The sequence below is a fragment of the Paenibacillus ferrarius genome (genome assembly GCF_002027705.1).
Taxonomy (GTDB): domain Bacteria; phylum Bacillota; class Bacilli; order Paenibacillales; family NBRC-103111; genus Paenibacillus_E; species Paenibacillus_E ferrarius.
In genome coordinates, this window is sequence record NZ_MBTG01000033.1 from 1 (window position 1) to 57671 (window position 57671).

Below are 57671 nucleotides of genomic sequence, written 5' to 3' on the forward strand. Positions count from 1 at the left end.
TGGCCGCCGTCTAGTGACCTGAAGCGTGAACCTAAGAATCACCGGAAGTCCGGCGGAAAAAAGGGAGGACCTGTCGGCCATAAAGGGCATACCCTTTCTTGCATAGACGATCCCACTACAACCATTATTCATCCGGTTTTAGTCTGTGAGAACTGTGCGGTCTCACTTGAGGACGTCGCATGTCTAGGGTATGAGCGTCGACAGGTTTTTGACATCCCTGTTCCTGTCATGGAGGTGACGGAGCACCGAGCCGAGAAGAAAAAGTGCCCATGTTGCCACACCTTGCAGAAAGGCATCTTCCCTAAAGGCGTCCATGCACGTGCCCAATACGGTGAGCGGTTCACTGCTGTAGCCGCTTATTTGCATACGCACCAAATGCTCCCGCTTGCTCGCACAACCGATCTTCTTCATGTGTTGACGGGGTGTCGGCCAAGTCAGGCAACACTTCTTTCAAGTATCCGTAAAATGGCTGAAAGCTTACTTCCCTACGAAGAGGTCATTCGTCATAATCTCCTTGCCAGTCCCGTAATCCATGCCGATGAAACGGGCGTGCATGTAGACAAAGAGGGACACTGGGTTCATGTGAACAGTACGAAGAACTGGACCTTGCTTGGTGTCCATTCTAGCCGCGGAACCGCGGGGATGAAGTCGCTAAACGTACTGCCTTCCTATACGGGTACAGTGATCCACGACTTTTATGGGCCGTATTTTAAACAGGATAAAGACTTTACCTTCAAACATGCCTTATGCAATGCCCATTTATCTCGGGAGTGCAAAGGGATTGAGGAATATGACGGGCATCGATGGGCCAGCGCTATGCTCACACTGCTGCATACAAGCTGGTCCATCACCCGCAAGACCAGAAAATTAGGTAGGCCACTTACCGAAACAGCCATCGGCAACTACGAACGACGGTATGAGATGATTCTAGAGATGGGAAAGGTCGAGCTCGAAAAGGAGCCCCTGCTCCAATCAGGGCGCAGGGGAAAACCGCGTAAGAGTAAGGCCGCAAATCTTTGGGCACGATTCCGTGACCACAAGGAAAGTATCTTGGGGTATCTTCGAGATGCCAATATTCCCTTTGATAATAACCAAGCCGAACGTGATCTTCGCATGATTGCCGTTAAGCGGAAAATATCCGGCTGTTTTCGTTCGGAAACGACCCCGGGCTTCTTTGCGACCATCCGAAGCTTTATCTCCACGTTGATTAAACAAAATCATCCTATTCTTACATCACTGAAATTGGCTTACGCTGGTGATTTCAGCTTTTTTACTCGGAGTCCTGAGTAGTAACCGATTATGCATCCTTTTGCGCTCTATATAGCTCTAAAACTAGATATTCCTGCGAAAGTGCATCTTTTTGAGCCAATTGTTTGATTTCGGGAGGTAAAAGCGGAATAAGCCTGCATAATCGCAGGCTTTTCCGCTTTTCACACGATAATATCGAAAATGCCTGCACTTTTGCAGGAATTCAGGCCCGCTGCATCTCACTCATGCTCACTGAAAGCTCACATACGCTCACCGCACCACCTCGCCACCTCTCACCAAAAGCTCATTACATCTCCTAACACCTTTTTGAAACAGCTCTTTAGCAGCATGAGCCGCCAAGCGGAATCCCTCATATACGGAGGGAGTAATTTCACGGAGAGTCGACTCTGGAGGGGGGACCCGCCACCTGTAGACGGGTGACCTGCGGACGGGGTGGCTTGTGGAAACAGTTCCTCAGATGGAAATTGGAGGATCAAATAATTCAGCGCTGCGCTCCAGCAGCCGACAGAAGGACCGATTATGGCCTATATAAAAGGAAGATAAATCATATCGGCTGCGATTCGGTTCAAACGTGACCATTAAGCGATGTCTCATCAGCTTCATCGTACTCTGGATAAAATTCTCCGCTTCCTTAGAGGCAATCAAGGTTAGATAGGCGTAAAGGGAATGATCTTCGGGCTCATCCAGCAGACTTACACCTGCACAGGAGAATTCCGTCTGAATATGTTTCTCTCGAAGCAGCGTGAGCGTCCTATGCAGCTCCGCGTCTACATACACTTCGTCCAGCAGCAGCGTTCTTTTCGGCTGCCTCCGAAGCTTAAGGCTGTCCGTCCAGTCCCGCAGCTCCTGCCGTCTACGTCCCCAGCTGGCCTCCGAATGAGTGCTAAGTATAATTTCATTGGGTTCGTCTATGTTTCTATTGGACATGGCCGACATTTCCCCCTTCATTGAAAGATTGCTTCCTGCGGCTATACCCAAGAAAAAAGGCGGTGCCGATTCGCCCGCCTTCCTGCTTATTCATAGTACGTTAACGCGTCTCACGATGCAACGTATGGCGCTTCAAACGCGGACAATACTTGCGCAGCTCCAAACGTTCCGGGTTATTTCGCTTATTTTTCGTCGTAGTGTAATTCCGATCACCCGTTTCGGTACATGCCAAAGTAATGACGACTCTCATGAGATTCACCTCCTATGGTTGATTGATTGGTTGGTTCCTCAGTTGGTTCCTCGGTTGGTTGGTTCGTCGGTTGGTTGCGATTCGTTAACCTGCTTCTATTTCCATCATGGCATTGGGGAGATTGTCCTCATAATGCGTCCAATCTTCCAGCATTTCTGCATCTGTCAGCAAACACGCATCCAGGTCGCGTGTAATTTCAGTTTTGTCCATATCCATGCCAATAAAGACGACCTTATTCACACGATCTCCATAGACCTCATCCCAATGCCGAATCTGATCTGCATCCTCCTCGAGTACGGCTGCCTTCTCTTCCTCCGGCAGTGCCGCGACCCAATAGCCCGCTGGCCCGAAACGAATGGAAGGCCCTGCTTGGCTCATATTCTGGGCAAAATCATTCCGAGTGGACAGCCACATGATCCCCTTGGCTCTGACGATTTCAGCCGGCCACTCCTTCATCCACTCCATCAAGCGTTCAGGATGGAAGGGCTTTACACGCTCATAGGCAAAAGAAGCAATACCGTATTCATCGGTTTCCGGCGTGTGCACCTCTTTTTCCATTTCTTTCATCCAGCCAGCTGATGTGCTGGCTTCATCGAAATTAAACAGCTGCGTATTCAAGATCTCAGCAGGATTCACAGCCCCCTGCACCGCGCGAAGCAGCTTGGCTCTTGGCTGAAGGGTGCGAAGCACTCCTTCCAGCTCCTCCAGATCAGCTGCGCTCACCTGATCGCATTTGTTCAAGATGAGCACATCGCAGAACTCAATTTGATCGATAAGCAAATCGACCACGTCACGCGTATCCTGCTCATCTACCGCTTGGCTGCGATCCAGCAGCGTCTCGCCGGAGGCATAATCATGCCAGAAACGGTAGGCGTCTACGACCGTCACCATGCAGTCAAGACGACAAAATTGCGATAAATCAATGCCCTGCTCCTCATCTATGTAAGTAAAGGTTTGCGCTACTGGCAATGGCTCGCCTACACCTGTCGACTCGATCAAAATATAGTCATACTTGCCCTCTTTGGCCAGCTTCTCTACCTCCTTGAGCAGATCATCCCGCAGGGTGCAGCAGATGCAGCCATTCGACATTTCAACAAGCTTCTCATTCGTCCGCGAAATTCCGCTGCCCTCTCGAATCAGGTCTGCATCTATATTGACTTCACTCAGATCATTGACGATAACAGCAACCCTAAGACCATCACGATTATTCAAAACATGGTTAAGCAAGGTCGTCTTTCCCGCTCCCAAGTACCCGCTTAATACGGTTACAGGAATCTTTTTATCCGCTTCGCGCATGCATGTTGCCTCCTATCATTACAGTAATTTTTACGATTTAATGAGCTGCTGAAATTACTTCTTATTCATTTAAAGCTTTCTTCAAAGCTTTCAGGTTGTTTTCCATAATACCGATATAGTCCAGATTATTTTTCTTATCTTCATCGGTGAGTCCTTCGAGAGGGTTCAGCACATCTGTTTTGGCCCCGATTTCTTTGGCGATGGTGGCGGCGATTTTGGGATCGACCAATGTTTCAAAAAAGATCGTTTTCACTTGATTTTCTTTCGCAAATTTGACGACGTTTGCCATCTTTTCCGGTGACGGTTCTTCCTCGGGCGACAAGCCGGCAATCGGAATCTGCTTCAAGCCGTAGTCTTTCGCCAAATAGCCAAATGCTGCGTGCTGAGTGACGAATTCCTTGCGCTTCACATCCTTCAGCTCGGACTTATAGGACTCGTCCAGCTTCTTCAGCTTGGCGATGAAAGCATCCGCATTCTTCTGGTAATCTGCCTTGTGCGCCGGATCTGCTTGCGCCAAACCAGCTTGAATGGCGATCACTTCCTGCTGCGCAAGAACCGGATCAAGCCATACATGCGGATCGAGGATTTTACCGCCGTCAGCTTCCCCATGATCATGAGCTTCGCCTTCTTCCTCTTCGGGCAAACCTTCCATCAGTTGGATGCCTTTGCTTGCTTCTACCACTACACGTTTATCGTTAGCTGCGCTCTCCAACGCTTTCTTGGCCCAGCCTTCGACTATGCCGTTATAGACAAATACATTCGCCGTTTTGAGCTGCGCCATGTCCTTGGCGCTTGGTTCCCAATCGTGAGGCTCGGCACCAGCCGGAATAAGCCCGATCACATCGGCATAATCGCCTGCGACCTGTTTCGTGAATTCATACATCGGATAAAAGGTCGTGACTACTTTCAGCTTGCTCGTGCCGGTTACTTCCGGGTTTAGCGTGCTGACCGCCGTCGTTGAAGTCGAGTTCGATGTGCACCCTGAGAGCAGAACAGCGGATAGCACTGTGAGTACTGCTGATTGTTTAATCCATGTTTTGTACATTGTGTAGTTCCTCCTAAAATAATAGATACTCTTTATAAAGATGATTCTTTGGATAAACGCGGTATGCTGCTAATCGGAGCAGTGTCCGCATCGGCAGTGACAGCATTTCTGGATTTGCCCCATTTGAGGATGGCCTTTTTCAAGCTTAGACCCACAAGAAGGAAGCCCAAAAGAAGCAAAGCAATCGTTCCGCCCGGAGGCGTGCTGAGCTGAAACGAAACCGTTAGCCCCGAAAATACCCCAAGCAGCCCAATCCCCATTGCAATAAAGAGCGCTGCATAAAAGCTGGGGGCAATTCGAATAGCCAGCGCCGCAGGCAAGACGACAAGCGCAGAGACGAGCAGAACGCCCACAATCGGCATCGCTGCTGAAACAATCATCCCTGTTACCACGCTGAAGCCCAAGGATATCCAGGACACCGGCAAGCCGCTTGTTTTGGCCGTATCCTCGTCGAAGGTGATTTGATATAAGGGCCGCCGAAGCACGTAGAAGAAGGTGCCGCCGATTAGCGCTACGGCAAACATCAGGATCAATTCCGTTTGATTGACGGCAACAACCGATCCGAAAAGGTAAGCAGAGAAGCCTTTATTGATGCTTTGATTAAGGCTCATCAGTACTACTGCCGTAGAAAGGCCTCCCACCATGATGATGGCTACCGAAATTTCGCTATAGGTTTTGAAGGACCTTCTTACATATTCCACTGCAATAGCTCCAATGGTCGCTACAACAAAACCTGTTAAGGTCGGATTGATATGTAGATAGGCTCCTGCCGCAACGCCGGCAAGCGAGACATGCGACAGCATATCAGCCATCAAAGCTTGCCTGCGCAGCATGAGATATACGCCCAGCACAGAAGCGAGCAGCGCAATTAACCCACCGGCACAAAATGCCCGCTGCATGAAGTCGTAGTGCAGCATCTCCATCCCCCCTCCTCCTTCCGCTCCAGTTCAATGATACGATCGAGGTAAGGCGCTACTTCGGATAGACCGTGTGTAACCATGATAACCGTTCTTCCCTGTTCCTTGACTTGCTGATTCATCAGCTCATAGAAGCCAAGCCGACTCTCTTGATCCATTCCCGTCGTAGGCTCGTCGAGCACCAGTAAGTCCGGTTCTTGAGCTAGCGCCCTCGCGATGCAAATGCGCTGCTTCTGCCCGCCTGAGCATTCACCGATTTTCCGATCTCTTAATCCCCACATCCCCATTTGGCGCAGTGCTTTCTCGGTCTGGTCCAGATCTTCTTGCTTCATCTTGCGGAACCAGGAGCCTCTTGTTGCTCTGCCGGACATCACGAATTCGAGAATCGTGCTTGGGAATCCGCTGTTAAACGCGGCAATTTGCTGTGAAACATATCCGACCCTCAGCGGTTGGCCTTCTTTATTCGTAGGCGATAGAAATACTCGCCCCTTCCACGGCTTAAACAAGCCCAGCATCAGCTTTAATAAGGTTGATTTCGATGCGCCATTAGGCCCGGTTACGGCCACAAATTCGCCGGATTGAATGTTAACATTCGCATCTTGAATACAAGGCGTATCACTATAGCCATATTCAACTTCTTTCATTGAGGCAATTAACATACGCATAACTCCCTTCCTAAGCTTTTTATTTATAAAATATATATTGATTAAATGTAAATTTTACGATTTTAAATTAAACTTGTGCAAACACGCAGGCGTCCATTGCGGTTCACTATTTTACTTTTGCTCTGAAAGTACGCGTCGTTGTTTAATCGTAATTATTACTTATTACAAAAAGGACTATATCGTTTTTCGCCAAGGATGTCAACATAAAAAGAAAGGAATCCCTTCATCCACGTTACCCAAACGTGCCGAAAAGACCCTTTTTCATCGAAAATTTATGGACCCTAACTTCCTAATTTTCAAATAAAATCTGGCCGGTCTGTGATAAATCATAACCTTGAATGGGACGCAATTCATTTTGAAATACATTCGATTGCAGAATAGCTATCACGCTCTCAAGCCATTCGGCGTTTTCTGGTTTTTTTAGCATGACTAGATCATACCGCTCCTGAATCAGTGGAATGAATGTGACACCACCCACCATGCTTGCCGCCTTCTCAATCCCGACTCCAAAATCTGCCTCCCCAGAAGCTACTTTCCCGGCAACGCCCATATGATTGGATTCTTCCTGCCCATAGCCGCTTAATATCCGTGGTGAAATGCCGCGAAGCCGAAGCTGCTCATCCAGCAGCACACGTGCACCTGATCCCTTCTCCCGATTGGAAACCCGCAAGCCTGGTTGTTTGAGGTCGTCCCAGCCTTGCAGCTGCTTCGGATTGCCTTGCGGCACATACAGCCCCGCCATACGGGAAACGAGATTGATAACGACATAGGAATTCCCGGTTAGCAGTCTCCGAATATAAGGCAGGTTATATTGCCCTGTATCGCCATCGAGTAGATGCGTACTGACGATATCCGACTCGCCTTTGTACATGGATATAAGACTATCCAAACTTCCGACGTAGGAGCGAAGCGGCCTATAACTCGTGAGTTTCCGTTCGATATGTTTACTTAAAATGTCCAAACTGACATCTTGACCCGTAATGACAATGTCTTTCTTCGATGTTAGAGTCGGCTGAGCAAGCTGCTGCACGGGAATATCCGGCATGGAGGCATACACTTTACCGCCTTTGGCACGTATTTTATAAGCTTCGAGGTCGGAGGCGTCCACACGCATTTGCTTCCCGACACGATAAGCGGAGAGTTCACCTTTTTTGATGAGATCGTAGACCGTAAGCTTGGATATCTTTAATAATTTGGAAATTTCTTCAGTTGTATAAGATATGTCCGTTGTCATTGTCATCCTCCGTTAAAGCTCTTCAGATTCCTTATATTGTAACACAACCCGGGGAATGATGGATTTCGGTACGAATGGTTTACTTAGAAAATGCAACTCTATATAATAGGTTATATCTAAATATAACTATTTAGATGTAAATAGATAGATAAATCATATCGGAGGGGAAATCATGTCTAAATTATTGAAAGCCAGCACAATGTTATCTGCTCTTACCCTTGCTGCCGTCATCTTCACAGGATGCTCCAGTCAAAAAGCACCTGCAACTGTCAGCTCACCTTCTGCACAAGCAACTCCAACCGCTTCAGCATCTGTGGAAAAGGTAGAGCTCACCATCTCGGCAGCAGCCAGCTTGACCGATGCTTTGAAAGAAATTCAGACCAATTTCGAAAGTAAAAATAAACAATTGAAATTAAACTTTAACTTCGGAGCCTCCGGAGCCCTGCAGCAGCAAATCGAGCAAGGCGCTCCCTCGGACATGTTCTTATCCGCAGCGACCAAAAATATGAAAGCACTCGTAGATAAACAACTTATTGATCCCGCGCAGCAAAAAAATCTGCTCATTAATGAACTAGTCGTTGTAACACCCGCCGATGGCAAAGTCGCTGTGCAAAAGATCGACGAGCTCTCCGGCGCAGAAATCAAGCATGTCGCCGTTGGCGAGCCTCAGACGGTTCCTGCCGGCAGCTATGCCAAAGAAGCTTTGACCTCTGCCAAGCTGTGGGATCCGCTGCAAAGCAAGCTTGTTCAAGGGAAAGACGTTCGTCAAGTTCTCACCTATGTGGAGTCTGGCAATGCTGAAGCCGGCTTCGTGTACAAAACCGATGCGCTGACTTCCAAGCAGGTGAAAGTTGCGTTCTCAGTTGACCCGAAAACCTACACCCCCATTGAGTATCCGATTGGCATCGTCAAAGCAACCAAGCATAGCAAGGAAATTAACGAATTCTACACGTATTTGCAAAGCAAAGAAGCCCAAGATGTGTTTGTGAAATTCGGTTTTTCCATTCCTAAATAAGGATGAATCAGGTGCTTTGGAGCGATTTCATTGACCCCATTCTCCTTTCGCTGAAGGTTGCTGTCGTTTCTAGCATTTTTGTACTGCTATTGGGAGGCTGTTGTGCTTGGTGGATGTCTCGCAAGGCATTCAGGGGCAAAATCTTCCTGGAAACCAGCATCCTCCTGCCGTTGGTCTTGCCTCCGACAGTGATCGGATTCATCTTGCTCATCATTCTTGGCAAGCGAAGCTGGTTTGGGCAAGCCATGACCTACCTGTTTGATCAATCGATCATTTTCACCTGGGGCGCTGCTGTCATTGCCTCGATCGTGGTCGCTTTTCCGCTCGTCTACCAGACGATGAAGGTTGGTTTTGCCTCTATGGACACCAAGCTGGAGGACGCAGCCAGATCGATGGGCGCGAGTGAGTGGCAAGTGCTGCGCTACATCACCATCCCCTTGGCATGGCGTTCCGTAGCGGCCGCTTACATCCTTGGCTTCGCCCGCGGGCTTGGCGAATTCGGCGCTACGCTTATGATTGCCGGCAACATCCCGCACAAAACACAGACGCTGCCAACCGCCATCTATCTGGCCGTCGAATCCGGCAATCAGACACTCGCATGGTGCTGGGTGGCAACCATAACAGCCATCTCATTCGCCTTGCTGCTAATCGTTAACCGCAGAGGGAAGGATTAACAAGAGGCTGTCCCCTATGCCATCGAGCTCACCAATTAGAAAACGCCTCCCCCACTTGATTAGTGGTTTTGGAGGCGTTTTTGTATGTTATTGGGGACTTGTTCAGTATCATGATGCGACTGCTACTTAGCAGCATGAGCCGCCAAGTGGGATCCGACATATACTAGCGAGTGAACTCCAGCGGAGAGTCGACTCTGGGAGGGGGAACGCGCCTCTCTGTGGACGGATAGCCTGATGCAATGAAGTCTACTTGTCGAACGGTAACTGGGCGCCAAGAAATCAACTTGTGGAGGGGGACCCGCCACTCTGCAGACGGATGACCTGAAGCAATGAAGTCATCTTGTAGACCGATAACCGCTGAAAACCTGCAATTGTGCATCCTTTTACGCTCTATAAAGCTCGAAAACTAGATATTCCTGCGATTGTGCATCCTTTTGAGCCACTTGTTTGATTTCGGGAGGAAAAAGCGGAAAATTCCTGCATAATCGCAGGCTTTTTCGCTTTTCACACGATAATCTCTGAAAATGCCTGCACTTTTGCAGGCATTCTGTTCCGCGTGCAGTCCGCTGTCTCTCATTAACGCTCACTACACCTCTACTCCCCGCCACCACCACGCAACGCCTAACTGGGCGCCGACTAGCTGGCCGATTCAAACTGGATCGATCCATATTTTCTTGCACCATGAAAACTAAGGTGTGAAAATCTGCGTCTCTCCCTTTTCCAACCAATGAATCCATACACTTTGAGCAGGAACGTTTGCATTTTCATATGAAAAGCTCTGGGATGAGTAGTTCGCTACGATTTCCAGCTTGTTTCCGTAGGTTGTTTTTTGTACGAGACGATCGGGTGAAAGCCAGTCAAATCGTGTCATTTCCAATACAGCAGCCTGTTTATGCAGCGGCGAGAAGACGTCGTAATATTTCTTGATCGTTCCTTTATCCTGCTCCCAGGCTTTGAGATTCAAATGGTATAAAGGAGGAACTGTATACAGCAGTTCGGTCAACGACCGCGTTTTCACTTTATCGCTAATTTTCAAACTTCCCATTCCCCAGTGATGGGTTGTAATCACCGAATCGTGATACACAAGCTCATACAAGGGAAATTGGAACTGAGGGTCCACATATATTTTATCGAGGATTGGCTTCAAGGGCACTGGTTTGATAAAGAAATCGGGGCCCTCCGGTGGCCAATACGAACCCAGATAGTATTTCGAAGATTTATCTCCCATGTCTTTATCCATCCAAGCACCAAGCGCCGGCGTTGTCATGCCATGAGCAAATGCGACCGAGGCCGCCGTGTACCATTCTCCTTTTTCTGTGCCAACGACCATCTGCTGATTCGCAAACCAATTCAATCGTTTGATTTTGGCATTCATATCGTCTTGCTCGGTTGCAGGATGCTCGGTTGAATAATCTTCGTGCAATTGACCGTCGCCATCGGCGTCAACGAACCATGAATTTAATGGGGTATTCGCCATAATGGCCGAGAAGCGCTTTTCCATGTAAGGCAGCGTAACGAGAGGGCTTATCGTATAACCTTTCTTTTGAAAGCCGGGCTCTTTCTTGCCGTCGGCACGGACCACAGCCCCATTGTCATAAAGCCATTGGTCAAAAATGGCTGTCGTAAACGAAGGATCAGCCGGATGCACCGGGTCCAGAACCGTATTGTAGGAATCATAGGTACCTGCTAAATAGCCCATGGATTCCGCTTGCTGCACGAACTCTGGATGTTTGTAGGCCAGCTGCCAGTCCGACACGCCCAACCATAAGCGGTCCAAGCCAGCCGTTTGGAATTGTTTCAGCATTTTTGTTGATATCCCGTCTCCCCAAGACTCCACAGGGGCAAATATTCCCGGGAACGCATCCGTTAACAACAGGTTATTTCGTTGATAAAGCTCCGTTTCATTTAAAGCTGTATTCGGTTTGCTCAGCAATGTCTGCACCTTCGAATCGAGCTTTACCCCGCTCCAAGCATCTGCCTGATAAAACTCCTGCTTGCTCAGCACATCCCCTAGGCTTCGGGCTGCTGTATTTTTCTGAAACGAATCGGCATAATTCTGCGCGGCAATGGCGGAAAGTGCCTCCTGCCCCTCTTTATCCAGCAGCTGCCACACTTGTTTGGCTGGCGAAGCTGTTGTGGATTTGCCTTGGCTGGTTATTAGTTTGGCAAGTTTGCCCCAATCCGTAATATCTTCCGGAGCTATATTTCCGCTTCCCCACATGTATACATGAGCCGCTCCCAACAGCTTTTGCACACCGGGGTTTTTCTGGATTTTATCCTGCAGCGTTACGAATTGCTTGCGGTCCTGCAAGGTTTGGCGAAAGATTTTGGCTGGTTCGTTCAGGTTCTCCGTACCTAAATAAATCGCTACCCCGTACGGCTGATGCACGGATTTGGCCGTGAAATCATGCTTCACACCCAGCCCTAATTGCTCCTGATCATTCGTAAAATGAACGGCATCATTGAACGGGTTGTCCACCCGATAAGTCAAAGAAAACCCGTCCCCTTGCACTCCCCAAAACGGCATGGAAAATGCTTCGTTCAGGCTCGATTCACCGCTCTTTGTTAGATATTGCAGCCAGTCTTTGTCCTGTGTTGGCACGTAACGCCCCTCTGCAAGCGGAAGAATCATAGCTTTGCTGTCCAATTGCTTCCCTAGAATCGGCCATGTGATCGAAGTTTCTTTGCTCGACTCTACCTTGACTTTCAGCGATTTATTAACAACTTGGATAAACACTTTCAAGCCATTAGAAGGGACTTCCCAACTGGCGCTTGAGCTTCCCAGCTTTACGTTCTGTACTTTGACCGTAGGCTGCGCTTGAGAAATTGTGATCCAAGACTTGTCGACCGCTCCTAACTTGAACTCCCAAGTGCTGGGAACAATTCGAACAGTCAGGTCCTTCGTTACTAAATCGACTTGCGAGCCGTCTATCTGCTTTTCATCCGGTAAAGGCTCTATGAGGGTAGCATCGGCCGTATCCATGATTTTATCAGCTGCTTGGGGAGAAGCAGAGGGCCTGACGGAGATCGTTTCGGATCTCTGCCAATCTATCGTGTACAGGCAGATTCCTGCTGCCAACACCGTAATAACACTTATGAAACTAAACATACGAAGTTTATTTCGCATCACTTATTCATCTCCTGATATTCAATGGATTCTGTTTGCAATGTCATCACCGTTAATTCCGGGCGACAATTAAACCTTAAAGGAAAACGAGTCATCCCTATGCCGCGTGTCGTGTTCGGAACTTGATACAAACCGGCTGTATATTTACTCGCGTGAGGAGGTGTGTATAAGGCTCGCCCCCTGAACACTCTTCTTCAGAAAATCCCGCCGACTAATCCGTGTTGAAGTTGACCACATAATACCTCCATTCTCCTTAGTTGGTGTGATTGCCTCAGCAAAGCTGCACGAATCATAGGGACAATCATAAGTTCCGAATGTTACATCAATATGACAAAATAAAAAAAGACATCGCAACATGAATTGTCGCAATGCCCTACTGCTCCTTCGTATGTATCGGTAATGTAAAATAAAACTCAATTTCTCCGTTCTGAATATTGAGACCAAACTGTGAGCCGTGTTTTTGCAAAATGGTTCTTACGATCGACAATCCTAAGCCAGTTCCGCTTAGCTGCTTGCTCCGCGAACTTTCCATAACGTAGAAAGGTTCCCATACTTGATCCCATTTCATGGGTTCTACAAGCTCAACACCATTGGCAATCGAGAAATACAACTGGCCTTCCCTATTCCCCATAACCATTCGGATGTTCCCATTGGTTGTATATTTTATAGCATTAGAAATCAAATTGTTCAGCACCATTTCGATCTTCTGCTCATCTGCGAATACCCATGAATCTGCGAGCAAGCCGTCATTCAGTAAAATTTCAATGTGCTGCTGCTGCACAGAGATGCGATGTTTTTCCCTTATTTTATGCAGCAAGGCTTGAAAATCAAAGGAGTTCATCTGATAGTGGTCTGTTTGCAGCTTGGAAAGTTCCAGCAATTTGCTGACTAAGCCCGAAATATCATCGGTTTGCTGTCCAATCACATCCAGGTATGTGCCATCATCGAGGCCGTCCTTTATTCCGGAAGTGTAGGCTTTAATTAACGCAAGCGGTGTCTTCAGCTCATGTGAAATATTGGCGATAAAGTCACGTAAATTTTGATTTTTATGTTCCAAGGCTTGATGGGCCTGCTCTAATTTCTCGCTCATTTGGTTAATACTGAGCGCTAAGGACTCAATTTCATCCCCAGTCTGAATATGCACCTTCGTAAACGATAACTTGGATATCCCCTCCGCTGCCTCTTGAATTTGGGTCAAGGGCCTCACGATTTGTTTCGTAAACAGTCCTGACAATAGAATCAGCAGCAGCAGCCCTCCGATATAAAGATAGACATTAAACTGATTAACGATCGCAAGCGTATCTGTGGAATGCGATATGGATTCGCCAACGACGAGCAGATAGGCATCTTTTTTCATAAAAGTAACAAGAAAGCTCGATTTCAATTTTTCTTGATTGTATATTTTTCTAACCATATTATTCTCATTGAGCTTGACCATACTTTCTTCCGTTATCCAGAACTTGCTCAGAGTAATCCCTTTTTTGCTCAATTTATCACTGATAATCTGATTTAAATGATCGATGTTCTCCGCACTTGAGGCGTATACGATAGTCACACCGTACTTTTCTTCAATACCTTGTGCATCTTGCAGCACCTGACTTGTATCCATCTTAAGAATTTGCTCGGTTATTGCCGCTAGCTCATGCTTTTTTTGGTATAAAAGATATTGCGGCAAAAAAAACGTATTCACCCCATAAGAAAACAAGGAGACAAGAATAAATACCAGTGAAATTCGGGCAATTAACTTTTTATTTAGCTTAGTCATTTGTTTCTTCCCAGCTGTAGCCCATGCCGCGGTGCGTCTTTATCCGATGATCGCCAATCTTCTCTCTTAGCCTTCGAATATGCGTATCCACCGTTCGTTCTTCCCCGAAATAATCGAAGCCCCACACCCCGTCCAATAAAGCTTTTCTGGAGATAATCATCCCTCTGTTCTCGATAAAATATTTGATCAAATGAAACTCTTTATTCGTCGCCTGCAAGTCCTTCCCATTTCTGAAAATCCGTTGTCCTTCCATGTCGATGGTCAAATCTCCCATCCTAACCTGTGCATCCAGCTGCAGCATTTTCTTGGCTCTCAGCATTAATATCCGCGGATCAAAAGGTTTGCTTATATAGTCATCAGCACCCGATTGCAGGGCAGTCAGCTCGTCCTCATCCTCGTCTTTGGCGGTTAATAACAATACTTTGGTTTTACTCAGTCTTTTTATTTCCTTGCATACCTGTATACCGCTTAGCTTAGGCATCATCCAGTCGAGAACCGCTAGATTTATTTTATGATCATAGAACATTTGCAGAGCTTCTTCTCCATCTTTGGCCAGAAAGGTTGTAAAGGTCTCTTTTTCGAAATAAGCTTTTAGAATCTTAAGCATGAAGGGTTCGTCATCGGCGATTAATATGTTCATAAAAGGGCTCCTCCTCGAATGTCATAAGCTATTTGAGCTATTATACTATGAGAACTGGGAAAAACAGAAAAGGCCCCTCACGGAGCCCTTCATAGGTAGCATTATTACATCAGTTGTGTCTTTTTCAAATAGGCCCGCCATGTGATGCACCATTGCTTCGGATCATCCAGCGACGATTCATCGTTCCGGTGAACGGTACTATTATGTGGAGCTGACCGTACGATATCAGGCTGTGTGTAGGCTTCATTCGAAATATGCGCCAGCGCCTGAATGTATTCGTCCAAATCCTCTTTGGAATACGACTCTGTCGGCTCCAAGGTAAAGGGCTGCTTCACGATATATGGATGGTGGGACGTCCAGTAATGCAGGCCGAAATCACACATGCGGCGGGTAATATCCTCTGTCGTGACACCCGTCTCATCGGTCAGCTGCTTCCAGCTGTAGCGCACTTGCTCGAGGCGGCGTCCTTTGATATACGGTGCGCTCGCTCCGCGGATTTGCAGGATTTTGTGATAGAGATAATTGTTGTTCAGAACGGCAATTTGGGCGACATCCTTCAGCCCATCGGGGCCAAGGCTCATAATCCAAGCATAGGAGCGCAGCACCGTCTGAGCTACCCCATGGAAGCTGCGGACTTTGCCAATGCTGTCTGACGTCTGATTCTTCAACACATAACGGCTTCCATCGTAGTCCACGAGCGGTCCCGGCAAGAAGCGTTTAAGCTCCTCACTTACACCCAGTGCGCCTGTAGCCGGACCACCACACATATGTGGAGCCGCAAAAGTCTTATGCAAATTGAAGAAGCACATGTCGAAGCCGGCTTCCTTCGCTCTCGTGATGCCAAGCAAGCCATTGGCATTAGCTTGATCATAGAAGCAGACTCCGCCTGCTTCGTGAACAATGTCCGTAAACTCGCGGATTCGGTGGTTATAGATGCCTGTGTCTTCCGGGTTCGCAACGACAAAACCGGCTGTTCGCTCGGAGATGACAGCTTTCAGCTTCTCCAGATCCGGGAAGCCGTCCTCGTCAGGATGCAGCGTAATGATTTTGTACCCCTTGACCGCAGCAGTCGCCGCTTGTGAGGGGTGGGAGAATATCGTCGTGATGATCTCATCCCGCTGATCTCCCTCGCCCCGCGAATCATGATAAGCGCGAACAATGGAGGCCATCGCAAGCAAGGCTTGCGTGCCGCTGCTTGGCTGGAACGAGAAGGCGTCCATCCCGCTGATTTCACGCATAGCAAGGTCCAGCTTATAGAAGATCTCCAGCATGCCCTGCACAGAATCTGCCTCCTGCAAGGGATGAAGCTCCATCATATGCGGCGTACGGATCAGCATTTCGTTGATGCGCGGAATATACTTCATCGTGCAAGTCCCTTGCCCGATCTCGACATTCAAATCGGAGCCAAGAGTCTCTTGGGATAAGCGCAAATAATGCCGAAGTACCTTGGCTTGACCAATCTCAGGCAAAGCAGGGGCTTTGCTTCGCTTCATGGATAGCGGAATGCGCCCAATACCGTCTCCTACCTGAGCTGCAATGCCTGCTTCCGTCCCTGGCGGAATAACCCCTCGCTCCCCTTGACGGTGAAGCTCGAATATGACGGGCTCATCCCATTTAGCTTGATGAAAATTACGAACTTTATGGTCTCTGCGAATTCGTTTCATGGCGTTCCGTCCTTTCTCTATATAAGTCGATCACGGTTTGCGAACGATAGTTTGAATGGTGTCTGCCAGACGCTCTAGATCGGCCTGCGAATGAATTTCCGTCACACAATAGAGAGCGCATTGTCCCCACGCCGGGAAAGAAGAGGACAAATCTTTGCCTCCGAATATACCCGCTTCAGACAGGCGTGCATTCACTTCTGCGACGGTTAGGCCTGTATCGTTGAAATCAACAACGAACTCCTTGAAGAAAGCTGTCTCTCCGAAGCGCAGGGAAATGCCCGGAATGGCCGAAAGTTTCATGGCTGCATATTGCGCCTTCTGCATGATCGTCTCGCCGACCTCCTGCATCCCCGTTGGCCCAAGCAAGGACAGATAGACACCTGCGGTTATCCCCCATAATGCGGTCTGGGTACCTACAGACTCCTTCCCTTTCTCACGAAGCGCGAATGATGTCCGCTCATAGGCGACATCGCCGAAGCCATATTCGCCTTCAACCTCCGTTGGCACGATGCCGAACAAGCGTGATGGATATTCCATAACGTAAGCCTCTTCGTCACGTGTCGCGATAAATCCGGCTTGCCCGCCGCCGTAGTTCATATGCATTCCCAGCGGCTGCAAATCTCCACAGACGATGTCTGCGCCGTACTGGCTGGGAGGCTGCAGAACGCCAAGTGAGATCGGGTCCACGCCAACGATGCAGATGGCATCCACGGAATGCGCCAACTCGGAAATTTCATTGCCTTGGTCCTCGATGATGCCCAAGTAACCCGGATTCTCGAAATAAACGGCAGCTATGTCGCTCGACAGCTTGCTGCGCAAATCAGCCAAATCCATCTTGCCGGTTGTCTCGTCAATTTCAACAAAACGCAGTTCCATCACAGGCGTGCAGTAGTTGTTAATAATCATCACTTTGTCGGGATCGACAGACTTCGGAATCAGCGCAACACGGCGGCCTGTCAGACGGCCCGCCATCCGAATCGCGGTTGAAGCCGCTTGCGCCCAGTCGAAGGTCGGGACATTGACGACATCCATATCAACGAGTTCCGCCATCAGACTTTGATACTCGAACAGTGTTTGAAAGCGCCCGTGATCCTCATAGGGTTCACCGGCATAAGCCGTCACGAACTCGGAACGCTGGTTAATTTCGTCACACACAGCCGGAATAAAGTGCTGCCAGCAGCCCGCTCCGAGGAAATTCAGATAAGCGGCACCATGCTTGTTCTTGGCGAGCAGGCCATCAATATGACGGCGCAGCTCATATTCCGTCATGGCTGGCGGGAGGTTCATCTCCCGATCGAGCTTCAAGCTGTCTGGAATAGCATCATGCAGTTGATCCATCGAGGTCAATCCGATCTCCTTCAGCATCGCATCACGAACCTCAGGCACGGTATTCGGTATATAAGGATGAGCATAAGTTCTGTTATTAGGCAAAGGTAACGCCTCCATTCATCGTTGTGTACGCTTAGATTCTTGGCTTGCTTGGCTAGCTGCCGCTGAGCAGCGGCTGGACTTGAATCGCCCTTAGGCAATGCCCCCGCCATCTACGACAAGCACGCTTCCCGTTACCCATGAAGACATGTCGCTAGCCAGAAAAAGCACCGCATTCGCGATATCGCGTGGTGTTCCCAGCCTTTCCAGCGGGCGGCCGCCTGCCGAGGCAACAAGGAATTCAGCCTCGTTGCGCTGAAGCTGCTTGGCTTCATCCCGCAGCAGCGGCGTATCGGTATCGCCTGGCGATACACAGTTCACGCGGATGTTGGCGGCGCCATGATCAATAGCCATCGCCCGCGTTAAATTGACGACGCCCGCTTTGGCCGCGCAGTAGGCGGCAGCGCGATCTCCGCCTTTGAGTCCCCAGCCGGAGCCGGAGTTGATGATGCTTCCACCGCCCTGCCGCTCCATGATCGGAACGATATATTTGGACAGCAGGTACACACCCTTCAAAGAGACATCAATAACTAAGTCCCAGTCGCGTTCTTCCAGCTCAACGACCGTTTTACGACGAATAATCCCGGCATTGTTGAACAATATATCGATTCGTCCGTGAGCTGCATCTATGTCTGCGGCAACACGCTGGCAATCCGCAGAGGATGACACATCACAGCGATAGAAGCTCGCCTGCCCCCCCTGCTGTTTGATGCCAGCAACTGCCGATTCTCCTTGCGCTTCGTTAATATCAAGCAAGATGGCATAAGCTCCGAAGCTGGCCAGCAGCTCAGCGGTCGCAAGGCCAATGCCTGATGCTCCGCCGGTCACAACAGCAATTTTTCCCGCTACATTTAATAAGTCATGTGTATTAAGCATGGTTTGTTCCCTCCTGTTGTAACTGCTTCATTTCTCGTCTCATTTGATGATTCAATCGTTCTGGCGATGCATCTTCGGATAAATAAGGCCTTAGCAGCAGCTGGAAGCGAAATGCTTCCGAGGTGACCGTGTTCTCTGGAGATTGAGCAGGTCCACAGCTGTTGCTTCCTAGACCATTCTGCCTGTAATCCAGATTGAGTGTAATGAAGTCACGCGGCACAAGCTCACTTGCATGCTTGGCTGCTTCTAAGTCAGCATCCGTATATCGTCTTGCGCTGAATTCAAGGGTTGGCGCTCCTGCCGCAAGCAGGCCGATTCCGGCGCCATTGGCGATGGATATCCATCTTACATCAGTGCGGTTGCCGTTTTCCTGCGGATAAATATAAGGAGTGAACAGCTCATCGACAGATTTCCGATACACCCCAAACCGTCCAGCTTCCTTGCTATCAGAGTAGTTCTCTCCAGGGCCACGTCCATACCATTTCACTGTATCCATGTCACCGGGCATCTCCATCTGGAGTCCAATCTTCGGCAGCATGGCAGGCGGCTTGCCTTCAGGAACACCCTGCACGTCGATCACGATGAGACCAGAACCCGTTATGGTGTAGGTCGTTTCACATCGGAAACCCCAGTCGAATACCGGAGGGGCAACGCGAGACGACCAAATTATCCGAATCGTGCCTTCGTTCAGCCGCTCCCAGCGGCAATGATCTATTCTTTCACTGAGCTTATCAAGATACGCCTTGCGCCAATCCGGCAGGACGTACATATCGTTATCGATCGGCGCACGCCAGAAATTAAGACGCGGGCCCTTGTTCACAAGCTCCTGGCCGTTCATTCGCAGCGAGCTGATTCTTGCCAGCCTCGTATCGAATACCATTCGGAATGAATCGCCCGCGAGAATAAGCTGATATTCTTTCTCTACACAGGATAAAGCCGGAATTGGCGTAGCGTTATTAGCAGCTCTGCTGGAGCTGATCTCCGCATTCCCGGTTTGTTCGCTGCTCACAGCTGCGGCTAGAGCAAGCTGGCCCCAAGCTACCTCATGGCCTTGCGCACCCCAGAGGCAATCGGAGGCAAGCGTGAAGCTGATATTCAACCAGCGCTCCGCTCCCTGCTCCAATAAGATTGGATCTGCTGTTACAGGCACATGCAGCTCTGCCTGTTCACCAGGCCCAATGCGTGGAAGAACGAGCACGCCGCTCTGAACGGTCCGCCCTTCTACCGTCACGCTCCAAGCCGCATGAAGATGATCCAGCGTCAGAAAATCATAACGATTCACGATGCGTATGCGATCCTCTTGGATATACTCAACCCTTACAGGCTCAATAATTTTCTTATATTCAATAAGACCCGGCGATGGTGTCCGGTCCGGCTGGACAAGACCATCAATAACAAAATTACTATTGTTCGGCACATCGCCGTAATCTCCGCCGTAGGCATAATCATCTTGGCCATCCGCCGTCTTTCGGCGGATTCCGTGGTCAATCCATTCCCAGACGAAACCGCCTTGCAGCCTTCTATACGCATCGAAGGTGTCAAAATACGGTTTGAGTCCGCCTGGGCCATTCCCCATCGCATGGGCGAATTCGCAGAGAATATGCGGTTTAGGATGATCAACCAGCTGACCGAAACCGGTCATCTTCTCAACGGAGGAGTACATGGTGCTTACCACATCACACACTTCCGCTTCCCGATCTTCTTCGTAATGGATAAGCCGGGTTGGATCTGCTTGTTTGCACCATGCCGACATCGCTCGGAAGTTGATGCCGAAGCCGGACTCGTTGCCAAGGGACCAGAACAGGACCGATGGATGATTCTTATCACGCTCCACCATGCGGCGTACGCGGTCGACATAAGCTTCCTGCCAAGCAGGATCATCGCTTAACCGTGAAATATTGCCCAGAGGCTCGAAGCCGTGGGTCTCCAGATCGGTTTCTTCCATAACATACAAGCCATACTCGTCGCAGATGTCGTAGAATCGCGGATCATTCGGATAATGAGCGGTTCTGACTGCATTGATGTTGTACTGCTTCATCATCTTTACATCTTGTATCATGGTTGACAGTGTTACAGTACGCCCTGTATCGGGATGGTGATCATGACGGTTGACGCCTTTCAGCAAGATCGACTTGCCGTTCACCAGAAACTGGCCATCCTTCACTTCAATCTTGCGGAAGCCAACCCGCTGGGCCACGGCCTCTATCACCTTATCATTCTGATCCCGCAGGCATATGGTCAAATGATAGAGTGCCGGAGCCTCTGCGCTCCAGAGCGCAGGCTTCGCGACCGGCATTGCGAGCTCCAGAACCGTCCGCTCAGCTGTCGTGGCGGCAGCAATCAGCTCTTCGGCCGAAACAACGAGATGACCTGCGTTATCGAAGAGCTGCAGCTGGATTCCTCCTTGCAGAGCATCGCCTTGCAGCTCAATTTGAACCGATAACATCGCATCGCTGTACTCCGCATCCAATTCGGTCACGATTCGATAGTCCGTGATACGGACAGAAGACGGCTCCGAAATCAGATAAACATCCCGGAAAATGCCGCTCATATACCACATGTCCTGATCTTCCAAATAGCTGCCGTCTGACCATTGATAGACACGCACTGCCAAGCGATTGATTCCCTGCTTCACATACGGCGTCAGATCGAATTCGGAGGTCAATCGGCTTCCTTGGCTGTAACCAACGAATGTCCCGTTCATCCATACATGGAACGCACTGTCCACGCCATCGAATTTCACAGCCAGTTTCCTGCCGTCCCAGTGCTGCGGAAGCTCAAACTCCCGTACATAGCTTCCTGTAGGATTATCGTTTGGCACATGTGGAGGGTCAACCGGGAACGGATAATATAAATCTGTATAATGCGGGTTTCCATAACCCTTAAGCTGCCAGTGGCCCGGAACTTGAAGCTCATCCCAGCTGGACAGATCATAATTTTCTTCGTAGAAATCCTCCGGTGCCCATTCTGGCCCCTTCGCATAGTGAAACTTCCAATTGCCATTCAATGATCTAAACCACGGGGAGCTCCCACGGTCATAGCTCAAAGCTTCGGCTGAATCAGAATACGGGATAAAATACGCCCGACCCTTCGCGCGGTTGCGCTCCAATACTGCAAGATTATCCCAATCGCGTGTTACCTTCTCGTTACGCATGGCTGCTTCTCCTCCCGAATCTCTTTCTCTCTGTCTATTAAACTATTTTCAAACTACCCTTTAATTCCCGTACTTGCGATCCCACCGACAATATAACGCTGCGCGAAAAAGAACACGGCCAGCGGCGGGATGGAAATCAGGCAGGTAATCGCCATAATGGACTGCATATCGACGCCAAACATCCCCTTGAACTGCGACAATCCCAGCGTCAATGTGTATTTCGATTGATCATTGAGGAAAATGAGCGGTCCCAGATAGTCGTTCCAGCAGCTCATCATTTGAAACACGCCGACTAGGATGAGCGAAGGTCCCATAAGAGGAACGATGATTCGCACCAGAATGGCCAATTTATTAGCCCCATCAATCGTTGCCGCCTCATCTAACTCACGGGGAAGCGTCAAAATGAACTGTCTGAGCAAGAAAATGAAATAAGCCGAACCGAACCACGACGGAACAATAAGCGGTTTGAGCGTATTAATCCAGCCCAAGTAATTAAACTCCATATACTGCGGAATCATCGTGACTTCCCAAGGGATCATCATGGTAGCAAGCACCACCAGAAACAATAGATCGCGCCCTTTGAATTGAAATCTCGCAAACCCGTAGGCAACGAGTGTACAGGAGATCAGTTGGCCAAGCGTTGACATCAACGTTACGATGACGGTATTTTTCAGGAATAAATTAAAAGGCTGAATCGTCCATGCATCGGCAAAATTACTGAATTTCCAAACGGATGGAATCCATTTGGGAGGGAAAAGGTAGAGCTCGGTCTGCGATTTCAGCGCTGTTGTCACCGCCCAGAACAGCGGAGCTATGAACAGCAGCGAACAGACAATCAGAAGCGAATAGACGATGATCCGTTTCATGCCGACTTCCTCCTCCCGCCAGACTTCACTTTCTTTTGCGGCTTATTTTTCATTTCACCTTCATAGAACACCCAAGCCTCCGACGACTTGAAAACAAGGAACGTCAAACTGAGCACAATAAGGAACATGAACCATGCGTTTGCTGCGGAATATCCCATTTTAAAAAACTTAAAGGCATTCTCGTACATATACATCGCATAGAAATACGTTGATTTCAGCGGCCCGCCTCCTGTGAGCAGAAGGGCAAGAGTCAACTGCTGGAACGCTGCGATGATGGACGTAATGAGATTGAAGATAATGGTCGGGCTGAGCATAGGAATCGTAACGCTGAAGAATTGTCTGAGCTTCCCAGCACCATCCATGGACGCGGATTCGTAAAGATCCTTCGGTATCCCCTTCAGCCCGGCCAGAAAGACGAGCATCATCGAGCCTTGTCCCCATAGGCTGGCAACGACCATTGCTACCAGCGACCAGTGCGTATTATTTAACCAGTCCGGACCTTGCACACCGATAATCGACAGAAAATAATTCAGAATGCCGTAATCGCCGCTGTATACCCAAGACCAGATCATAGCCAGCGCAACGCCTGAGATGACAGAGGGCAGGTAGAATGCCGTTCGGAAGATCGCGCTGCCGCGCATCTTCTGATTCAGAAGAATCGCAAGTCCAAGCGCCACCGCGATATTGAGCGGGACAAACAACGCTGCGAACTTGATCGTCACGCCGAACGATTTCCAGAACAACGGATCATCGGTAAACATAGCCACATAATTGCCTAAACCAATAAAGTGCACTTCTCCTACAATCGGCCAATCAAAAAATGAAATAATGAGCGAGAACAACAACGGCCCTAACGTGAACACTAGGAATCCGAAGATCCATGGGAAAATGAAGAGGTAGGGAATGACCCCACCCCAACTTCTTTTCCTTCTAGTCATGAGGCTGGCCATTGTTTGTTCTGTGTTTGCTTGCTGCGGGTAGGTCTGAGCCATCTCCTAACCTTCTTTCTGTAGAGGCTATCCTATTATTTCAAATACCGCTCGCTGTCTTTGACAGCTTGATCCAGCGCATCTTGGGCATTGCTGCCATGCACGACAGCCTCCACGGCGGCAGATAGCTGACGATTCATCTCATTCCACTTGGCATTCAGCAAGAAGGCCGGGGAATTGTCGGAACGCTGCAGCATCGTGTAAAAAGGCTTGAACAACGGATCCTGATCCTTCTTCAGCTCATTCACCACGCTTACTCTGACCGGCAGATCCGCTACGCGCATCTTGATCGCTTCGCTCCCAACGTAATATTTGATAAATTCCCAAGCCAGATCCTTCTGTTTGGAATCCTTCGCAATGGATAGAGCCGATTCAGCGACAACACCTTTAACTGGTTTGCCTGCAAACGCTGGCATCTCCACAGTGCCTACATCAATTCCTGCTTCCTTGAATGATTCCAATGGCCAGATGCCGCTTTCCCACATGGCGATTTTGCCGCCTTTGAAAATATCCTCACCGCTTTGCTGCCCCTTGCCGCCGGCTAACACAGCTGAACCGTTCTTGATCATATCTCCGAACATTTGGATAGCTCCAGCTGTGGCTTTGCTGTTCATGAAGCCGTTAATGGTTTTGCCGTCATCCGAAATATAAGAGCCTCCGTTGCTCCATACAAAACCTTGCAAATCGTACGTATCATTTTCGGCTCGAACACCGAAACCGTACTGCTTCTTGGCTTTATCCGTCAGTTTCTTGGAGATTTCCTGGAATTCATCCCATGTCCAGCCATCCTTCGGATAAGGAATCTTGGCATCATCAAACATTTTCTTGTTGTAATACACCACACGAGTTGTGAAGCCGGCTGGAATCCCATAGAGCTTGCTGTCGATCGTTGCGTAATTGAACAATCCTTTATAGAAGTCATCCTTGTTGAGGTCCTTATCTCCGTCAGCATAGCTGTTCAGCGGTTCAAGGGACTGATGATACGTTGGAAAATCCCACATGTACATCACATCCGGAGGATTCGTTGCCCCAAAGCCTGCTGCCAGCTTCTGATCGAAACCGTCGGCGTAGGCTTCCACCTGAACATTCGTTCCAGGATGGTTCGCTTCGAACTTCTTCGCGATGTCCTGCTCGATCTTAAGGGCATCTCCGGTATCCCAGGTAGCGAATCGAAGCGTTTTCACGTTAGCCGAACTGTTGCCGGCTGTCGGTTGTGCCGCTTTGCCACTCGTACCTTCTTTATTAGCGACACATGCCGTAAGCGTAGTCATCGCCATTGCAGTCGTAAGAACAATGAGTGAAAGTTTCTTGTTCATTCCGTCAGCTCCCCTATCTGTGAGTGAGTATATAATAATTGAACCGCTTTCATCATAACTAAAATGAAAGCGGTTCAAAACCGATATCTATTCGAATGTTTGTGCTTTTTTGTTCGATTTATCAGGGTGGGTGCCCTTATGTTCGAAGGTGACCGTCTTTTTGTTCGGCGCGGTAGTGGCTTGGCGTTTGACCTGTGCAGCGCTTGAACCATTTGCTGAAATATTTGCTGTCTCCAAGCCCTGTACGCTCAGCGATATCCTGCATCGTCAGCGTTGTATCTTTCAATAATCCATAGGCCAGCTTAAGCTTTCGTTTGTATTGGAAAGCGACGAAGCTGTCTCCCAGCGCTTTCTTGAACAAGATGGAGAAGTGGCTCCGACTCAGACCAACCTGTCCGGCCACATCGCTCACAGACCACTCCGCTGCTGGATGATCATGCAGCAGCTTCACGGCTTTCCAGATTGGCTCCGGCCAGTCCGCAGCCGTTACGCCATAGGTTTTCTCCAATTCTGCTGCTTTATGCAGGGCTGACAACGCTTCAAGACGTTCCTCCGTGCTTGTGAGCGGCCCTCTTTTGGCCCACTGCAGCTTCGCATTCTCGCTTTTCTGCTCAACAAGCACGCTCTCCGCAGCATTCAGCCGCGACTGCGGCACAATTAAATAACAGCGCTCATTCCCGTAAGGAATCACAGCCCCTTCATAGAGCTGCCGATCTTCCTTGGCCGTTTCCTTCAATAGCTCAAGCCAAGATACCTCACACCCCGAAGTCTTAATCAAATAGACATATACAGGCTCGCCATGAAATGACCATGCCTCCTGAGTACGTTTCTTCATCTCATCAACGAGTTTGTCATTATGGCCGTTCAACCACGCATAGAGCAGATTGCCCAGCCGCTCATCTTCCTCTTCGCTGGCAGCTGCCTGAGTGACTGACGGCGCCATAGATGCTGCTTTTGCCAGCTCTTGTTGAAACTTCGCAAGCAGACCTTCCAGCTCGTCATCCTCAAAAGCAGTTTTGAGCAAATAGCCGGCTGCTCCCAACTTGATTCCTTGCTGGGCGTATTCGAAGTCGCGATGACAGCTAAGCAGGATGATTTTGGTGTCGGGAGCTGTTTCCTTAACGCGGCGCAGCAATTCAATCCCATCCATTTCGGGCATGACAATGTCCGTAATGACCACTTGAGGCTGATGTTCAAGATAAGCTTCCCATGCTTTGCGTCCGTTCGAGGCGTCCGCTACGACTTCCATGCCGTATTTATCCCAAGGCACCGTAGAACGAAGTCCTTTGCGGACGATGCTTTCGTCATCAGCGATAATCACCTTAATCGTCTTGCTTGCTTCCATGTGGACTCTCCTCCTTCTCAGGCCATTTCATGATGATCGTTGTCCCTTCACCTTGGCTGGAATGCACAGTCAGCCCATACTGCTGACCAAAATGCAGCTTGAATTTCTGATCGGCATTTTGCACACCAAGCCCTCCCCTGCCCTTGCGGTTCGCAGCGGTTGGCAGAAGCAGACGCTCCAGCTTATCCGCAGGAATGCCTGCTCCATTATCAGAAAGGGTTAGAATCAGATGACTGCCTTCTTCCTTGACACTTAAGCGGATATTTCCCTTGCCGTCCTCGAAACCGTGGAAGAAAATATTCTCGAACAGCGGCTGCAAGGTCATGCGTGGAATGAGATAGCGCTTGAGCGGCTCGTCACACTCGAGCTCATAGTCGAATACAGGGCCATAGCGAACCTCTTGGATTTTCAGAAAATGTTCGATCATCCAGAGCTCTCGGCTAAGCGGAATCAGCTCCTGCGAGATGTCCAAATTGCCTTCTAGTACCATCGTAAGATGATACAGCATTTGGCGGATATCCTCCGCTCCCTGCAGTCTGGCTTTCCACTGAATCGAGTTGAGTGTATTGAAAAGCAAATGCGGGTTGATCTGATAATGAAAAGCCTTCAGCTCGGCTTCCTTCTTGAGCCGCTCGCTTCGTTCAACCTCGCCAATCAACGACTGAATACCGCCTACCATATTGTTAAAGCTCGTATCCAAGCTCCCCAGCTCATCCTTGGCTTCCACCTGAGTTCTTGTATGCAGCTTGCCAAAGCCAACCTTCTGCATCGCATCCTTCAGTCGACGAATCCGCGAGGTGAATCGAGACGAAAATACATAAGCGATCCCAAATGCCAGCAAGCATGAAGCAACGGCAACCATCATCGTATTCGATCTTATAATGCCCGAAGAACGATAGAACGACTTAGCTGGCAACCTCGCCTCTATCGTCCATTCATTAGCGGCAAGCGTTTTGTTCCAGACTATATCACTGGATTGTGAAGTGAAGACCGCTGCTGTCTCATAAATAATTAGTCCTTGAGGATCAGCTATTCGCAGATGGGCCTTCGTATCATTCTCGAACAGCTTGAACATATGCAGCAGATCTTCCGCATTCTCCTCGATAAGAATCTTGCTGCCTCGCAGCGCACCGTAGGGATTGTTGATCGGTACAGCCAAGCCCAGCACCGTGATCCCGGATTCTTCGGTTTCCTTCATCCCATGATTCTGAGGGTAAAATCCCAGCCAATACTTCCCCACATAAGCATCCGACATCGCTTGCCAAGCCGGAATGCGATTGAGCTTCGCTACATCGAGATTATTTTCACCGTAATAGTAGCCGGAATTTGTAATGATATAAATGCCAGCTGTCCGATCAGTTTTAAGCGCTTTCAGCAGAACTTCAAAATCATCCTTATCCATAATCTCTTTATACGTTGTCGGAACTTGATTACCCAGATCAACTCTTGCAGGATCAAGCAGATAGGAATAAACGGTTTCCGTCGTTTGATTCATTCGATTCAAATAAGAACTCATCTGCTGCTCCAGCTGCGCCACCGCATTCTCGCCATATTTGCCAAATTGAGAGTTAATCACCTTCGCAGACTGATAATAGGACAAGCCACCAAGGGACAGCAGCGGAATAAGCGTCACAATGAGAAAACAAAAGAGCAGCTTCGTGCGAATACTCCGATAAGAGCTGGACAATAGGCGGATGTTGAGCTTCTTGAGCAAATAATCTTTGATGACCGCACCCTCTCTCCAGATTTCTCTGTACTTCCTACTCTTGAAGTGTAGCATGGAACACTTTCCGCGAACAATGGAACCTGCCTTCCAGCAAGGGCGATAGACAGCTGTCCAGCCATGGTTCCCTCTGCCGAGTGAAACGGGAAAAGCACCTCCCATCTGCGAATTTCATGCAGAGAGAAGTGCGGTTATATTTAGGTGGTCGTGTACTCGTGACCTAAAATCAAAAACACACTCGATGTCCATGTAAAGGCGCGATCACGCAAGCCTTGTCCCGTCATCGCATCGAAATTCTCGGCCATGCCGCTGCGATCGAGCATGCTGCAGAACCGGCGCGCAACCTCTTGGGCCAGCTCGCGATCCCCCGCTGCGGCTGCTCCTTCGACGAGCAGCATCGTGGATGGCGCCCAGATCGGACCTCGCCAATAGCCATCCGGATTATAGAAGGGACTACTCACGCTTTCCGTCGCCCAGCCATTGCCCGTTAAGAAGCGGCCTTCCTCCCTTAGCCCCTCCAGCAACGCTGTGCGGATCTTCTCAGGCAGGCGCTTGCCCAGCAGAATAGGAACGAATAGAAGGAGGCTATCCCCTTCGGACAGCTCGTGCGTGCCGGAGCGGCAAGCCACGAAGCGGCCATCCTTCCAGAAATGCCGGATCATTTTATCCAGTGTACCCTCCGCAAGCTTCCGCCATTCGGCCGCCTCTCCCGTATGGCCGAGCAGTCCCGCAATCTCAGCAAGCAGTTCAGCCTGAAGAATGAGAAAGGCTGCTAAGTCCGGACTTTCGACCGGGATGCCATTATTGAAGGCAGTGCTGTTATCCCAGCCAGAGTCGTTACCGTGATTGTATTGCGGAATGCCATCTCCATCTCCGTCGCGATATCGGAACCACCATTTCGTCCATTTGGCGAGCGGTTCATACACTTCCCGAAGCTGCGCTTCCTTGATATAGTCGGTTCTAGCCATCATCCAAGCTAGCGTCCATCCGTGGATCGGCGGCTTGTTGCAGTTCCAAAGCTCATACTTATCATTGATGAAATCCGGAATCAAACCGCTCTCATCCTGCCGATCGAAGAAAATCATGAATTGATCCCAAGCCAGCTTCGGATCATGCCGAACCAGCGCCATCGCATTGAAGCAGTGATCCCAGCTCCAAATATTCGTCATCCAGTTCTTCGACATATACATGGCTGGACGAGTCAAGCACCCCTCTGCCGGTACAAGGCAGGACCAAGTGATATAAGCCGCCAGTTCCCTGCTTTCCTGCCAGCATTCCGGCAGAGACAAGCTGCTGCCCAGCCACAGACTAAACTCTTCCTTCACCTGCTTGACAGCCTCATCGAAAGAGTCCCACTCAGCGCGCGGCTCCCATACAGTGCGGAATTCCTCAACAGCAAATTCGGATATGCCTGACTTGCGGTCTGGCATGAAGTCAGCGATGACGTAGGAACTTTTGATTTTGTCCCATGGAACCTCCATCTTCAAGTCGCCAGCCAGCGTTGTCAGCATGAACCTGCATCCATGGGTGAAGCTGTTCACTTCCCAGCTGTTGGAGGCTGCTTGATAGGCATAGTCGTAGGCAGCCGTGCGAAAAGTTAGGCGGATTCCGCAGCCTTGGGTGCGAATCCGAAAGGTTCGATGATCGGAGATGCAGATCTCAGCCGTTAAACCTTTCGTCGATCGCAGCTTGATCAGCTCAGGGCTAGCTTCAGTCTGGAATGGCACGATTTGGCCGCTTTCATCCAGCATATCCATATGAAAAGCCTCGCCGAATTTATCATCGCCACCGCGCACTGTGCGCAGATATAGGCCTTGTTGTCGATCTTGGGCTTCAGGCAGAAGCGAAATCGCTAGAAACGATTCTCTTCGGCTGAAAGGTACAACGTTCAAGTCAAAGTTCATAATTAGTCTCCTTTGCGAAAACAGTATGCGCTTTCATTGTATCGAAAGGAGTGGCGCGGAAGAACCGACAGTTGTTTGTGATGGGCAGGCAATTTGTTGTGCGCTGAGGGCTCTCCGAGGTTTCGGGGTCATTTTGTTCGATGATTTTCGTTATATTGTTCGATTTCGTCACATTAGTACAAAAGCCCCCGTCTTTGATCCCTGACATTCTTCATCACAGGTGTCTATACGCTATACGTAGAAATGACATGCTACGTTTCTGACTTCTGGTACATGAGCTAAATCCACAAACAAAAAAAGCCAAACACTGTGAATCTCACAGGTTCAGCTTCTAATTTACAATCCAAAAATCGCATCAATGACGGGCTTCGTCGTTCCACCTGGATACATGAGATACAATAATACGTAAACCAATACACCCGTTGGAGCTGTAAGCAGCCATACAATAGCGGCAACTCGTCCAATTTTCTTATGTTTAAGGAATTTGTTCTTATAAGCAAACCAAAGGGTGACAAGGCCCAGTACGCCTCCAATAGTTGCCAGTGTAATATGGAAAAATAAAAACAGGTGATATGGCAGCTTCAAACTCTCAGGTCCGCCAAAAGCTGTATTTCCTTCGAACAAGGTTCTAGACATATAAATGATGAAGAACGCAAGTGCGAATATCGCACCAAAAACCATCAGCTTCTGATGTGTTTCACGGTTCCCTTTGACAATATGATACCAGCCGAAGCCGACAAATATGGCACTAATGACGATAAACATCGTAGAAATCGTGGGTAAAATGTGCATCTCTTAAATCCTTTCTCTAAGCGCGATTCCAATTCCCGCCTTGATTATTCAAGCTTTCATGGTTCTCCAGTGCTTCCAATTCATCATCTTCCTTACGCTCTCTACGGTACCACCGAAAGAAAATGTAAGCAAGCGTTGCGCCGTAAACGATTTCTTGGATGATCTTCATAATAACACCGCCCAATTGCTGGTCATCAAGCGGCGACAGGTGAGCAAAAGGGACCGTTACATTCGAATACATATCGTAGATAACGGAATCTGCAAAAATAATAAGTGCACATGCCGGTGTCAGCAGAATGCCATTCCCGAAAATATAAGCTATTTTCTTCAGATCGTTCAAACGGTTTAATTCCGGAATTGGACAAAAAACTGGAAACCACATCATGAATGCTGTGAACAGAAGCAGCGTATGATAACCCAATAATGCTAATTCATTCTTCATTAAGTTATCCATAATAAGCGGCATATGATAGATCGAAAATAGCATATTGAACAAGAACAACGCTATCAACGGACGGGAGAAGAATGAAAATAAACCGCGGAATACCACATTCCTCATGAATGGTCTTAGCAACCACTCTGGAGTCCCCAACCAGATACAGATCGGAACAATGAGATACAGAATCGTTTGCTGCAGCATATGCATGCTGAATAAGTAATGATGTCCTATGTAATTAATCGGACTACCCTGGCCCACATAGAAGAGAAAAAGCCCCGTATAAAAAGATAGCTGCTGTACGACCGTAACGGATCCGACCTCTATAGAATTCCCATTCCCCTTGACGACAAAGCGACGATAAACATATCCGACAACAACGAGCACCAACAGTAAAACAGGATTCCATAACTCGAAAAATCCGCCAATTTGGTTCATACTTGTATGCGATCTCCTTTCAACGGTAGGTGATATATGGATAATACAATTTCTCTATTACGGTAAAAAAAGAGGAGGCACTTTGTCTAGACAAAGTTGCCTCTTCCTAATAAGCTTACCACCAAACCCAATATACGGCCATAATTACACAGGTCAGCGCTACGAAAGCCCCTCCCACGATGAAAATAAGCGGGAATAAGTGTCCTCTTTCTTTGGCATGCATCCAGAATAACAACTGGATCACAGCTTGCACAATAGCCAGAGTAACGATGAAGATCAGGATAAACGAACGATCCAAATCTCCGTATAGCACGACAGCAAATGCAAGCATCGTGAGCAAGATCGAAATAATGTAAGACAAGTAGTGGTTCAAAGTTGATTCATGCTTAACGCGTTTAGGTGCGGATATATCATGAGAATTGCTGCTCATCTTAGTGACCCACCTTCCCCATCAGATAAACGACTGTGAAGATAAATACCCAAACTAAGTCAATAAAGTGCCAATACAATCCGGCAACATAAAACTTCGGTGCTGTAACGACGGTCAGACCCTTTTTGAAACCTTGAATAATTAACAAGGTAATCCAGCAAACACCGAATGCAACGTGCGCTCCATGGAAGCCAACTAATGTATAGAAGGACGTGGCGAACGCGCTTGTTGTGAATTTGTGACCTTCGTGCACATATTCAACGAACTCATAAATCTCAAGACCCAAGAACGTAAGACCAAACAATACAGTAACAATTAACCATCCTAATAATTGACCAAGCTTGTGTCTGTGCATCGCAATGATAGCGAAAACACTCGTTAAACTACTTGTTAAGAGAATGAATGTGGACCAACCCACAGTTTTGAGCTTGAAAATTTCCTCTGCTGTAGGACCATCTGGAACAGAGTTCCGAAGCGCAATGTACGTTGCGAATAAACAACCGAACAAAACAACCTCGGCACCCAGGAATAACCAAAAACCGAGAACCTTATTTTTCCCTTCGAGGGTAGCCGTTTCCGGATTAGCAGGCAGTGCGCCCGTATGATGAGTACTCATGCCTTTACCCCCTTGTCATCTTCAAGCTCTTCCGGTTCAATATGCCAACCATGGTCGTCATAAACGGAACGCAAGAACATCGCAATAAATGTAACTACGATACCCGCGGCTGCTACATAGTAGTTTCTGTACATGAAACCAAAACCAGCAATGAATAAGCCAACGGACATTACAAGCGGTAAAATGGATGATGATGGCATGTGAATCGAACCTACTGGTTCTGCCGGCGTCATCTCTTTGTTGCCCGCCATTTTTTCTTTCCAAAGTGCATCTAATCCGCGAACAAGCGGTGTTTGTTTGAAGTTGTATTCTGGTGCAGGTGACGGAATCGCCCACTCCAATGTACGGCCATCCCATGGATCTGCAAGAGCCGTTTTTGGTTTTCTTTGTGTTGCAATAATGTTGATCAGGAATACCAATGTACCGATACCCATCAAGAACGCACCTACAGTGGAAACTAAGTTACCTACTTCAAGATCGTGTCCAGGCTGATACGTAAAGACACGACGCGGCATTCCCATAAGTCCCAAGAAATGCTGAGGGAAGAATGTCAAATGGAAACCAATGAAGAACAACCAGAAATGTAATTTACCCATGCCTTCATTCAGCATACGACCGAACATTTTTGGCCACCAGTAGTAAAGACCTGCAAACAAACCAAGTACTAGACCACCAACGATAACATAGTGAAAGTGAGCAACTACGAAATACGTGTCATGGTATTGGAAGTCAGCTGCAGGAATCGCAAGCATAACCCCTGTTGTTCCCCCCATTACGAAGGTAGGAATAAACGCTGTTGCGAAAATATTCGCAGTCGTGAAACGGATTTGTCCGCCCCACAGCGTGAACAGCCAGTTAAAGATTTTCACACCTGTTGGTACAGCAATCGCCATCGTTGCAATCGCGAAGATCGAGTTAGCTACTGGACCTAGACCTGATGTAAACATGTGATGGACCCAAACCATGAAGCCTAGGAAACCAATCAATACAGTCGCGAATACCATGGAGCTGTATCCGAAAAGACGTTTTTTGGAGAACGTTGATACGATCTCAGAAATGATACCGAAAGCTGGAAGAATCAAAATGTAAACTTCGGGGTGCCCGAAAATCCAAAATAAATGTTCCCAAAGTACGTTGTTTCCGCCTCTGGCTGCATCGAAGAAAGCACCGCCAAAGATACGGTCAAACATAAGTTCAACAAGGGCAACCGTAATCGCAGGGAAAGCAAGTACGATCAAACCAGAAGTGATGAAAGCTGTCCATGTGAACATCGGCATACGCATGTACGTAAGACCTGGTGCACGCATGTTGATAATGGTAACTAGGAAGTTAATCCCCCCGATTAGTGTACCAATACCGGCAATCTGCAAACCAAGAACGTAGAAATCAGTTCCTTGCAAGTTATTCTCAATCGTCTGACCCCAGCTGGCGTCAGTAATCGAGGATAATGGTGCATATCCCGTCCACCCGCCATCTGGCGCGCCGCCCAAGAACCAGCTTGTGTTCATAAGCACGCCGCCCGCGAAGAACAGCCAGAACCCAAGTGAGTTAACGAACGGGAACGCAACGTCCCTTGCACCAATTTGCAGTGGTACGATGGCATTCATGAAAGCGAAGATGATCGGCATAGCCGCAAAGAAAATCATCGTTGTTCCGTGCATCGTTGTTAATTGGTTGAATGAATCTCCGATGAAGATTTTTTGATCCGGGAAAGCAAGCTGAATCCGGATCAGGATGGCTTCAAGTCCCCCTACGAGGAAGAATAAACCGCCCGCGAGTAAGTACAGGATCCCGATTTTCTTATGATCGACTGTTGTGAGCCAATCCATCAGACCGGTGTGTTTTTTTACTGGATGTGCGTGAGCCAACGTATTAACCTCCTTTACCTGAGAAGTTTATTTCAATGTCTGTAAGTATGTAACAATATCTTTAATCTGAGCGTCGTCAAGCTTTCCGCCAGCTTCTTTACCAAAAGCAGGCATTTTGTTGCCTGGTTTTTGGTCTTGCGGATTTTTGATCCACAACGCCATCTTCTCAGGAGTGTGTTCCAGAATACCAGCAAGCGTATCGCGATCAGCGAAACCTTTGAGGTTCGGAGCAACACCAGGACCGTTCGCGTTAACAGCGTGACAAGACATACAGTTTTCTTTGAAAAGCTCTTCACCCTTTTGTGCAGTTGCCGGCACAGTGACAGGCGCTTTCATTTTAGCTACCCATGCATCGAAATCAGCTTCGGATTTGGAGGTAACGGTGAAATTCATCAAGGCATGCGAAGCTCCGCAAAGCTCGGCACATCTACCTTGGAAGGTTGCGATTTCGTCAGCTTGCAAATACAAAGTATTCGTGATGCCTGGATTTGTATCGATTTTACCGCCTAGCGATGGTACCCAGAATGCATGGGATACGTCAGCGGAAACCAGCTCAAAGGCAATGATTTTATCCTTCGGCACAACAAGCTGTTGAGCTGTAGCAATACCAAGATCCGGATATTCAAACTGCCACCAGAATTGATGTGCAGTAACTTTAACATGCACAGCAGCTTTATCCTTCGTGTAATTGGTTGAATGCTTGAATGTGTAAGATACCGTTGGTACCGCAAGCACTAACAGTAGGAGAATCGGGACAACAGTCCAGATAATCTCAAGCACATGGCTGCCTTCAACTTGCTTAGGTATGCTTTCATCGCCTTTGCGTTTGCGGAAGCGAATCAAAACATACACATAAATTGCAAATACGACAATTACGACAAATACCATGATAAAGAGACTTAATTTCATTAGGTACAGCTGCTCGGAAGCAACGGGCCCTTTTGGCTGTAAAGCAGACAAGGTTGGGTCTCCACACCCGGTTAGCAAGAACGTCATTACCGCTATTAGGGGTAGCAGACGCCACAACTTTTTCAATCGACTCATTGTATCAACCCCACTTTTAAAACATTATTTTTACCACGAAGGCCATGCCCATGTCAATTCACTTTATTAACTATAAATTCGTGAAAAGTTTTTGTCAATCGCTGGAGGGAAGTTCACAAATTGTTCTTAAACCGCTTTGTAACGATATATTTTCCCTTCATGGTTATTTCCATACCCCCACCTCTTTATGCATGAAAGCCTATATTTGAGATGACGAATAAAAGAACAGAAACATCCCATCCTATAGACATTACACTCAATATGGGAGGTCATCTCAGATGCTTAGGAAGTTAGGTTTTCCGATTTGTGGAATGATATTCCTCATGCTCGCATTAAACGGCTGTTCAGAGAAAGGAAGAGAGTTTGGGAGAAGTCCCGATCATACCAATTTCGGTGCTCCTGTCGAAAAAACAGAGGAAACCGAAAGAGCTTATCAAACACAGCAATTGTATGGCCCTGTCACGCACAATAACACCAAGCTGGAGTACAGTCAGTTTCTTTCTAATCAGCTGAACGCGATGAATGGTGTCAATACAGCTATTGTCATGACAACGGATAAGAATGCTTATGTGGCTTTAATGATTGACAGCAGCGCTACAGGCACCAAGGGAACGACCAAAGAAACGAATAATCAAGGAACGCAAAAAGGCTTTTATAATGACAAACAGCCTTTTAACGATTATTTGCCTTCCACTGACCTAAACAACGGCTATAACAATTATGAAACAGCGGTCCATCATGATATGCTCTCTCACCGATTTAAACAAGCTATGGCGGAGAAGATTCGACTTTTGCAGCCGAATATCATGGATGTCTATATTTCAGCTAACCGTGATTTCCTTAATCAAATGAATAGCTATGCTCAAGAAAGCTGGAAAGGGAATTCGCTCATGCCCTTATTGACCCCTTTCAATCAAACGGTAGCTCGCGTATTTGGCACTGCTCAAGTTCTGCCGGATTGATAGAATAATGGTTCCTTTAAGCGAATTGCTTCTATATAAAGTAGATATTTGCTGCTTGTGGGTCGGCTCCTGTTTTCATTTGTCTAGCATTCCTGTACAATGAGGGAATCGTCTACAACAAGGAGAGACTTTGGTCCAAGACCGAAGATCCCTATAAATAGTAGGAAAAAAGGGAGCTGGCCAATTACCCATGTCAAATGGATTTGCCTCATTAGGAATCAGAGATCGTCTAGTTCAAGTTTTACAAGCCCAAGGAGTCGTTGAACCGACCCCCATTCAAAAGGAAGCTATTCCTGTTCTATTAAAAGGTACAGATGTTATCGCGCAGGCACAAACAGGTACAGGGAAAACCCTTGCTTTTGTCCTTCCTATATTAGAAACAATTGATGTAGAGAGCTCTGATGTACAAGCTTTAATTCTTACGCCTACGCGTGAGCTGGCTATCCAAATCAGCAATGAGTTGAAAAACCTTGTCCCAGTTACAGGAGCAAAGGTTTTGGCGGCTTATGGCGGTCAGGATGTAGAAAAACAGCTTAGAAAGCTTCAAGGAAACATACATATAGTAGTAGGAACTCCGGGAAGACTGCTCGATCACCTTCGCCGCGGTTCCATCAACTTCTATAAATTGAAAGTGCTCGTTTTGGATGAAGCTGATCAAATGCTGCACATGGGCTTCCTTCATGAAGTGAAGGATATTATCGCCCAATGCTCGCCTTATCGCCAAACGATGCTGTTCTCGGCGACGATGCCGGAGCAGGTCATGAACTTATCCAAGGCCTACATGAAGGAAGCTAAGGAAATTAAGATTCAAAGCAAACAAGTCACCTTAACGGAAATTGAACAAATGGTTGTTCCGACAACCGATCGTCAGAAGCAAGATGCCTTGATTGCCGCCATTAAACAACATAAGCCTTATTTAGCTATGATATTTTGCCGTACCAAAGCAAGAGCTATCGCTTTGAATGAGGTACTGCAAGAAATCGGCCTGATGTCCGACGAACTGCATGGTGATTTATCTCAAGCGAAACGCGAGCAGGTCATGAAGCGATTCCGTGATGGCCGCATTGAGCTATTGGTCGCCACCGATATTGCAGCTCGTGGATTAGACGTGGAAGGTGTTACGCATATCTTCAATTATGATGTGCCGCAAGATGCCGAAAGCTATATCCACCGTATCGGCCGTACAGGTCGTGCTGGAGAAAAAGGCGTTGCGATTACTTTCGCAACTCCGCGTGATATGGATACGATTGAATTGATCGAAAAAGGCATTAAAATGTCCTTGCGCGGCGGTGAGCTGGGGCAAAGACGCGTTCGCTCCAGCTCAGAGGACAACTTTGAAAGCGAAGGCAGAGGTTCCGCACGCAGAGGCGGCGGCAATGCGCCTTCGCGCGGTGGACGCAATGAACGAGGCGGCGCTCCAGCAGAACAACGCAGTGGACGCGGACGATCTGGCGGACGCAGCGAAGCAAGCCGCGGCGACAGAGCCAACGTTCAATACGGAGCCAGAAGCACCTCGTCCAGAGGCGACAAATTCGGTTCACGCAGTGAAACTGGCGGAACTGCACGTTTCGGTGCACGTCCGGCCAAAGTGAATTCGGAGCGCAATCCGAATACGTGGGGACGTGCTGTCAGCAAAGAGCCGGCAGCAGCGCAGGCTGGACCTGGACGCGGTGATAACATGAATGCTGCCAAAGCACGTGTCACCAAGTCCTGGGGCAGCGATGCCGAACGCGCACCGCGTGCGGCAGGTCGCGGCGAAGCAGAGCGCGGTGCGCGCCGCTCCGCCCCACATGGCGATAAGTCTTACTCGCCATACAACAAGTACGCCGGCACGGGCCGTGACGACGCGGCAAGCGCGTCGCGCACGATTCGCGGCGGCAAAGGCCGCGGCGACAGCGCCCCCCGCGGGGATGGCGCGGAGCGCGGAGCACGCGGTGCAGCGCCGCGTGGCGATAGCTTTGGCGCTCGCGGCGGAGCTCCGCGTGGCGGGCAAGGCGGCGAGCGCGCCGGCCAAGCACGCGGACGCGGCGACAGCCCGGGTGCACGCAGCGGAGCGCCGCGTGGCGACAGATCCGGCTCCCCGCGCGGCGGCACTCGCGGCAGCGCGCCGCGCGGCGGCGGACGTGGCGGAAAACGCTAATCCGCAAATACTGCGGTTAAAAGGTATTTAGAGGAACTAAGGTACGCTAATTATGCTTATTTAGCAGATTACCTGCGACGAAGGGAACTGTGATACGTTATTTTCAAGATTTCCGCCTTGCGGGAACCTATTTTCACGAAATAAGTCCCTCCAGTTCCGCTTCATCCCTGGAATACGCTTTTTTCAGCATAATAGAGGATCATAGTTCCCTTACGATTTAAATTAGCGCTTTCACAGCAAGTCTTTACCGAATAAGCGGAAACATGTAAAATATAAGTAGGGTTCACACGATCTTTTTATCGCCAATAAGAAAGCAGTTCACGTGAAACCCACTTTCTCCTTTCTTATGTGGTCAAAAATCGTTTCAAACCGTTGCACGCACGTAGGATTTACCCCCCACTCTTCATAAATAAAGGAGGTATGTTCCATGTACGCATTGAAGGACAAGGAAATGATTTTTGTATTCACAGGTCCTCACGGTGCTGGTCGTAAGACGGTTGCAGAAATGTCAGGATCTACGCTCGGCATGAAGCAAGTCATCTCTTACACAACCAGACCACCGAAAGCTACCGAAGAAGATGGTCAGGACTACCACTTCATCTCGCCTGCTCAATTCGTTCAGGCGCAAGCAAATGATGAATTTATCGAGGTTAGCACGGTAAATGATCATTTGTACGGCATCAAAAGTGCAGATATCGAAAGCATGTTCGAGCTCAGCGGCAGCATCTATCTGATTTTGAACCGATTCGGCGCTGAAACCCTCAGAAAGCTATATGGAGATCGCGTTGTTCTCATTTTCATCTATGCGGATCGCGATAAGCTTGAGCAGCGGATGCGAGAAAGCGGAGACCCCGATGACATTATTGCGAAGTATCTCTCTTATTACGAAGATGAGCTTAGCTTCCGTGATGAGTGCGACCATGTCTTCGAGAATGTCGATTTAGCGCACACTGTTTTTGATTTGACCAAAACGTTAGACTTGTATTTGAATCGCAACTTGGTTGATTTAGATTAACCGGCATAACTGCCTATATCAGGCCTGGACGGAGCAACTTCGTTCGGGTCTTTTCACGTAATCAGAAGCGTTTCTCGAAGGAGTTGTTCCCGTTGAAAATTATTTCTATCGAACCTACCCCAAGCCCGAATTCGATGAAGCTGAATATGGATGAATCGCTTCCGGCCGGTATACGGAAAACCTATACGAAAACGAATCATGCCGATGCCCCCGATAACATTCGGCAGCTGCTCGAGGTCCAAGGTGTTATCAGCGTGTTCCACGCAGCGGACTTCATCGCAGCTGACCGCACGTCCAAAGGGGACTGGCAGTTCATTCTAGCCAGAGCCCGTGAGATCTTCGGTGAGGCCCAGCCTTCTGCTGACGGCGGGCCAACGCCGGAGCAGCCGCAGGCCGAGGCTGCTTTCGGGGAAGCACAAGTCCTCGTGCAAATGTTCCGTGGCATTCCGCTCCAGGTGAGGGTGCGCGCTGGCGCTGAAGAAGTGCGCGCGGCCATGCCGGAGCGCTTCACGCAAGCCGCAGTCCGCGCAGGTACGGCATCGCCGAACCTGATCAAGGAGCGGAAGCTCGAGGAGCTCGGCGTACGCTACGGCGAGCTGAAGGACATCGCGGGCGAAGTCGTCCAGGAGCTGGACGCTTCTTACGACGACGCCCGCGTCGAAAGCCTGGTCTCCTCGGCGATGCAGGAGACCCCGGATGCCTCTGCGGAGGAAACCGCAGAGGCGATAGACGCAGGCGCAGCCGCCGCGCAGCTGCGCCACAGCGATTGGAAGCTGCGCTACGCCGCGCTTCAGAAGATTCAGCCGTCGCTGGAGACGCTTCCTCTTCTCGTCCATGCGCTGCAGGACGAGAACACGTCGATCCGCCGACTGGCGACTGTCTACCTCGGAGACATCAAGGAACCCGAGGTGCTGCCCTTCCTGTATCGTGCCTTAGAGGACGATACTCCTTCTGTACGCCGGACTGCCGGGGATACCCTGTCCGATATCGGCGACCCTGCCGCCATGCCGGCGATGGCCAAAGCGCTGAAGGACCGCAACAAATTAGTTCGCTGGCGTGCGGCACGCTTTTTGTACGAAGTCGGTGACAACAGCGTGCTGAATGATCTTCATGCCGCCATCGATGATCCTGAGTTTGAAGTCCGCATGCAGGTGAAAATCGCGCTGGAGCGCATCGAAGGCGGCCATGCGGCTGAAGGCTCCGTCTGGCAGCAAATGACGCGCAGAAATGATTAGCATAGAGATTTAAAAAAGCACGAATGGGCTCCTGATTGTTCAGGGCTGCATTCGTGCTTTTTCATGATTAATGTGTTTAGTGATCATAATGCTCAAAATACAAAATACGCTCCATGATCGTAGGATGCGAGCCTCGAAACCATTGAACGAGCTTCGGCTGGGTAACTGGGCTTAAATTGACCTTAGCAATTTGCTGAAAAGCGCGAATCGCCGCGCGGCCATCTCCCGTCATTTTCATAGAATACACATCCGCTCTATGCTCGATCACCCTTGAGAATGCATTCTGGGCAGGCGCCGAAGCGAAGCTCATGACGGTTGCGATTAGCAGTAGAACAGGAAGCGCCGCTAAATCGTGTTCTCCTCGAATCCCCCAGCGAGCCCCCCACCGCCCTAGAAACCATCGATATGCATGGAAGGCCAGCCAAAAGCCAATAAAACTAAGCGCGATGCCATAGGCGATGCCCAGATAGATGTGCCGCTCTACATAATGACCCATTTCATGGGCCATGACCGTTAATATCTCATCCGGCTGCAGCTTATTCAGTATCGTGTCCCATAGAACAATGCGAGCGTTGCCTCCGATCCCGTTCACATAAGCATTAATTGCCGAAGTCCTCTCCGACATATTCACTTGGTACACCTGATCAGCCGGGATATGCGATTGGGCGGCAAGCTGGAGAATCTGCTCCTTCAGCACTTGATCCTGCAGCGGCTGAAAATCATTATACAAAGGATCGAGCACTACAGGCTGAATGAACGTCAGGAATAGAATAAGCGGGATCGAAATAAGCCAGAACCACAGCCACCAACGATTGGGACTCCGTTTCAGCACCCATTTGAAAATGAGAACCATCACAATCGATCCCAGAAGATTAAGGACAAAGTCTTTCCCTTTATCGCTCCAAAAGGTGAATAAAGTCTCCGTCGATATGCCGTATGACTGATCCATTTTATACAGGAAGTAATCCACCGGCAGGAAGAGCACGTCCATAAGCAGCGTAAACAAAAGCACAAAAACAACGATTTGGAGAAAAGAAGCTTTAAACAGCTTCTCCGCTGCCATGCGAAATTTAACGCCGACGCCAAGGAGTACGAGCAGCAGCCCCATTTGCAGCGGTGAGCTAAGGAAGTAAGCCAATGAACGAATACGCGATAAGGATTCCGCATTTCCGATTTCTTGGGCCGTCATGAACGTATGCGGGTCTGCCTTGGAACCAACAAGCGCAAGCGGTATGTGGAATAGATCCCCTTTCAGAAAATAAATAATCGAGGCCAACGCATACACACCAAAAACAGCGATAAGTACCGCATACAGACGCTTCATTCCCTGCCTCCATCATCCATAGTCGATAAATTGATCAGTAGCCAGTCCGGTGTAAAATCTCGGGATAACAACCATACTTGCGTGAAATAGCCTTCTGGGAGCACCAGCTTATTCTTCATGCCTAGGATATCGGACATACCGAATAAGAGCGAGACATTGCGTATAAGCAGCATACATGGGTAATCATGGGAATAGTCTTTAAACTTGTGCTCCTTCGTGCGAATTCGGTCATTAATGACCTTAATAAAAGTTTCCAGTAATTCGGGGCCAGGTCTTGTCAGCTCAGACAGCGACATCATTCTTCTTGCCTCTTCGGTATCATAGAACAAATGAGTGACTTCAAGCCCGATTGGATGAGAGGCTTCATCTTCAAGAAGGGCGTCTGGCTTCTCTTGCTGCTGAATCAATCGCAGGTCAATCGGATTATTTCTATTGTATAATGCCAGAAAAATATCTACAGCGGCGAGCTCCATCGCCTTCTTCTCATCTTCATGTTTATTCATAAGCTTCCCTCATATTCGTAATCGGGTCTTTTTTTACCAGTTTACCCTGATCTATGAGCTTATGCGTCACAGGGTTATGCTCCTATGCTCCTACGCTCCTACCAATTTTTGATTCATAAATTTAATGATATGATGCGCTTCAAGCGGTCTGCTCAAGAAATACCCTTGAATCTCATCGCAGCCCATTTTGGCTAACAGCTCCCATTGTTCAAAATCTTCTACCCTTTTGGCAATAACGCGCTTGCCTAAACTATGCGATAAAGTGATCCAGGTATGTACCGCAGTTTGGTTCTTCTCGCTGCTCAGCATCTCCTTGATGAAAGTTGGCTCCATCTTCACGGCATCGAAGGGCAGGTCATGCAATAGCGAAGTGGACGCTTGACCCGTTCCGAAATCGTCAATCGACAATTTCACCCCTAGGCTTTGAATCTGCTTAAAAAGCTGGTGCGCTTTACTTTTATCGTATAAAGCTGTTTGCTCTTTTATTTCTAAACAAAGCTGGGCCGGATTTACTCCCGTTTGTTGCAAGGTTTCCTTCAGTCTTGTGAGAAAATTAGGCTCCAAGAACTGCTTTTTCGATAAATTCACGGATACGAGCAGCGTTGACAGACCCTCTTGCTCCCAGCGCCGCAGTTGTTCACATACTGTTTGCAATACCCAATATCCAATACCGATAATACTGTCATCATCCTCAGCGGCAACCATAAATGCATCCGGCGGGAAGAAGCCAATGCCTGGCCTTATCCAGCGAATCAGAGCTTCTACACCGATAATATGGCCTGTTTCCATCTCGATCAAAGGCTGGTAATGCAGCACGAACTCGTCTTCTTCAATTCCCTTTAGGATGCCCAGATGTTGCAAATACTGATGCTGCTCCGCTCGTTGAAGAGCAGGCTCATAGATGATGAAGCCTCCCGGACCCCTTTTTCTTGCTTCATAGATCGCCATCTCAGCATAATGAATCAGCTCGTCGCCGTGCGTCCCATGGTGTGGCGATTGGCATACTCCCATACTTATCGTGACAGGCATACCCTTCCCTTCAAAAGCAAACCAATGATTGCAAGCAACCAGGATGTCCACAGCGATATTTTCAATTTCACTCTGATTATTCACTTCCGGCACAATCAAAGCAAAGTTATCATCTCCAAAGCGTGCAATCCTGTTGCTTGCCGGAGTCGTCCTTCTTAGCAGCTCCGCCATATTCCTCAGCAGCGAATCTCCCGCCCCTGAGCCTAGCGCGGCCTCAATTTGTTTGAATTGATCGATATTCAATAGGATTACTGCCAAAGAACGTGAGCTGAGATGGGCCAAATGTTCCTCCAAATCAGCTTGGAAAGATGCACGATTAGCGAGTCCTGTCAAACTATCGTGCTGGACGAGGTAACGGGCTTTCTGCTCGGCCGTCACGTCTTGCCGCACTTCCCTCCATACCATATAATGAAGCAAATCTTCCTGAGATTTCAAATACTGGCTCTCCGCAATGACATGCTTTACCTCTCCTGTCAACGTAATAATCGAACGCTCACCCGTCATCGTATGGCTGAAAAAACACTCATCTGCCAGCTCATCCTCAACCAGAAATTTCCCAATATGATAAAACATCAAATCGTTTGTCTGGCATTCCAGCAGCTTAGCCGCTTGCGGATTGAAATCAATAATCATCCCATCTTGATTGACAACAATAATAGACACCGGAGAAACCTCATACAGTGTATGGTAGGTCCTATCGATCGAAGGCAGAAAATCGTACTTCACCATCGCATAGCGCAAGAAAAATCCAAAGCAAAGCATGGAAAGCATCGAAAGGTCTGGGAAATTGATACGCCCACCCCACACGTGCGAGAAATTGATTAACGAAAAAAACATACCCCATATATAAGTCGTTATATATCCCACGAACATAATGCGGATTTGCTTGCGTTTCAAATGCAAATCATAACGTTTCACATGCTGAATACCAGCCACCAAAAGGACTAGGCAAATCATCAAGGCATATACACTGGTTCCCAGAGTAAGAGCTTGCAGACCACTGCTCCATTTGTCTATCTTCCAAGGACCCACATGTATAAGCTGAACCGAAATCCATGAAAAAGGCATCAAAAGCACCACGCTTGGTACTAAAGGCCCATAACACAATAAAAAGATAGAAAATTTCGACAATTTTTGAAATCTCCCTGTTAATCGCAGACAAAAATGAAGCATCAAAGACATTAAAATAAAAGAGGGAAAATACATGACCCAAAGCACAATTAGCCTTGAGTAAGATGCGGGTGCAAAGCTGATGATAAAGTTCCCCATATAAGGAATGACCGTTACAAAAAAGCAGACGGCCGCTATTTGGTTGAGTGAGCTGTACCGATTCCGCCTGAACACTTCCAAGGCCATGCTTATCAAGGCTGCGATCGGAATGACATACAACCATAACGAAATAAACGAAGTTAACATACAGCCGCTCCTCATCCTGAGTACCTCGTAATCAACAAAAAGAAACCTTGCTTCAAGGTTTCTTCATCACCTAAAAGCGGGAACTGGCTGGCATTCGACATGATCGAGTAGCCCCTCTAGCTTTGCGTCCTTGACTTTCATCAAGTTTGCCCTTATCTCTTTTACGGATTATTCGCTTATTTTAATCTGGGACTTTATTCCTATTTATTTTATAACATGGGAACTGATTTGCCGTCAACTTAAGGGATGCCATTGCTTTTCCAAGATGACCATGTTGTAATGAAAAAACAGTTAAAATTGGAAGTGAGACGGATATGAAAAAAATAGTTTTGAGCTTTCTTGTGGTTTTCACTTTCTTGGGTATTGCCTTTGCTAATGATACTTCGCCTGCTCTCGAGCAGTCTGCAAGCAAGGCTTCGGCTAACGCTGCGGCTGAGCCCGCGCCTGCATCCGTTGCTGGATCAACACCTGCGGATGCTCCTGCAAAATCAGCTGCACCTGCGTCCTCACCAGCTTCGACACCAACATCAGCAGCTATTTCAACCTTAAACACATTAACGCCGCTTGCCGCCTCTCTACCATCCAATCAAGATCAGCAGGCTCCTTTGCAGTCGATCCCTGCTATCTCTCAACTCCCCGAATTGCCCAATGGCTGTGAAGCTGTCGCTGCCACCATGCTGCTAAACTGGGCAGGAGTACCTGTTACCAAAGAAGAAGTGGCTGATGCCCTTCCCAGAGGTCCCATGCCGTATGAGAACGAAGATGGCGCTTTTGTAGGAGGCAACCCGCAGGACGTCTTTGTCGGTGATCCTTATGGCATCGGCTACGGAATCTATCATAAGCCGATAGCCCATATGATGGAGCATTGGCTGCCTGGGCGAGTGAAGGACATCTCAGGAGCCTCGTTCGAGGAGCTGCTGGCTGTTATTTCTAGCGGCAGGCCCGCAATGGTCTGGGCAACTGAGCATATGGACACGCCATATCTCGACTTGGAGTGGGAGGATGAAGATGATCAGCTGGTACAATGGTATCAGCCGGAGCATGCTTTGCTTTTAACCGGCTGGGATGAGGACACTGCCTATCTGAACGATCCTATGACAGGAAAGCGAGAATCATACGGCATCGCAGATTTCAGAAGCGCGTGGGAGCTGATGGGTTCACAAGCAATTATAGTGAACAACTAGCATTGAAGCGGAACTACGTTACGCTATTTAGGGATAACAGGGCGAAATGAGCATGAAACGGAACTAGGATACGTTATTTATTGTCGACAAGCCACAATTCGCTCAAAATGAGGCAAATAGCGTACCATAGTTCCCCCTTAACCAGAATTCCACCTATTTTCAACGAAATAGCGTATCCTAGTTCCTTTTCAACATCCAAGGCCACTAGGCTCCTTCACCACAAAAAAAGCATGAACGTTCTCAGCTAACCTGAGCTCGTCCATGCTTTGTTCATACGGGATTTACTTGTACGGCAGCCTGCTTCCCGCTAAGCTGAATGCCTGCTTGCCTGCGCCCATAGGGGCTTAACTCCTTGAGCAAATCTTCCAGAAGCTCCTTGGCTTTGGCTCCTTCTTTGCCTGAAATCTTCACAACGAGCAGCACGGCATCCCCTGCTTGCAGGATACGCTGCGCCTGCTGGCGCTTCGTCTCCAGGTCATGATCTTCGATCTGAGGCGTCAGCCGAAGCTCCTTTACCTTAGGAGCTTGCTCCCGTTTGCGGGCTTGCTGCTTTTCCTGCAAAACCTCTTGCTTCGCTTGAGAGGAGCCGATCAGCTTGCAAGGCGGCGGGCTGCTCATCAAAGACGTGCAGACCAAGTCCACCTTCAGCTGCTTTGCCAAAGTCAATGCTTCCTTCGTTGACAGGATGCCTAGGTCCTCTCCGTTCAGTCCTGTGACGTGGACTTCGGAGGCTTTGATTTTCTCATTTTTAATCATTGTGAATACACCTAATCTTTCGCTATAATGAACCCATCCCTACGAAGAGGTTGTTAAGGAGTTGTCTGCTAGATGAATAATAAACAATTAGAAGAGCAAATGATTGAAAATTACAAGCGTGAGAAACATATGATGATCCTCGTGTTTGCCCAGTGGTGCATTAACCATAATCTGGATCCGGCAGCGCTATATCACAGCGCCTATCCCGACCAGCCTAATAATGAGGCTTTGCAGCAAGCTTTGGCCCTTACCGTCTCCAAAGAGGAAGCCGGAGAAGTACCGGATGACACATTGCTTGGCGTTTTGTCCCTATTCGGCAATGAAGAGCTTGCTTTCATCGTCACACAGGAAATTGAGAAACGTCCCCGAGACAAACGGTACTAAAGCTTAGCGAAGCTTAAAAGCTTCAGCCAGCAATTCAATCGTTCGTACTCTCGTCTCCCACGTGTAGCCGCCGGCAACGACCATAACTTCGTCCACTTGGTAGCTTTCAGCCAAGCTCAGCAGTTGCTTCCTCACCTGCTGCGGATCGCCAACAATCATCCGGGATCGGTTGTCTCTGACTCTGGTTTGATCCCAATCCGAATAACTATATTGCGCGGCTTCTTCAGGCGACTTCACTCCGGTGAATTCGCCTTTTTCCATCTGCAGAATGCGCAGATCCACAGAAGAGGCAAGTCCCTCCGCTTCGGCCTGCGTCTCTGCGCACAGCACGTATATGCACACCGTCGCCTGCGGCACGACATTAAGCGCGGACGGTCGGAACGAGCTGCGGTAGCTGCGCACCGCTTGCTGCCCTCCCGCTCCGTTGATGAAGTGCGCGAAGCAGAACGCTGCGCCTGCCTGCGAGGCGTACACCCCGCTCTGTCCAGTGGAGCCGAGCAGCCATACCTGGGGCACCCCGCTCACCAGAGGTGTGGCGCGGATGCCCTCGAATACATGACCGGGCTCCACCGTGTCGGTGAGGAACCCGAGCAGATCCGTGACTTGCGCCGGGAATCGCTCCAGTCCTTCGAACAGATCCGCGCTGACGCCGCGCAGCGCTTTGGCTGTATGCGGCGTGCCTCCGGGGGCACGCCCGATGCCAAGGTCGATGCGGCCCGGATACAGCGCCTCGAGCATGCGGAAGTTCTCAGCGACCTTGTAGGCGCTGTAATGGGGCAGCAGCACACCTCCGGAGCCAAGCCGAATGCGGCTTGTGCGTGCAGCGAGCGTAGAAATAAGCACCTCTGGCGAGGAGCCTGCAAGTCCTCTGGAATTGTGATGCTCCGATACCCAGAAGCGTGTGTAACCGAGGCGATCCGCCGTCTGCGCCAAAGCAAGCGTTTGTTGCAGGGCATCGCTATGTGTAAATCCGGAGGAAACCGGCGATTGATCAAGGATACTTAGCTTCAGCACATTTATACCTTCTTTCTGAATCATCTGCTGATCTTGATTATACAACGGCCAGCCAACAAAAGAAAAAGGACAAACCCTCACAGGCATTGTCCCTTATTGTAAAAATCCATGTCATCCAACTTGATACTTACTAAAAGTGTATGGCAAGAGAAGCACTTTATGACAGCATTTTGATTAAACGCCATTCCTTGCTTTAGCAGCCTGTCTCTTGTTAATAAGCAGCGGCACGCCCGCAAACAGGACATACATCCCCACAGCAGCATAAAACTTCCATGAGCCAATCTCTTGAAACGATGCGCCAAACACATTATACACCACAGCGCCCGGAATAATTCCGATCAGCGTGCCCCATGTGTAGTCCCAGAAACGAATCTTGGAAAGTCCCGCCCCATAGCTAATGCCATCGAAAGGGAAAAAGGGCATCAAACGCATATACAAAATGACCATGAAGCCTCTTTGCTCTGCCTTTTGATCGAAGGATTGCAGCTTCTTGCTCTTCAATATGCGCTGAAAGCTGCTGCGGCCCCATTTTCGCGTAATATAAAAAGATAGCAAAGCACCTGCGCCTGCACCAATGAAATCATAAACGGTTCCCCAGAACGCGCCAAACACATAGCCCCCATAGAGTGTTAATGGAGTTGCCGGGAACAGCACCAACGGACGGAGCGTGTAGACGATAATATAAAGCAGGCCGCCTAGTGGTCCTAAGTCTCTCAACCACTCGGTAATTTCGTCCAGATCCAAGCTATACCACACCCCAGTCCATTTCAAAACGAGCAGGCCGGCTCCAGCGGCCAGAAACCACATCACCAGCAACCAAAGCGGCTTCGAGCGCGCCATAGCTCTCCCTCCTCCATGCAACCATTCAATGGCCTCTATGTTATTCTTGCCTTTCATCTTACACAAATTCGGGGTTACTTATCAATAATGGGAGGTTTGCTATGAGGTTAGCGTTGTGCAAATGGAACCGAGATCCGTCTGGCCTCGCCATCGGCGACAGCGCATGTCATGTGCAATCATACAACTCGGCAAGCTCCCGTTCCTGCTGGCGATAACGTTGTTCCAACTGGGATGTTCCTAAACGGTTAGCACCTCACTTGCTCAGCCAAGTCGCAGCCTCAGCGAAACAGAAAAACCGCAGGCGCATCGCCCACGGTTCAACTTCTATCTCGTAAATCTCACGATCAAAACAATTACACACGGAATCGGCCAATAAGCGTCTGCAAATCCGTCGCCATGCCGTTCAAGACGGTGGCGGAGGATACGATTTCCTCCATACTCGCATACTGACCTTCGATATTGGATGAAACGTCTCGCGCTCCCGAAGCGGTTTGTCCTGCGACTTGATCAATCGCCTGAATGACATCTACCGCAGCTCGGGTTTTGTCTGAAATGGACGTAGAGCTGCCGGCGACTTCCGAAATCTGTCTGGCGACCTCGTCCATCGCCTCCCGAATCCGCGCGAAGGTGTCACGCGCGACCCCAACAACGTCAAGACCGGTCTCTACCTCACGGCTGCCCGCTTCGGTAGAACGAACTACTTCTCTGGTTTCCTCCTGAATGCTGGTCACCAAATAAGCCACTTCTTCCGCCGCCGCTCCTGTCTGCATGGAAAGCTTGCGGACCTCGTCGGCCACAACCGCAAAACCTTTGCCAGCAGCCCCGGCACGAGCCGCTTCTATCGAAGCATTCAGCGCGAGCATATTCGTTTGTCGCGCAATGTTCGCAATCAAACCGTTGGCATGAACGATTTGTTCCGAACGTTCGCCCAGCCGCTGCACCGAATTCGCCAGCTCCCTCATCTTCTGATGAATCGCATTCATCTGGGCGATCGCTGTTTCCACCGCCGCATTCCCTTCGCCTGCCTCTTGCAGGGCAAGTGAGGACTGCTCGTTGGCGGATTGCGTTACGCTCGCAATTTGAATAACCGCAGCTGACATTTCCTCCATTATGGCAACACCTCGATGTATACTTCTTACCTGTTCATCCGTCCCCATCGAGATAAGCTGAACGGTATTCGTTATCCGTTCTGAGGATTGGCTGACTTGCTCGGAGTTGCTGCTCAGTGCTTCCGAAGCGGCAGCCACCTGCTGGGCACTGCCTCCTACTTGACTAATTAAGCTATGTAAATTCACTTTCATTTGGTTAAAAGCAGTAGCCAGATCTCTTAATTCATCCTGATTCTTCACCTGAATGTCACCGACCGTCAAGTCACAAGCAGCGATGCGTTCCGCTGCCCGCACCATGGCACGCATCGGCGTAACAATCATCCGCGAAAGCAGCAAGCCCATAGCCAAAGCAAACAGAAATGCGATCAAACTAACCCAAATAAGCGTTCGTACGGTTGATTCAACCACATCATGATTGCGCACAGCTGCTTCATCCTCGATGCCTTTTTCCAGCTCTTCTATTTTCGCTGCCGCCTGTGTCAATGTCTCCGTGGTTGGGATCGCCCACTGGGCAGCTTCGGCCTTGGCTAAAGCCGCGTTCCCTTTGCTCGCGTATTCCGTGACTTTCTTGACCAGACGAGCAAAAGTCATATTCGAATCGATCATGGACTGGATGGCACCTTGCTCGTCCTCAACGTGGGCAAGCTCCCCCATCTGAGTGATAATCGAAGCAAGCCTTGCGTTCATATCCGTCAAAAGCTTCTCTTTATCCGGAGTTGGATCAAGCACATAGCCCAGCAGCATACTGTTCTGCATTTGCGTTTTCTCCTTGATCTCCGAAACATGATGCAGAATGGCCACATTATCACTAAGCAGCTTAGAGTAAGAACTGTCTACTTTATTTAAATAGGCATATGACATCCCGCTGGTCACCGCAACGAGTAATGATACAATGACGAAGGTTCCTACGATTTTGCTTCTCAAGGACAATGCTAGAATCGTTTTCTTTGAAATAGTGGACCTCAGTTTAGCCATCATGAACACGCCCCTCTTTTTGGTAACCGCTTTCATAATTGACGCGATAACAGACTGCCCTTAAGTTGCGACAGCCTGCTTCACTTATTTGATCTATTAACTTATTTATTCTATTAACTTATTTCGAGTTCATGTATTTACGCATATCGAATGCTACTGCGGCGACAATAATGACACCTTTGATAATCAGCTGCCAGTATGGGCTGATCCCGATGAACGTCAAGCCATAGTTGATAACGCTGAAGATCAATACACCGGCAAGTACGCCCGGAACTGTACCAATACCACCGGAAGTGGATACGCCGCCGACTACGCAAGCCGCAATGGCATCCAGCTCGTACATATTTCCATAGTTGTTCGTGGCTCCGCCTGTTCTTGCTGCTTCCAGTACCCCGGCTAATCCGTACAATGCTCCTGCAATGGAGTAGATATAGATTAAGTAACGGTTAACATTGATCCCGGAAACAGTTGCCGCATGAATGTTGCCGCCAATGGCATACATGTATTTCCCAAGCTTCGTTTTGTTGAAAACGATCCAAACGATAATGGCAACGACGATCGCGATAATGACAATGTAAGGAATCGAATAGGTGGCATCTGATCCAATGGAACCTGTGCCGATCTTACTGAAGTCCGGTCTCAAGCCACCGATAGGCTGAGATTGATTCGGCTTCATATCGAAGTAAAGGGAGTTTGCTCCGTATACCGCAACCATTGTCCCTAGGGTCGCAATGAATGGCGGAACTTTTAATTTCGCTACAATCAATCCGTTAATAAGACCTACCAATAAGCCTGCAATAATGGCTAGAATAATCGGAACCAAGAGCGGCAGATGCGGCAGATCCGGGAAGAATCGGCGACCGTAATCTTGCGTTTGCAGCATGGAAGCCGAGATAACAGCAGTCAGACCAACGATCCGTCCAGTCGAAAGATCTGTTCCTCCTGTAATCAAGATGAATGCAGCACCCAAGGCGATGATAACGCGTGTAGACGATTGCAGCAAAATATCTCTAAGAATATTCACCGATAAAAAACGTGGATCATAGATCGCGATTCCGATGACTAACACGACAAGCACGATGTAAATTGCGTATTTGGTCACGAACCCACTGATATCTCTGGATTTTAAAGTTTCTGTCTTAGTACTCATGTTTCTTGCCCCCTCCATTATGCCATATGCTGTGCAGCAAGGCGCATGATCTCTTCTTCTGTTGCTTTCTTTCCATCTACAATCCCCGTAAGGCGCCCTTCGCACATGACCATGATTCGGTCTGACATCCCAAGTAGCTCCGGCATTTCAGAAGAGATCATGATAATACTTTTCCCCTGTTTCGCAAGATCGGCAATGATGGAGTAAATCTCAAACTTAGCCCCTACGTCGATCCCCCGTGTCGGTTCATCGAGCAGAAGGACATCGGGCTCTGTCAGGAGCCATCTGGCGAGTAGCACCTTTTGCTGGTTGCCGCCAGACAAATTCTTAATTAACGCATGCATATTCGGTGTTTTGACGCGCAGCATCTCAATGCTGCGTTCCACTTCTACTTTGCGTTTCGCTTCATTAATGAAGCCAAGCGGATTCATATAACGGTTCAAATTGGCGATAACCGTGTTCTCCAACACAGAAAGCACAGGGAAAATTCCCGTAACACGGCGCTCTTCCGTCAGCAGCGCAATTTTATTTCTAATGGCATCAATTGGTGACTTGAGTTTAACAGGCTTGCCATGCATCGAAATGCTGCCAGCAGCCAAGCCTCTCATTCCGAACAAGGCTTCAATCAGCTCTGTACGCTGTGCGCCAACCAGACCGCCAACGCCTAATATTTCACCTTTACGAAGATCAAAAGAAACATTCTTAAACGATTTCGGAACAACCGAAGTCAGTCCCTCAACTTTCATCAATACACCATTGGGTACGTTGCTGCGCTCAGGAAATCGCTCTTTCAGATCACGCCCGACCATCTTGGAAATAATCATATCTGTGGTAAGATCAGCCGACGCCCACGTGCCAATTTTGGTACCATCCCGCATAATCGTCACTTCATCCGAGATTTCAAGAATTTCTTCCATTTTATGTGAAATATAGATGATAGAAACGCCACGACTTCTTAGATCGCGAATAATGCGAAACAATTGCTCAACTTCATTGCCTGTTAGCGACGATGTCGGCTCATCCATAACAATGACTTTCGAATTGAAGGAAACCGCCTTAGCAATTTCAATAGATTGTACTTTGGAAACCGATAGCGTTCCCACAAGGGTATCCGGCTTAATATCCATTTGGAGTTGTTTGAACAGGCTCTCTGTATCTTTGCGCATCTTTTTGTGATCGACTAATTTCAAAGGACCGATACCTTTGAGCGGGAAGCGACCCAGCCAAATGTTCTCCATCACATTGCGATGAGGAACGGGGTGAAGCTCTTGATGAATCATGGAAATACCGTTCGCTAACGCATCTTTCGAATTCTGAATGGAGACAACCTCGCCATTCAGCTTGATTTCTCCTCCATCCGGCTTATAAATACCGAACAAACATTTCATTAACGTCGACTTCCCAGCCCCGTTCTCTCCCATCAATGCATGCACGCTGCCTGGGCGAACTTGGAGGGTAACGTTATCAAGCGCTTTCACGCCAGGGAACTCTTTGGAGATTTGATTCATTTCCAGTAAATAGTCTGCAGTCATGGTAATTCCCCCTACCAGCTCACGATAATCCCCACAAAGTGAAGCCTTTCTTCGAAGCTTATGTCTCTTAGCCTTTGCACGGGTTTCCAAATAAGGAAGGCAAGAGCTCGACGCTGCTGCTCTTGCCCGCTTCACTCTGGATTACTTCGCTTCGTTCATGTTCTCTTTAGTAATCTTTTTGTAGGAAATCCATACATATTTACCGTCAGTTACATCATAACCCGTTGTTTCTTTGCTAGGCGTTTTGCCGTTAGCAAGAGCTGTTGCTACGTTCGTCGTTGCCGCACCTTGGTTTTTGGCATCGTTCAGAACAGTTCCGAGCAATGTGCCATCGCTAAGCGCTTGAAGAGCAGGAGCTGTTGCATCTACGCCAACAACCGGCAAGAATTTATTGTCTTTGAAATAGCCTTTTGCTTTCAGAGCTTCGATAGCGCCAAGAGCCATATCATCGTTGTTCGCAAGAACTGCTTCGATTTTGCTTTCGTTGGAAGCTAGGAAGGCTGCCATTTTTTCTTGGCCTTTAACACGGTCCCACATCGCTGTGTCTTCTGCTACTTTTTCTACACCCATGCCTGCATCCGTAATCGCTTGGATGGAGAACTTCGTGCGAAGCTCAGCATCTTGATGTCCTGGCTCGCCTTTAAGCATCACGTATTGGATTTTACCGTCTTTGTTTTTGTCTGCTTCCGGATGAGCTTTGAAGTAGTCAACCAGCAATTGGCCTTCCATTGTACCGGATTGCTCGGCTTTAGCGCCTACGTAGTAAACTTTATCCCATTTCTTCATGTCATCAGCCAAAGGCTCGCGGTTCAAGAAAACAACCGGTACATTCGCTGCTTTCGCTTTGTCGATGATCACGCCTGCCGCTGTACGGTCAACCGCGTTGATCGCTAGAGCGTTTACTTTTTTCGTGATGAAAAGGTCAACTTTATCATTTTGTGTGGGTTGAGAGTTTTGGCTGTCTACGATATCAACCGTTGCTTTATCCTTTGCAGCATCAGCGATCGCTGCGCGAACACCAGACATGAAAGTATCATCAAATTTATAGATCGCTACACCGATTGTCGGTTTTTTACCTGTGTCAGCTGCTTTAGGCGTTGCTGTCGCTGCTGCACCTGTAGATGCTGCCGGAGCTGGTGTTGCTGTTTCTGTTTTATTGCCGCAGCCTACAACGGTTGCTACCAATGCGCCTGCCACTGCAAGAGTAAGAAGTTTTTTCAAAGTAAGACCCTCCCTAAAAGGTTGTTTTGTTTATTTACATTTCCTACTATACGGGATCGCATGTTCAAAACAAATGCAATATCCTCACATGTTCTATCGAAATTCTCATCACTTTATGAAGGGAAATAACAGCTTCTGATTGTCCGACCAGAACATATTCTCGAGGTCAATCGCCCTAATCCCTGTGTCTACGCGGTTTGGAACCTTTTTCCCCTTGGAAGCTTCGACCGCGTTCTTGACGCCTAAATAGCCGATGCTGAAGGGATTTTGAACAATCGTCGCTTGAATAACGCCTTCTTGCAGCAGCTCCAGCTCTTCAGAAGTGCTGTCGAAGGTGATAATCTTGATCTTGTCCTGCACATTCAACCGCTGTACAGCATCGGCCACGCCGATCGAAGAAATCTCATTCAACGCAACAATCCCGTCCAAATCCGGATTCTTCTCCACAATACTTTGCGTCATCTGCGAGGCAACCTCGCGATCCGTCAAACTATACACCTTGTCCACAACGTGAACATCTGTGTATTTCGATATTTCATCCAGAAGACCTTGCTCCCGGAGTTCTGTATTGCGCTCCCCTTGCTTAAAACTTACGATGGCGATCTGTCCGCTGGTGCCAGCGAGTTTAATGAGCTGCTTCCCTGCCAGTCGCCCTGCTTCATAGTTGTTAGCCCCTATAAAGCTCTTCGCTTTAGGAGACTCTACTTCCGAATCGATCGTAATAACAGGAATGCCCATGCCCGCTGCATCCTCAACGACCTGAGAAAGCTCCTTGTAATCGTTCGACGCCAGAACAATAGCATCCGGTCTGCTGCTAATGGATTGCTCTACCAAAGCAATTTGTCCCAACACATCGGCCTCGTCACCAGGTGCGCGGAAATCCAAAGCAACATCAAATTCTTTGGCAGCTACCTCTGCACCCATCTTTACCGTTTTCCAATAATCACCGTTTTGGCTCCTAAGCACGACTTCCAAATGCCTTTTCTGTTCCGTTGGGGTGATTTCGGTTTGTCGCGAGCAGGAGGACACGGAGACGACAGCGATCAGGATGGCAAACAGCAAGGGGCCTAGTTGTTTCATTGTTTTATCCATCGTTTCTCCTTCCTATTCATCGTCTATAACTCCTCCGCGGGAATCCAGATCTTGACTAAAGTCCCTTCCTCAAGCTCACTTTCTACATGAACTCCATAGTCGAAGCCGAAATAGAGCTGAATACGCTCATGGACATTGCGAAGCCCCACACCGGAGCCCTTTTCACTTTTTACTTGACCGGACAAAATAGCAGCGAGCGTTTCTTCGGACATACCAACCCCGTTATCGCGAATCTGAAACAGAATCTTGTCGTTGATTTTGCTGGCAGATATATGAATGTGACCTTCATCGACCATATATTCAATGCCGTGATATAGGGCATTTTCTACAAATGGCTGCAAAATTAACTTCAAAGTCTTGTAGGACAATACGTCTTCATCCACCTGAATGTCGTAGTCGAACTTATCCTTATACCGCATCTTCTGGATAATCAAATAATTGCGAATATGCTCGATCTCTTCTCCGATGGTGATGATGTTCTTCCCTTTGCTGAGGGAAATACGGAAAAATTTCGATAAAGAAGTGATCGTCGTTACGACCTCTTCATTGCGCCCATTGCCGACCATCCGCACGACCGAATTGAGTGTATTGTATAAAAAATGCGGATTAATCTGCGATTGCAGAACCTCCAGCTCGTTCTTCCGCTTCGTTTCCTGCTCTAGAATGCTCTGATCCATCAACTCTCGAACCCGTGAAACCATGAGGTTGAATCTGCGCGAAAGCTGCTCGACCTCATCCGCGCCGCGAACATGGATATACGTATCGAAGTCTCCCTTCTCCACCATTTCCATGGACTTCTTCAGGCGTTTGATTGGCTTGGATATGCGCGCTGACATGAAAGAGGAAATCAATAAAATAAAAATAAGCACAATAACCAGCAGCCAAATCATGAACGTGCTTACTTCCTTGCGGGTCGTCATCATCTCATCCAGATAAGAAACACCGATGATTTTCCAGCCAATGTTATTAACGGTCCGCACGACATTAAGCCTGGATTCCCCCTCGCTGACATCCATATACTTGCCATAGGAGAATTTGAGCGCCTGCTCCACATTTTCATATTTCAAACCAATATAG

At 48.6% G+C, this 57671-nt stretch carries 47 protein-coding genes and 1 riboswitch (1 of these 48 running past the window's edge); of the genes, 9 read left to right on the forward strand and 38 right to left on the reverse strand.

What is annotated here, in order from left to right; genetic code table 11:
- On the forward strand, positions 1-1290 hold a 1290-nt coding region (gene tnpC, locus BC351_RS28275), incomplete at its 5' end, for an IS66 family transposase (protein WP_079413542.1).
- A gap of 432 nt (positions 1291-1722) precedes the next feature.
- Here tnpC and BC351_RS28280 read toward each other — a convergent pair.
- From BC351_RS28280 to BC351_RS28315, 7 genes are all read right to left on the reverse strand, one after another.
- Entirely contained in the window at positions 1723-2196 is a 474-nt protein-coding gene (locus BC351_RS28280) for a hypothetical protein (protein WP_079417417.1), read from the reverse strand.
- Positions 2197-2296: 100 nt separating this feature from the next.
- Complete coding sequence (gene rpmG / locus BC351_RS28285) at positions 2297-2446, reverse strand: 50S ribosomal protein L33 (protein WP_079417310.1); 150 nt, start codon at positions 2444-2446, stop codon at positions 2297-2299.
- Between the two features lie 84 nt (positions 2447-2530).
- Positions 2531-3742 carry a GTP-binding protein gene (locus tag BC351_RS28295; protein WP_079417312.1) on the reverse strand — a complete coding sequence of 404 codons (1212 nt, stop codon included), beginning with the start codon at positions 3740-3742 and terminating at the stop codon, positions 2531-2533.
- Positions 3743-3803: 61 nt separating this feature from the next.
- Positions 3804-4787, reverse strand: a complete 984-nt coding sequence (locus BC351_RS28300) for a metal ABC transporter substrate-binding protein (protein WP_079417314.1) — start codon at positions 4785-4787, stop codon at positions 3804-3806.
- A 32-nt stretch (positions 4788-4819) separates the two neighbouring features.
- Positions 4820-5710, reverse strand: coding sequence for a metal ABC transporter permease (locus tag BC351_RS28305; protein ID WP_079417316.1), 891 nt, complete (start codon positions 5708-5710; stop codon positions 4820-4822).
- Positions 5656-6363 (reverse strand): metal ABC transporter ATP-binding protein, encoded by a 708-nt coding sequence (locus tag BC351_RS28310; protein WP_079417419.1) that lies wholly within the window; start codon positions 6361-6363, stop codon positions 5656-5658. Before BC351_RS28310 ends, BC351_RS28305 begins: the two co-directional genes overlap by 55 nt.
- A 295-nt stretch (positions 6364-6658) precedes the next feature.
- The gene (locus BC351_RS28315; RefSeq protein ID WP_079417318.1) at positions 6659-7603 is read right to left on the reverse strand and encodes a helix-turn-helix transcriptional regulator; all 945 of its coding nucleotides are present in this window, start codon (positions 7601-7603) and stop codon (positions 6659-6661) included.
- 172 nt (positions 7604-7775) lie between these two features.
- On the opposite strand from BC351_RS28315, the gene modA reads away from it, so the two are divergent.
- Positions 7776-8618, forward strand: coding sequence for a molybdate ABC transporter substrate-binding protein (gene modA, locus BC351_RS28320; protein WP_079417320.1), 843 nt, complete (start codon positions 7776-7778; stop codon positions 8616-8618).
- A 2-nt stretch (positions 8619-8620) separates the two neighbouring features.
- Positions 8621-9292, forward strand: a complete 672-nt coding sequence (gene modB, locus BC351_RS28325) for a molybdate ABC transporter permease subunit (RefSeq protein WP_079417322.1) — start codon at positions 8621-8623, stop codon at positions 9290-9292.
- 688 nt (positions 9293-9980) lie between these two features.
- Here modB and BC351_RS28330 read toward each other — a convergent pair.
- From BC351_RS28330 to coxB, 19 genes are all read right to left on the reverse strand, one after another.
- Entirely contained in the window at positions 9981-12419 is a 2439-nt protein-coding gene (locus tag BC351_RS28330; RefSeq protein WP_079417324.1) for a glycoside hydrolase, read from the reverse strand.
- Between the two features lie 373 nt (positions 12420-12792).
- Entirely contained in the window at positions 12793-14184 is a 1392-nt protein-coding gene (locus BC351_RS28335; RefSeq protein ID WP_079417326.1) for a sensor histidine kinase, read from the reverse strand.
- Positions 14177-14824, reverse strand: a complete 648-nt coding sequence (locus BC351_RS28340; protein ID WP_079417328.1) for a response regulator transcription factor — start codon at positions 14822-14824, stop codon at positions 14177-14179. The genes BC351_RS28335 and BC351_RS28340 overlap by 8 nt, the downstream gene beginning before the upstream one ends.
- Positions 14825-14928: 104 nt before the next feature.
- Positions 14929-16488, reverse strand: a complete 1560-nt coding sequence (gene gcvPB, locus BC351_RS28345; RefSeq protein ID WP_079417330.1) for an aminomethyl-transferring glycine dehydrogenase subunit GcvPB — start codon at positions 16486-16488, stop codon at positions 14929-14931.
- A 30-nt stretch (positions 16489-16518) separates the two neighbouring features.
- The gene (gcvPA, locus tag BC351_RS28350) at positions 16519-17919 is read right to left on the reverse strand and encodes an aminomethyl-transferring glycine dehydrogenase subunit GcvPA (RefSeq protein ID WP_144028558.1); all 1401 of its coding nucleotides are present in this window, start codon (positions 17917-17919) and stop codon (positions 16519-16521) included.
- A gap of 90 nt (positions 17920-18009) precedes the next feature.
- The gene (locus BC351_RS28355) at positions 18010-18792 is read right to left on the reverse strand and encodes an SDR family NAD(P)-dependent oxidoreductase (protein WP_079417333.1); all 783 of its coding nucleotides are present in this window, start codon (positions 18790-18792) and stop codon (positions 18010-18012) included.
- Positions 18785-21946, reverse strand: coding sequence for a beta-galactosidase, LacZ type (lacZ, locus tag BC351_RS28360; RefSeq protein WP_079417335.1), 3162 nt, complete (start codon positions 21944-21946; stop codon positions 18785-18787). Before lacZ ends, BC351_RS28355 begins: the two co-directional genes overlap by 8 nt.
- Positions 21947-21999: 53 nt before the next feature.
- On the reverse strand, positions 22000-22812 hold the full coding sequence (locus BC351_RS28365) for a carbohydrate ABC transporter permease (RefSeq protein WP_079417337.1): 813 nt from the start codon (positions 22810-22812) through the stop codon (positions 22000-22002).
- Positions 22809-23762 (reverse strand): carbohydrate ABC transporter permease, encoded by a 954-nt coding sequence (locus BC351_RS28370; RefSeq protein ID WP_244209207.1) that lies wholly within the window; start codon positions 23760-23762, stop codon positions 22809-22811. The genes BC351_RS28365 and BC351_RS28370 overlap by 4 nt, the downstream gene beginning before the upstream one ends.
- Positions 23763-23836: 74 nt before the next feature.
- Positions 23837-25117, reverse strand: a complete 1281-nt coding sequence (locus tag BC351_RS28375; protein WP_079417341.1) for an ABC transporter substrate-binding protein — start codon at positions 25115-25117, stop codon at positions 23837-23839.
- Between the two features lie 136 nt (positions 25118-25253).
- The gene (locus tag BC351_RS28380) at positions 25254-26462 is read right to left on the reverse strand and encodes a response regulator transcription factor (protein ID WP_079417343.1); all 1209 of its coding nucleotides are present in this window, start codon (positions 26460-26462) and stop codon (positions 25254-25256) included.
- Positions 26440-28242, reverse strand: a complete 1803-nt coding sequence (locus BC351_RS28385; protein ID WP_079417421.1) for a sensor histidine kinase — start codon at positions 28240-28242, stop codon at positions 26440-26442. Before BC351_RS28385 ends, BC351_RS28380 begins: the two co-directional genes overlap by 23 nt.
- 140 nt (positions 28243-28382) lie before the next feature.
- Complete coding sequence (locus BC351_RS28390; protein WP_079417345.1) at positions 28383-30089, reverse strand: amylo-alpha-1,6-glucosidase; 1707 nt, start codon at positions 30087-30089, stop codon at positions 28383-28385.
- A 336-nt stretch (positions 30090-30425) separates the two neighbouring features.
- The gene (locus BC351_RS28395; RefSeq protein ID WP_079417347.1) at positions 30426-30881 is read right to left on the reverse strand and encodes a DUF420 domain-containing protein; all 456 of its coding nucleotides are present in this window, start codon (positions 30879-30881) and stop codon (positions 30426-30428) included.
- Between the two features lie 16 nt (positions 30882-30897).
- Complete coding sequence (locus BC351_RS28400; protein ID WP_079417349.1) at positions 30898-31755, reverse strand: cytochrome c oxidase assembly protein; 858 nt, start codon at positions 31753-31755, stop codon at positions 30898-30900.
- Between the two features lie 115 nt (positions 31756-31870).
- Entirely contained in the window at positions 31871-32185 is a 315-nt protein-coding gene (locus BC351_RS28405) for a cytochrome C oxidase subunit IV family protein (RefSeq protein WP_079417351.1), read from the reverse strand.
- A 1-nt stretch (position 32186) separates the two neighbouring features.
- Complete coding sequence (locus BC351_RS28410; protein ID WP_079417353.1) at positions 32187-32801, reverse strand: cytochrome (ubi)quinol oxidase subunit III; 615 nt, start codon at positions 32799-32801, stop codon at positions 32187-32189.
- Positions 32798-34630, reverse strand: a complete 1833-nt coding sequence (gene ctaD, locus BC351_RS28415; protein WP_208629861.1) for a cytochrome c oxidase subunit I — start codon at positions 34628-34630, stop codon at positions 32798-32800. The genes BC351_RS28410 and ctaD overlap by 4 nt, the downstream gene beginning before the upstream one ends.
- 66 nt (positions 34631-34696) lie before the next feature.
- Positions 34697-35713, reverse strand: coding sequence for a cytochrome c oxidase subunit II (gene coxB, locus BC351_RS28420; protein WP_079417357.1), 1017 nt, complete (start codon positions 35711-35713; stop codon positions 34697-34699).
- Positions 35714-35991: 278 nt separating this feature from the next.
- Here coxB and BC351_RS28425 point away from each other — a divergent pair, with 278 nt between their 5' ends.
- The 4 genes from BC351_RS28425 to BC351_RS28440 all read left to right on the forward strand — a co-directional run bounded on the left by BC351_RS28425 (position 35992) and on the right by BC351_RS28440 (position 41065).
- A complete protein-coding gene (locus BC351_RS28425; protein WP_079417359.1) occupies positions 35992-36675 on the forward strand; it encodes a YhcN/YlaJ family sporulation lipoprotein in 684 nt (227 codons plus the stop codon).
- A 190-nt stretch (positions 36676-36865) separates the two neighbouring features.
- A complete protein-coding gene (locus tag BC351_RS28430) occupies positions 36866-38815 on the forward strand; it encodes a DEAD/DEAH box helicase (RefSeq protein WP_079417361.1) in 1950 nt (649 codons plus the stop codon).
- Between the two features lie 427 nt (positions 38816-39242).
- Complete coding sequence (locus tag BC351_RS28435) at positions 39243-39830, forward strand: guanylate kinase (protein ID WP_079417363.1); 588 nt, start codon at positions 39243-39245, stop codon at positions 39828-39830.
- Between the two features lie 92 nt (positions 39831-39922).
- Complete coding sequence (locus BC351_RS28440) at positions 39923-41065, forward strand: conserved virulence factor C family protein (protein ID WP_079417365.1); 1143 nt, start codon at positions 39923-39925, stop codon at positions 41063-41065.
- Between the two features lie 76 nt (positions 41066-41141).
- Here the strand turns inward: BC351_RS28440 and BC351_RS28445 are convergent, their stop codons facing one another.
- The 3 genes from BC351_RS28445 to BC351_RS28455 all read right to left on the reverse strand — a co-directional run bounded on the left by BC351_RS28445 (position 41142) and on the right by BC351_RS28455 (position 45337).
- Complete coding sequence (locus tag BC351_RS28445; RefSeq protein ID WP_079417367.1) at positions 41142-42389, reverse strand: M48 family metallopeptidase; 1248 nt, start codon at positions 42387-42389, stop codon at positions 41142-41144.
- A complete protein-coding gene (locus BC351_RS28450; RefSeq protein WP_079417369.1) occupies positions 42386-42892 on the reverse strand; it encodes a hypothetical protein in 507 nt (168 codons plus the stop codon). The genes BC351_RS28445 and BC351_RS28450 overlap by 4 nt, the downstream gene beginning before the upstream one ends.
- 90 nt (positions 42893-42982) lie before the next feature.
- Positions 42983-45337 (reverse strand): EAL domain-containing protein, encoded by a 2355-nt coding sequence (locus BC351_RS28455; protein ID WP_158082253.1) that lies wholly within the window; start codon positions 45335-45337, stop codon positions 42983-42985.
- A gap of 75 nt (positions 45338-45412) precedes the next feature.
- A riboswitch (cyclic di-GMP riboswitch) is annotated at positions 45413-45498 on the reverse strand.
- Between the two features lie 153 nt (positions 45499-45651).
- Between BC351_RS28455 and BC351_RS28460 the strand changes: the two genes are divergently transcribed.
- A complete protein-coding gene (locus BC351_RS28460) occupies positions 45652-46521 on the forward strand; it encodes a C39 family peptidase (protein WP_079417373.1) in 870 nt (289 codons plus the stop codon).
- A gap of 270 nt (positions 46522-46791) precedes the next feature.
- Here the strand turns inward: BC351_RS28460 and infC are convergent, their stop codons facing one another.
- Complete coding sequence (gene infC, locus BC351_RS28465) at positions 46792-47277, reverse strand: translation initiation factor IF-3 (protein ID WP_079417375.1); 486 nt, start codon at positions 47275-47277, stop codon at positions 46792-46794.
- A 72-nt stretch (positions 47278-47349) separates the two neighbouring features.
- On the opposite strand from infC, the gene BC351_RS28470 reads away from it, so the two are divergent.
- Entirely contained in the window at positions 47350-47661 is a 312-nt protein-coding gene (locus BC351_RS28470) for a hypothetical protein (protein ID WP_079417377.1), read from the forward strand.
- Between the two features lie 3 nt (positions 47662-47664).
- Here the strand turns inward: BC351_RS28470 and BC351_RS28475 are convergent, their stop codons facing one another.
- The 8 genes from BC351_RS28475 to BC351_RS28510 form a co-directional block, all read right to left on the reverse strand.
- Positions 47665-48675 carry an LLM class flavin-dependent oxidoreductase gene (locus tag BC351_RS28475; RefSeq protein ID WP_208629862.1) on the reverse strand — a complete coding sequence of 337 codons (1011 nt, stop codon included), beginning with the start codon at positions 48673-48675 and terminating at the stop codon, positions 47665-47667.
- 174 nt (positions 48676-48849) lie between these two features.
- Complete coding sequence (locus BC351_RS28480; RefSeq protein ID WP_158082254.1) at positions 48850-49515, reverse strand: TVP38/TMEM64 family protein; 666 nt, start codon at positions 49513-49515, stop codon at positions 48850-48852.
- Positions 49516-49868: 353 nt separating this feature from the next.
- A complete protein-coding gene (locus BC351_RS28485) occupies positions 49869-51602 on the reverse strand; it encodes a methyl-accepting chemotaxis protein (protein ID WP_158082255.1) in 1734 nt (577 codons plus the stop codon).
- 115 nt (positions 51603-51717) lie between these two features.
- A complete protein-coding gene (gene mglC, locus BC351_RS28490) occupies positions 51718-52749 on the reverse strand; it encodes a galactose/methyl galactoside ABC transporter permease MglC (RefSeq protein ID WP_079417383.1) in 1032 nt (343 codons plus the stop codon).
- Between the two features lie 17 nt (positions 52750-52766).
- A complete protein-coding gene (locus BC351_RS28495; protein WP_079417385.1) occupies positions 52767-54281 on the reverse strand; it encodes a sugar ABC transporter ATP-binding protein in 1515 nt (504 codons plus the stop codon).
- Between the two features lie 141 nt (positions 54282-54422).
- The gene (locus BC351_RS28500) at positions 54423-55502 is read right to left on the reverse strand and encodes a galactose ABC transporter substrate-binding protein (protein WP_079417387.1); all 1080 of its coding nucleotides are present in this window, start codon (positions 55500-55502) and stop codon (positions 54423-54425) included.
- Positions 55503-55610: 108 nt separating this feature from the next.
- On the reverse strand, positions 55611-56594 hold the full coding sequence (locus tag BC351_RS28505) for a substrate-binding domain-containing protein (protein WP_079417389.1): 984 nt from the start codon (positions 56592-56594) through the stop codon (positions 55611-55613).
- 23 nt (positions 56595-56617) lie between these two features.
- Positions 56618-57671, reverse strand: partial view of a cache domain-containing sensor histidine kinase gene (locus tag BC351_RS28510; protein WP_079417425.1) — the 3' portion only. It continues 635 nt past the right edge of the window; only the last 1054 of its 1689 coding nucleotides appear in the window; the start codon falls outside the window, past its right edge — the gene reads right to left on this strand; its stop codon occupies positions 56618-56620.

Coding starts and splice junctions, on each gene's coding strand:
- BC351_RS28280 (WP_079417417.1), bottom strand. CDS start 2,196: ATGTCCAATAGAAACATAGACGAACCCAATGAAATTATACTTAGCACT.
- rpmG (WP_079417310.1), bottom strand. CDS start 2,446: ATGAGAGTCGTCATTACTTTGGCATGTACCGAAACGGGTGATCGGAAT.
- BC351_RS28295 (WP_079417312.1), bottom strand. CDS start 3,742: ATGCGCGAAGCGGATAAAAAGATTCCTGTAACCGTATTAAGCGGGTAC.
- BC351_RS28300 (WP_079417314.1), bottom strand. CDS start 4,787: ATGTACAAAACATGGATTAAACAATCAGCAGTACTCACAGTGCTATCC.
- BC351_RS28305 (WP_079417316.1), bottom strand. CDS start 5,710: ATGGAGATGCTGCACTACGACTTCATGCAGCGGGCATTTTGTGCCGGT.
- BC351_RS28310 (WP_079417419.1), bottom strand. CDS start 6,363: ATGTTAATTGCCTCAATGAAAGAAGTTGAATATGGCTATAGTGATACG.
- BC351_RS28315 (WP_079417318.1), bottom strand. CDS start 7,603: ATGACAACGGACATATCTTATACAACTGAAGAAATTTCCAAATTATTA.
- modA (WP_079417320.1), top strand. CDS start 7,776: ATGTCTAAATTATTGAAAGCCAGCACAATGTTATCTGCTCTTACCCTT.
- modB (WP_079417322.1), top strand. CDS start 8,621: ATGAATCAGGTGCTTTGGAGCGATTTCATTGACCCCATTCTCCTTTCG.
- BC351_RS28330 (WP_079417324.1), bottom strand. CDS start 12,419: ATGCGAAATAAACTTCGTATGTTTAGTTTCATAAGTGTTATTACGGTG.
- BC351_RS28335 (WP_079417326.1), bottom strand. CDS start 14,184: ATGACTAAGCTAAATAAAAAGTTAATTGCCCGAATTTCACTGGTATTT.
- BC351_RS28340 (WP_079417328.1), bottom strand. CDS start 14,824: ATGAACATATTAATCGCCGATGACGAACCCTTCATGCTTAAGATTCTA.
- gcvPB (WP_079417330.1), bottom strand. CDS start 16,488: ATGAAACGAATTCGCAGAGACCATAAAGTTCGTAATTTTCATCAAGCT.
- BC351_RS28355 (WP_079417333.1), bottom strand. CDS start 18,792: ATGCTTAATACACATGACTTATTAAATGTAGCGGGAAAAATTGCTGTT.
- lacZ (WP_079417335.1), bottom strand. CDS start 21,946: ATGCGTAACGAGAAGGTAACACGCGATTGGGATAATCTTGCAGTATTG.
- BC351_RS28365 (WP_079417337.1), bottom strand. CDS start 22,812: ATGAAACGGATCATCGTCTATTCGCTTCTGATTGTCTGTTCGCTGCTG.
- BC351_RS28370 (WP_244209207.1), bottom strand. CDS start 23,762: ATGGCCAGCCTCATGACTAGAAGGAAAAGAAGTTGGGGTGGGGTCATT.
- BC351_RS28375 (WP_079417341.1), bottom strand. CDS start 25,117: ATGAACAAGAAACTTTCACTCATTGTTCTTACGACTGCAATGGCGATG.
- BC351_RS28380 (WP_079417343.1), bottom strand. CDS start 26,462: ATGGAAGCAAGCAAGACGATTAAGGTGATTATCGCTGATGACGAAAGC.
- BC351_RS28385 (WP_079417421.1), bottom strand. CDS start 28,242: ATGCTACACTTCAAGAGTAGGAAGTACAGAGAAATCTGGAGAGAGGGT.
- BC351_RS28390 (WP_079417345.1), bottom strand. CDS start 30,089: ATGAACTTTGACTTGAACGTTGTACCTTTCAGCCGAAGAGAATCGTTT.
- BC351_RS28395 (WP_079417347.1), bottom strand. CDS start 30,881: ATGCACATTTTACCCACGATTTCTACGATGTTTATCGTCATTAGTGCC.
- BC351_RS28400 (WP_079417349.1), bottom strand. CDS start 31,755: ATGAACCAAATTGGCGGATTTTTCGAGTTATGGAATCCTGTTTTACTG.
- BC351_RS28405 (WP_079417351.1), bottom strand. CDS start 32,185: ATGAGCAGCAATTCTCATGATATATCCGCACCTAAACGCGTTAAGCAT.
- BC351_RS28410 (WP_079417353.1), bottom strand. CDS start 32,801: ATGAGTACTCATCATACGGGCGCACTGCCTGCTAATCCGGAAACGGCT.
- ctaD (WP_208629861.1), bottom strand. CDS start 34,630: ATGGATTGGCTCACAACAGTCGATCATAAGAAAATCGGGATCCTGTAC.
- coxB (WP_079417357.1), bottom strand. CDS start 35,713: ATGAGTCGATTGAAAAAGTTGTGGCGTCTGCTACCCCTAATAGCGGTA.
- BC351_RS28425 (WP_079417359.1), top strand. CDS start 35,992: ATGCTTAGGAAGTTAGGTTTTCCGATTTGTGGAATGATATTCCTCATG.
- BC351_RS28430 (WP_079417361.1), top strand. CDS start 36,866: ATGTCAAATGGATTTGCCTCATTAGGAATCAGAGATCGTCTAGTTCAA.
- BC351_RS28435 (WP_079417363.1), top strand. CDS start 39,243: ATGTACGCATTGAAGGACAAGGAAATGATTTTTGTATTCACAGGTCCT.
- BC351_RS28445 (WP_079417367.1), bottom strand. CDS start 42,389: ATGAAGCGTCTGTATGCGGTACTTATCGCTGTTTTTGGTGTGTATGCG.
- BC351_RS28450 (WP_079417369.1), bottom strand. CDS start 42,892: ATGAATAAACATGAAGATGAGAAGAAGGCGATGGAGCTCGCCGCTGTA.
- BC351_RS28455 (WP_158082253.1), bottom strand. CDS start 45,337: ATGTTAACTTCGTTTATTTCGTTATGGTTGTATGTCATTCCGATCGCA.
- BC351_RS28460 (WP_079417373.1), top strand. CDS start 45,652: ATGAAAAAAATAGTTTTGAGCTTTCTTGTGGTTTTCACTTTCTTGGGT.
- infC (WP_079417375.1), bottom strand. CDS start 47,277: ATGATTAAAAATGAGAAAATCAAAGCCTCCGAAGTCCACGTCACAGGA.
- BC351_RS28470 (WP_079417377.1), top strand. CDS start 47,350: ATGAATAATAAACAATTAGAAGAGCAAATGATTGAAAATTACAAGCGT.
- BC351_RS28480 (WP_158082254.1), bottom strand. CDS start 49,515: ATGGCGCGCTCGAAGCCGCTTTGGTTGCTGGTGATGTGGTTTCTGGCC.
- BC351_RS28485 (WP_158082255.1), bottom strand. CDS start 51,602: ATGATGGCTAAACTGAGGTCCACTATTTCAAAGAAAACGATTCTAGCA.
- mglC (WP_079417383.1), bottom strand. CDS start 52,749: ATGAGTACTAAGACAGAAACTTTAAAATCCAGAGATATCAGTGGGTTC.
- BC351_RS28495 (WP_079417385.1), bottom strand. CDS start 54,281: ATGACTGCAGACTATTTACTGGAAATGAATCAAATCTCCAAAGAGTTC.
- BC351_RS28505 (WP_079417389.1), bottom strand. CDS start 56,594: ATGGATAAAACAATGAAACAACTAGGCCCCTTGCTGTTTGCCATCCTG.